Consider the following 57,671-nt stretch of genomic DNA (forward strand, 5'->3'; position numbering starts at 1 on the left):
TTGCTCGGGCACGTGGGTTCGCAGTAGCCACACTCGACGCAACGGTCGACCTCGCTCTCGACCGTCGGCACCCGCTTGAGGTCGTGCAGGTACGAGTCGGGGTCGTCCGAGAGGACCACACCGGGGTTGAGGATGCCGTCGGGGTCGAGCAGGCCCTTGATCTCCCACATCATGTCGGTGAGCTCGTCGCCGTACTGCCGACGCACGAAGGGCGCCATGATGCGACCGGTGCCGTGCTCGGCCTTGAGGGATCCCTGCTGGGAGAGGACCAGGTCGACCAGGTCGTCCGTGAACCTCCGGTAGCGTGCCACGCTGTCGGCGTCGTCGAAGCGCTCGTTGAGGAGGAAGTGGACGTTGCCGTCCTTCGCGTGGCCGAAGATGACCGAGCCCTCGTAGCCATGCTCGGCGAACAGCTCGATCAGCCGTTCGCAGGTCGCGAGCAGACGCGGGACGGGGACGACGATGTCCTCCAGCAGCGCGGTCGTCCCCGACGGGCGTGCTCCGGCCACGGCGGTGTAGAGGCCCTTGCGCACATGCCACAGGGCGGCGCGCTCGGCGGCGTCGGTCGTGAGCCGCGGAGCGACAGCGAGGGGCAGTGCCTCGAAGTGCGCCTGCGCACCGGCGCTCGCGTCCGCGAGCGCATCGGCGTCGGCGGCATGCACCTCGACGAGAAGCGCGGCGTGCCCCTGCACCTCGATCTCGGCGATGGCGGCCGGCACGTCGCTGAGCCCCTGCGCGACGCGGAGCGATGCGGCATCCATCAGCTCGATGGTCGCGAGACCCAGACGGGTGAGGTCGGGCAGTGCGGTCATCGCGGCGGAGAGGGTCTCGAACACCAGCAGGCCGGTCGCGATCGCCGGTCGCACCTCGATCGTCCGGAACCGGGCTTCCGCGACGAACGCGAGCGTTCCCTCGGACCCGATGACGAGGTGCTCGAGGATGCGCACCGGCTCGTCGAAGTCGAGGAGGGCGTTGAGCCCGTAGCCCATCGTGTTCTTCATCGAGAACTGCTGGCGGAGGAACGCGACGTGCTCGGGCGAGGCGAGCAGGCGTGCGCGGAGGGCCAGGAGCCCTTCGGCGATCGCGGGCTCGGCGGCGCGCAGCACGGCATCCGCATCGGGCCGACCGGTGTCGAGGATCGTGCCGCTCGGGAGCACGAGCGTCATCGACTCGATCGTCTGATAGGAGTTCTCGGTGATGCCGCAGGCCATGCCGCTGGAGTTGTTGGCCACGACGCCGCCAATCGTGCAGGCGATCTCGCTCGCGGGGTCGGGTCCGAGCTTGCGACGATGGCGGGTCAGGCGGGTGTTGACCTGACGCACGGTCGCGCCCGGGCCGACCCGGACGAAGGCACCGTCCTCTTCGACGCGGATGTCGCGGAAGTTGCTCCGCGTGTCGACCAGGATGTCTCCGCTGACGCTCTGGCCGGAGAGGCTGGTGCCACCGGAGCGGAAGGTGAGGGTGCGTCCGGCCGCGCGGACCGCTCCGAAGGCACGGGCGACGCCCTCGGCGTCCGCGGGGGAGAGCACCGCGTCCGGGATCAGGAGGTAATGGGACGCATCGTGGGCGCGTGCGAAGCGGTCGATGGATCGGGAGTGCACCTGCGTCGTCGAGCCCAGCAGTGCGGGGTCGAGTGGTTCGGCGAGTGTGGTCGGCACGGTGCTCCTCTGCTCCGTCGAAAGATTGTCTGACAAGTGTACCGAGATCGCACGGCTTCGATAGGCTGACCGCATGACCACGACCACGGACGCACCGCTGGGGATCGTCGGCGTGGTGGATGCCGTCACGGCACAGCTGCGCGGACGCATCCTCCGCGGCGACATCCGCTCGGGCACTCCGCTCACGGAGGCTGCGGTGTCGCAGACCTTCGGCGTGGCGCGACCCAGCGCGAAAGCGGCCATCGAGCAGCTCGTCGCCGCGGGGCTCCTGGTCCGCACCGCTCATCGGAGCGCGCGCGTCGTGGCGATCGACCCGGCCACCGTGCGGGACGTCTATCGCACGCGGGCGCGACTGGAGAGTGCGGCCCTGCGCGACCTCGCCGTCGACGGAACCGTGCCGCAGGCGGCGCTCGACGCGAACGCCGAGATCCTCGCGATGCCGCCGGGGCCGGACCCGGCGACCGTCGACCCCGACCTCCGGTTCCACACCGCCCTGATCGACGCGCTCGAGAGCGAGCGGACGGGACGGATGTACCGGAGCGTTCTCGACGAGGTGCGGCTGTGCATGGCGCAGGTGCAGGGACGGCAGCTGCTGGACGCCGCCGAGATCGCCGCCCAGCACGCCGAAATCCTCGACGCCGTCGCCTCCGGAGACGCCGATCGCGCGGCCGCTCTCCTCGACGCGCACCTCTCCTCCGCGGAGGAGAGGCTGGTGGCCGCGCTCGACGCCGACTAGCGCCGCAGCCGGGTCACTCGGCCGGGGCGTCCTCGACCACGAGCGGCGGCTCGACGGAGTCGGCCCAGACCGGCGCGGGAAGGACGGTGTCGACCTGTCCGGCCTGGATCTGGCGGAGCGCCTCGGTGATCTCCTCGTCGTTCTCCGGCACCGGCAGGTCGCAGGCGCGCAGCTCCGAGGCGAACTGGAGCGTCAGTCGGGTCTTGCCGGCCTCGACGGCCTGAGCGGTCGTGCCGGTGATGATCTCGCTGCCGGTCTGGATCGCCGAGACCTCATCGCAGACGTGATAGACCTTGCCGCCCTCGACCCAGACCACCTGGTCCTTGCCGAGGAGCTGGATGACCGCGGACTGGTCGGCGGTGTACTGCTCGACGGACGACGGCGCGAAGTCGATGCCGACGATGGCGGCGAGTGCGGCGAGGACGACGCCCACGATGCCGGCGGTCGTCTTCTGCCCCTTCGACATGTCCTTGTTCAGGAAGATCAGGATGACCAGCGGAAGGAACGCCACGATGGCGATGATCGCACCGAGCTGGTTCTGCACGAAGAACCGCACCTTGTCGGACTTGCGCGCCGGATCCAGGCGGTTCGCCTTCTTCCACAGCACCGACCCGGTGATCGACAGGGCCGCGATCACGACGAGCAGCACGAGGAGGGCGATGAAGGCCCACTGCGGGAACTGTGCCGAGACGCCGTGCTCCTCCAGGAGACCGGTGTCGGGGTTGCGCAGCAGTTCGCCGTCCTCGCCGACGAAGACGCGCTGACGCAGGAGCCAGAAGATGCCGACGCCCTCGCCGATGATCGCGACGGCCCAGAGCACGGCGGCGATCCAGCGGAAGCGCGTCGCCGTGGCCTTGGCTTCCGGGGTCGGGACCCAGCCGGCAGGCGGTTCGACGTTCGCGTCGTCCTTCACGGACGGCTCGACGCCGGCGTTCGTCTTGTCGCTCTCGGCCACGGTGCTCCCTTTCCGTCCGATGCCCGCCGATCCGGCTGAAGGCAACCCCGAGCCTAGTGGACCGGGTGTCCTACGCTGGGGACATGACTTCCGATTCCGACGACGCCCTCAGCTGGGACGGCGACGACGCGACTCCGCCCCAGGATCCCGCTCTTCCGCGCGGCTGGAACGCCGTCGGCAAGGGCAGCGGCGAGGTCGGCACGATCGAGGACGACGGCACCGTGACCGCCGCCCACCCGGAGGAGCCGGCGGGCCTGAGCACCCCGATGCTGCTGATCGTCGGCGTGATCGGGGGCGTCTACCTCCTCTACACGATCGGCTGGATCGTCGGAGGGCTGCGGCTGCAGCCGCTCGCCTCGTTCCTCGTGTCCGACGTCATGTTCCTGCCCTGGTTCGTGCTGGCGATCGCCGCACCGGCCCTGTGGTTCCTCGCCAGCTGGGTGCTCACGCGGGGGAGAGCCTCCTGGATCCGGGTCTCCGTCCTGCTCGCCGGGGTGGTCCTCCTCGTCCCGTGGCCCTTCGTCACCGTGGGGGTGATCGGATCATGAGCGAGTCGTCGACCGCTCCTCAGGTCTCCGCGGGTTCGCCGCGCTGGCTCGTCGGTCTCGTCATCGGGCTGGCGGGACTCTTCTACGCCTACGCGGTGTGGAACGCCGTCGCTCACCTCATCACGATGGCGCAGACCGGACTGACCGGCGGCGGGTGGGCGACGCTGCTGTTCGGTGTCGCGTTCCCCGCCATCGTGTTCGCGTTCGCCTACGTGATCGGCCGCCGTCGCAGGGTGGGCGAGCTCGCACTGGTGTTCCTCGCCGGCCTCGGCATCGTCGCAGTGTTCTGGATGAGCCTGATCGCGCTCAGCCTGACGATGCCCAGCGCCTGAGTCGTACACGGTCACACGGCACGGAGGGCCTCGGGCGCTCGGGTAGAGTTGACGCGATCGCGCCCCCATGGTGTGCGGCGCATCGGCCCCTCCCGCCTGCCGCGCTGCCCCGAAGGATCCACTGTGCCGAAGCCTGTCGTGCTCATCGCCGAAGTACTCTCTCCCGCCACGATCGAGGCCCTCGGCCCCGACTTCGACGTCCGTGACGTCGATGGCACCGACCGCGAGGCGCTCTTCGCCGCGCTGGCCGACGCCGACGCGGTGCTCGTCCGCTCGGCGACGCGCATCGACGAGGAGGCGCTGACCCACGCGCCGAAGCTGAAGGTCGTCGCGCGTGCGGGTGTCGGCCTCGACAACGTCGACATCAAGGCCGCCACGGCCGCCGGCGTCATGGTCGTGAACGCGCCGACCTCGAACATCGTCTCGGCCGCCGAGCTCACGGTCGGTCACATCCTGAGCCTCGCCCGTCGCATCCCGGCCGCGCACGCGTCGCTGTCGGCCGGTGCCTGGAAGCGCAGCTCCTTCACCGGTGCCGAGCTGTTCGAGAAGACGGTCGGCATCGTCGGCCTCGGCCGTATCGGCGCGCTGGTCGCCGCCCGCCTCGCCGCGTTCGACATGCGCGTCGTCGCGTACGACCCCTACGTGACCTCCGCCCGTGCGCAGCAGCTCGGCGTGCAGCTGCTCTCGCTCGACGAGCTCGTCGCCGAGTCGGACTTCCTCACGATCCACATGCCGAAGACGCCGGAGACCACCGGCATGATCGGCGCCGAGCAGTTCAAGGCCATGAAGCCGACCGCGTTCGTCGTGAACGTGGCCCGCGGCGGCCTGATCGACGAGGAGGCGCTGCACGCGGCGCTCGTCGCCGGCGAGATCGCCGGGGCTGGACTCGACGTCTTCACGTCGGAGCCTCCCGCCGAGGGCGGCACCGCTCGTCCGCTCCTCGAGCTGCCCAACGTCGTCGTCACCCCGCACCTCGGTGCGAGCACCGAGGAAGCCCAGGAGAAGGCCGGCGTCTCGGTCGCCCGCTCCGTGCGTCTGGCCCTCGGCGGCGACCTGGTTCCCGACGCGGTCAACGTGGCCGGCGGTGTGATCGACCCCTACGTGCGCCCGGGCATCTCCCTGGTCGAGAAGCTCGGTCAGATCTTCGCCGCCCTCGCCACGTCGCCGCTCACGAGCCTCGACGTCGAGGTGCACGGCGAGCTCAACGAGTACGACGTGAGCGTGCTCAAGCTGGCGGCGCTCAAGGGCGTCTTCACGAACATCGTCAGCGAGACGGTGTCGTACGTGAACGCGCCGCTGCTGGCCGAACAGCGCGGCATCGCGGTGCGCCTGATCAAGGACGACGTCAGCGACGAGTACCGCAACGTCATCACCCTCACCGGTGCCCTCTCCGACGGCACCCAGCTCTCCGTGTCCGGCACGCTCACCGGTCCGAAGCAGTCCGAGAAGCTGGTGGGCATCAACGACCACGCGCTCGAGCTGCCGATCGAGAAGCACCACGTCGTGATGCTCTACACCGACCGCCCCGGCATCGTGGCGGTCTACGGACAGAAGTTCGGCGAGGCCGGGATCAACATCGCCGGCATGCAGATCGCCCGTCAGGCCGCCGGTGCCCAGGCCCTCAGCGTGCTGACGCTGGACTCGCCGGTCTCCGACGAGCTGCTCGACGACGTGCGCGACGCGATCGACGCCGACCTGTTCCGTCAGATCGAGATCACCGAGGTCTGATCCGCAGCCATACCGAGAGAGGGCGGGAGCGCGAAGCTCCCGCCCTCTCTGCGTGTCCGGCGGTCAGGCCGTCGCGCGGAGCACGAGGGCGATCAGCTCGGCGAGCTCCTCGCTGCGGGGGACCAGCCGCTCCGGTCCGTGCACGTCGAGCGAGTTGTTGAAGTAGAGCCCGTCGCTGACCAGCATGACGAGGTCGAGGCTCGCGGTGTCGCGCACGTGCGGGCGGATCGTCTCGGCCCAGCGCCGTCGGGTGTCGCGGAGCATGTCGGCGGCGGGGATCGAGCCGCCCTGGGCGAGCCGGGTCGCGGCGATCAGGGCGCGGTCCAGCGCGTCGTCCTCCATCACGGACGTGCGCACGTAGTAGGCGACCGGGCCCTCGTCCGCGGCTGCCATCCGCTCCAGGTCCAGCGTCGTCAGGTCGTCCAGGCGGGCGAGGAGTCCGGCTTCGAGGTCGTCCTTCGAGCCGAAGTGATAGAGCAGTCCGCCCTTGGAGACGCCCGCCGCCTTGGCCGTCGCGTCGAGCGTCGCCGCCCGTTCCCCGTCGGCGATGAGGATCTCTTCGAAGGCGTCGAGCACCTTCTCGCGAGCGAGGGGAGGTCGGGGCATCGTGGATCCTCTGCACAGGGGACAGGTGGGAATTCTGTTACTATACCATCCGGACGGTTCACTAACCGCGCCATCACGATCCTGAGAGGTGTTCCATGACCCGTACTGCGTCGATCCCGACGACAGAGACGGATGCTCCCCGCGTCGGAGCCCGCGGCTGGGCGGCACTCATCGTCCTCATGCTGCCGGTGCTGCTGGTGTCGGTGGACAACACGGTGCTGAGCTTCGCGCTCCCCGAGATCTCCATCGCCCTCGCGCCCACCGGCGCCGAGCAGCTGTGGATCATCGATGTGTACCCCCTCGTGCTCGCCGGCCTCCTCGTCACGATGGGCACCCTGGGCGACCGGTTCGGACGCCGGAAGCTGCTGCTCATCGGAGCGATCGGCTTCGCGGCCGTCTCCGGTCTCGCCGCGTTCGCCCCGACCGCCGGGCTGCTCATCGCGGCGCGAGCGCTCCTCGGTTTCTTCGGCGCCATGCTGATGCCGTCGACGCTCTCCCTGCTGCGTTCGATCTTCCAGAACCGCGATCAGCGCCGCATGGCGATCGCGGTCTGGGCGTCGGCGTTCTCGGCAGGTTCCGCACTCGGCCCGATCGTGGGTGGGTTCCTGCTCGAGCACTTCGCGTGGGGATCGGTGTTCCTCATCGCGGTGCCGGTGCTCATCCCGCTGCTCATCGCCGCCCCGCTGCTCGTTCCCGAGAGCCGCGATCCGAACCCCGGGAAGATCGACCTGGTCAGCATCGTGCTCTCGATGGCGACCATGATCCCCGTGGTCTACGCGATCAAGTCGCTGGCCGTCGACGGGCCCAGCCTCACGGCCGCCGCCTGGGCGCTGCTCGGCTTCGGCATGGGCTACCTGTTCGTCCGGCGCCAGCTGCGGGTGACGTCGCCGATGCTCGACATGGCGCTCTTCCGCCGCGGTTCGTTCTCGGGCGCGATCCTGGTGAACCTGCTCAGCGTCGTGGCGCTCGTGGGCTTCCTCTACTTCGTGTCGCAGCATCTGCAGCTCGTCCTCGGGCTGTCCCCGATGACGGCGGGTCTGGCCCTCGTGCCCGGAATGCTCGCGATGATCGTCGCCGGGCTCTCGGTCGTGCCGGTCTCGCGTCGCGTGCCGCCGCACATCGTGATCCCCGTCGCCCTGGCGTTCTCGGTGGCCGGATACCTGATCGTCGCGTTCACGACGCACGAGCACGGCGTCCTGCCGCTCATCGTCGCGTTCGTGGTGCTGGGCATCGGGATCGGGGCGGCGGAGACGATCTCCAACGAGCTGATCCTGTCGAGCGCCCCCGCCGCGAAGGCCGGTGCGGCCAGCGCCGTGTCCGAGACCGCGTACGAGCTCGGCGCCGTGCTCGGCACCGCGGTGCTCGGAGGCATCATCACCGCCTTCTACCGCGGCGCACTCGTGCTTCCGGAAGGCCTGCCCGCCGATGTCGCACACGCCGCCGGTGAGACCCTCGCCGGCGCGTACACCGCCGCACACGCCCTGCCCGGCCAGCTCGGCGACGCCCTGTGGGCGGCGGCGACGGAGGCCTTCGGATCCGGCGTCATGGTGACCTCGCTGATCGGCGCGGGACTCGTCGTCCTCGCGGCCGTCATCGCCGCCGTCACACTGCGCAAGGCACCCACGCACTGACCAGTACGCTGGGAGGACCGGCCCGCTCGACCCTCGTCGGGCAGGGGCCGGTCCATCCCGCGCTGTGTGCAAGGAGTGTCAATGTCGCGTGTCGTGAAGCTGGCCGTCATCCCGGGTGACGGCATCGGACCCGAGGTCATCGCCGAGGCGGAGAAGGTGCTCGACGCCGTGACCGCCTCCAGCGACGTGGTCTTCGACAAGACGCGCTTCTCGCTCGGAGCCGGACGCTTCCTCGAGACCGGTGACACGCTCACGGACGAGGACCTCGCCGCGATCGCCGCGCACGACGCGATCCTGCTCGGCGCGGTCGGCGGCACCCCCGGCGACCCGCGCCTCAAGGACGCGAACATCGAGCGCGGCCTCCTCCTCAAGCTGCGCTTCACGCTCGACCACTACGTCAACCTGCGCCCGTCGAAGCTGTTCGTCGGTGCACCGGGACCCCTGGCCGCGCCGGGCGAGATCGACTTCGTCGTGGTCCGCGAGGGCACCGAGGGACCGTACGTCGGCAACGGCGGCACGATCCGCCGGGGCACCCCGCAGGAGGTCGCGAACGAGACCTCCGTCAACACGGCCTTCGGTGTGGAGCGCGTCGTGCGCTACGCCTTCGAGCTGGCCGAGCGCCGCCGCCGCACGCTCACGCTCGTGCACAAGACGAACGTGCTCGTGCACGCCGGTGCGATCTGGCAGCGGATCGTGAACGAGGTCGCGGCCGAGCACCCCGACGTGACGGTCGACTACCTGCACGTCGACGCGGCCACCATCTTCCTCGTCACCGACCCCTCGCGCTTCGACGTGATCGTCACCGACAACCTGTTCGGCGACATCCTCACCGACCTCGCGGGAGCCGTGACCGGCGGCATCGGGCTCGCCGCATCGGGGAACATCAACCCCGACGGCGCCTTCCCCTCGATGTTCGAGCCCGTGCACGGCTCGGCGCCCGACATCGCGGGCCAGCAGAAGGCCGACCCGACCGCCGCGATCCTCTCGATCGCGCTGCTGCTCGACCACCTCGGCCTCACCGCCGAATCCGCGCGGATCAGCGCGGCGGTCGAGGCCGACATCGCCGCCCGCACCGGCGCGCGCACCACCGCGGAGATCGGCTCCGCGATCACTGCACGCCTCTGACCGCAGGCGTAGGCTGAACGGGCGCGAGGATGCGCCCACCCACGAGGAATGGATGATGAGATGACGACCATCGATGCCGAGGCGACCGTGGCTCCCCTGGAGTTCGCCGTCACGAAGAACCTGACTGCCGCGTCTCCCGCGCGGCTCGCCGAGGTCCTGGAGAATCCGGGTTTCGGCGTCGTCTTCACCGACCACATGGTCGACATCTGCTGGTCCGTCAAGGGCGGCTGGCACCGTCCGCGCGTGCAGCCCTACGGACCGATCCCGCTCGACCCCGCGGCGTCCGTCCTGCACTACGCGCAGGAGATCTTCGAGGGCATCAAGGCCTACCGCCACGCGGACGGCTCGATCCACACGTTCCGCCCCGACCGCAACGCCGCGCGTCTGCAGGCCAGCGCCCGTCGTCTCGCGCTGCCCGAGCTGCCGACCGAGTACTTCATCCAGTCGCTGCGCGAGCTCATCGCGGTCGACGGTCGCTGGGTTCCCACCGGCGCCGACCAGAGCCTGTACCTGCGGCCGTTCATGTTCGCGAAGGAGGCCTTCCTCGGCGTCCGCGCGGCGCAGAAGGTCGCCTACTACGTGATCGCGAGCCCGGCGGGCGCCTACTTCTCCGGCGGGGTGAAGCCGGTGCGCATCTGGCTGTCCGAGGAGTATGCCCGCGCGGGCAAGGGCGGCACCGGCAAGGCGAAGACCGGCGGCAACTACGCCTCGAGCCTGCTCGCGCAGAGCGAGGCCAGCGCCAAGGGCTGCGACCAGGTCGTCTTCCTCAACGAGAAGCGCGACGTCGAGGAGCTCGGCGGCATGAACGTCGTGTTCGTCTTCAAGGACGGCCGCGTGGTCACGCCCGAGTCGGACAGCATCCTCGAGGGCATCACCCGCGACTCGCTCCTGCAGCTGGCGGAGGACCGCGGCTACACCGTCGAGAAGCGACCGATCTCGATCGACGAGTGGCGTGCGGGCGTGGCGTCCGGCGACATCGTCGAGGTGTTCGCCTGCGGCACCGCCGCGGTGGTCACCCCGATCGGTGCGCTGGTCGGCGACGGGTTCGACGAGCCGCAGCCGCTCGGTGAGCTCGCCCTCTCCCTGCGCGAGGAGCTCACCGACATCCAGTACGGTCGCCGCGAGGACAAGCACGGCTGGCTCCTGCGCCTCGACGCCTGAATCTGCTCGGGAACCGCGTACACGACGAGACCCACCGCCCCGCTCCGGGACGGTGGGTCTCGTCCTTCCCGGAGGGCCGCGGCGGCCGGGGTGCTCGGTAGGCTGGATCCCATGAAGATCGCCCGGTTCAGCCACGACGAAGCCATCATGTACGGGATCATCGACGAGCGCGAGCTCGTGGTGCTGGCCGGAGACCCGATGTTCACGGGCTATGAAACGACGGGTGCACGGGTTCCACTGGCCGACGCCGCACTGCTCGCTCCGGTGATCCCGCGGTCGAAGGTCGTCTGCGTCGGCAAGAACTATCACGACCACGCCGCTGAGATGGGGGGAGAGGCTCCCGAAGAGCCCCTGCTGTTCCTCAAGCCGAACACCGCGGTGATCGGTCCCGGCGACGCGATCGTGCGTCCGGCGCTCTCCGACCGCACCGAGTACGAGGGCGAGCTCGTCGTGGTCATCGGCAAGATCGCGAAGAACGTGAAGGCCGAGAACGCGCTCGACTACGTGCTCGGCTACACGATCGGCAACGACGTGACTGCCCGTGACCTGCAGCGCAAGGACGGACAGTGGGCGCGCGCGAAGGGCTTCGACACCTTCTGCCCGCTCGGACCCGTGATCGAGACCGACTTCGAGCCGGCGAACGCCACGATCGAGACGCGCGTCAACGGCGAGGTGCGCCAGCACGCGCCGCTGACCGACATGATCCACTCCGTGCCCGCGATCATCGAGTACGCCTCCGCCGTGTTCACGCTGCTTCCCGGTGACGTCATCATGACCGGTACTCCGGCGGGCGTGGGCACGTTCGAGGCGGGCGACGTGGTCGAGGTCGAGATCTCGGGGCTGGGCATCCTGCGCAACACCGTGCGCGACGCCGTACCCGCGTCATGACCGATGTCGCCCTGACGGCGGCGCAGCAGACGGCGGTCCAGCGACGCACCGTGCTGGTGCTGTCGTTCGGGCAGGTGCTCGGCGGCATCGCCTTCGGTGCGACGGTCTCCCTCGGCGCGCTCCTCGCAGCGGACATCTCCGGGAGCGACGCTCTCTCCGGCCTCGCCACGGCCTCCGTGACGCTGGGGGCGGCGGTGTGCGCCATCCCGCTCGCGCGCCTCGCGGCTCGGGTCGGCCGCCGTCGCGCCCTGACGCTGGGGAACCTGTTCGCGCTCATCGGCATCGCCGTCGTCATCCTCGCCGCGTCGCTCCGCATCTTCCCCCTGCTCCTCGCCGGCATCCTGATGATCGGCGCGGGCAACGCGGGCAACCTGCAGTCGCGCTTCGCCGCCACCGATCTGGCCGCCCCGCAGCATCGCGGCCGGGACCTCTCGATCGTCGTCTGGTCGACCACGATCGGCGGGGTGGCGGGCCCCCTGCTCCTCGGGCCGGGGGAGATCGTCGGGCAGGCGATCGGGATGCCGCCGCAGACCGGGTCCTACCTGTTCTCGTTCGTCGCCCAGTGCGCGGCGCTGGTGCTCTACATCGTCGCCCTCCGGCCGGATCCGCTGCTCGCCGCGCAGCGGCTGGCGCGCGCGGCGGCGGCCACCACGGGGGCGACCGTCGTCGACCGTCCGCGGGTCGCGCGCTACGCGATCTTCGCCATCGCCGGCTCGCATGTCGTCATGGCCTCGGTGATGGCGATGACCCCCGTGCACCTCTCGCACATGGCGCACGGCGCGGGCGGGATGGCCGCGACCTCGGCGGACGTCTCGGCCCTCGTGGGGATCACGATCGCCCTCCACGTGGGCGGCATGTACGCTCTGTCGCCGGTGTTCGGCGTCCTGGCCGACCGGTGGGGCCGACTCCGCGTGGTCCTGCTCGGGCAGGTGCTCCTCGCGGGCGCGCTCGGCTTCGCGATCTTCACCGGCACCGAGGCGTGGGGAGTGATGGTCGCGCTCATCCTCCTCGGACTCGGCTGGAGCGCCGCGACCGTGGCCGGCGCCGCGCTGCTCACCGAGGCGTCGGCGCCCGAGCTCCGCACGCGCCGGCAGGGCCGCAGCGACTCGCTCATGAGCCTCTCCGCCGCGGCCGGTTCCGTGCTGGCCGGAGTCGTCCTGTCGAACTTCCAGTACGCGGGGCTCGGCGTCGCCGCTTTCGTGCTGGTCCTCGCGATCGTCGCACTGTCGCCCCTGGCGCGCACGGGCGCTCGATGAAGGAGTGGGCGGGCGTCGGCGAGGCCTACTCCGCCTCCTATGCCGCCCTCTGCGCGGGAACGTTCCCGCCGATGCGCGAGGCGCTCGGAGCGGCGCGGGGTCGACGCCTGCTCGACGTCGGCTCGGGGGACGGCAGGCTCGCGGCGGCGTGGGCGGGCGAGGGATGGGACGTCACCGCGTGCGAGCCGGAGGGCAGTATGCGGGAGGTGTCCCTGCGGACCCATCCGCTCGTCCCGGTCCTCGACGCCGGGCTGCCCGACCTTCCGTTCCGCGATGGATCGTTCGACGTCGTGGTGGCGAACTTCGTCCTCAACCACGTCGGGTCCCCGCGCACGTCGGCGGCGGAACTGCGTCGCGTCGCCCGGGAGAGGGTCATCGCGACGACCTGGACCCGTTCGCCGTCCTGGCTGTGGGCGGAGGTCGCCCAGCGTGCCGGCATCGAGCCGGTGGCGGGTCGGCGGCTTCCGGAGAGCGAGGAGTTCGAGCGGACGGCCGAGGGCTTCGGACGGATGCTGGACGAGGCGGGGATGGGGCGCACCGGGGCCGTCGAGCACACCTGGACCTGGACGGCGACGCCGGCCGCGCTGTGGACCTCCGTCGAAGGAGGTGTCGCCGGCGCCGGGGCCCTGTTCGCGGGACTCGGCCCCGATGCGAGGCGGAACTTCCGGACAGCCTTCGACGAGGTCATGGAGGAGCGCCTCGTCGACGGTGCGCTGCCGCTGGAGCATCGTGCCGCGATCGCGGTCTGCACGCTGATCTGAGCATCGTCGAGGCTCAGCGGCGGAAGGCCCCGCCCCGTAGAATCGAAGGGCTATGGCTACCCCTCACCCCCTCACCACGACTGTCAGTGGTGCCGACGTCCGCGTCCGCTTCTGCCCCTCGCCGACCGGACTGCCGCACGTCGGCATGGTCCGCACCGCGCTCTACAACTGGGCCTACGCCCGCCACAACGGCGGGAAGATGGTGTTCCGCATCGAGGACACCGATGCCGCCCGTGACAGCGAGGAGAGCTTCCGTCAGCTCGTCGACGCGCTCACCTGGCTCGAGATCGACTGGGACGAGGGCGTCGAGGTCGGCGGGCCGCACGCGCCGTACCGCCAGTCGGAGCGTCATGACATCTACCGCGGCGTGATCGACAAGCTCATCGCCACCGGCGCCCTGTACGAGAGCTACTCGACGGCCGAGGAGATCGACGCCCGCAACGAGGCCGCGGGCCGCGCCAAGCAGCTCGGCTACGACAACTTCGACCGCGACCTCACGGACGAGCAGAAGGCGGCGTTCCGCGCCGAGGGCCGTCAGCCCGCGCTTCGCCTGCGCGTGCCGGACGAGGACGTCACCTACGTCGACCTCATCCGCGGCGAGGTCACCTTCCCCGCCGGCTCGTTCCCCGACTTCGTCGTGGTGCGGCCGAACGGCGTCCCGCTCTACACGTTCGTGAACCCGGTCGACGATGCGCTCATGGGCATCACGCACGTGCTGCGCGGCGAGGACCTGATGCCGTCGACGGCTCGGCAGCTGTCGCTGTACGCGGCGCTCATCGATGCGGGCGTCACGACGTTCGTCCCGCGCTTCGCGCACATGCCGCTGGTGCTGGGGGAGACGGGCAACAAGAAGCTCTCCAAGCGCGACCCGCAGGCCGACCTGTTCCTGCACCGTGATCGGGGCTTCATCCACGAGGGTCTGCTGAACTACCTCGCCCTCCTCGGCTGGTCGATCGGGCCGGACCGCGACGTGTTCTCGCTCGACGAGTTCACCGCCGCCTTCGACATCGTGAACGTGAACCCGAACCCGGCGCGCTTCGATCAGAAGAAGGCCGAGTCGATCAACGGCGACCACATCCGGATGCTGGGGGAGAAGGACTTCGCCGAGCGCACGATCCCGTATCTCGCCGCCGCTGGTCTGTTCGACGAGCCCACGCATGAGCAGCTGGTGATGGCGTTCCGCGTCGCACCCCTCGTGCAGGAGCGCGTGCAGCTGCTGGGCGAGGTCCCCGGCATGGTCGGCTTCCTGTTCACGGACGACGTCTCCTACGCCGAGGACGCGCTCAAGGGGCTCCCGGCCAACGCCGCCGAGGTCCTGGACGCGTGCGTCGTGGCTCTCGAGCCGCTGGAAGAGTTCACGCCGGAGAAGATCCAGGAGGCTCTCGCCGGGGAACTGGTCGAGAAGCTCGAGCTCAAGCCGCGCGTCGCCTACGGTCCGCCCCGCGTGGCCATCACCGGCCGCCGGATCTCGCCGCCGCTGTTCGAGTCGATGGAGCTCCTGGGCAAGGAAGAGTCCCTGCGTCGTCTGCGCTCCCTCTCCGCGTTCCTCGCGAGCTGAGACGCGACGCGCCCGGGCGGCGGCGTACGGCACCGGTTTTGGTGTTCCGCCGCCGCTCGGGTAGGCTTGATTCTCGGTGCGAGGCTCCGGTTTCGCCCTTGGGGTATGGTGTAATTGGCAACACGACGGTTTCTGGTTCCGTTATTCTTGGTTCGAGTCCAGGTACCCCAGCAGAACGAAAACCCCCGCTCAGGCGGGGGTTTCGTCGTTTCCGGATCACACGGGGCGGGTGGCTCGTGTCCGCTCGTGGCCGCGTGGGGAGATGCGGCGACGGCACACGCCGATGAGGGTTCTCCCGCGATGAGCGGGTGCGGGAACCCGGGGGTCCCCGCACCCCGGCTCACAGCAGGAGCTGCAGCGGCTCTTCGAGCAGATGGGTGAGAGTCGCCAGGAACCGTGCTCCGACGGCGCCGTCGATGATGCGGTGATCGGCGGTGAGCGTGTAGCCGATCCGCCGGTGGGCGATCACCCGGTCGTCGACGAGCGTCAGCTCCTCACGGATTCCGCCGACCGCGAGGATGGCGCCCTGCGGCGGGTTGATGATCGCCGTGAACCGGTCGACGCCGAACATGCCGAGGTTGCTGACGGTGAAGGTGCCGCCGGCGAGCTCTGCCGCGGTGAGTCGGCGCTCGGCGGCCCGCTCGGCGAGATCGCGCGTGCGGCCGGCGATGCTCGTGATCGTCGCGGCATCCGCCGAGCGGACCACGGGGACGACGAGTCCTGCGGGGGCGGCCATCGCGACGCCGACATGCACGTCACGGTGAAGGAGGGTGGCGCCGCCGCCGGCGGGGGAGTATGACGCATTGATCTCCGGGTGAGCCCGCAGGGCCAGGGCCACCGCCTTGACCACGAGGTCGTTCACACTGACGCGAGCCGGAGTCCCCGTGCTCTCGTTGATCCGCGCCCGCAGTGCGAGGAACTCGTCGACCCGTGCGGAGGACGTCACGGTGAACGTCGGGATCGACGTGGTCTCCGACATCCGCGCAGCGATGGTCCTGCGGGTCGCGTCGAACGGGATCGTGTCCGCGGCGAGGTCTTCGGCCGCCGGAGCGGGCGCGGCGCGGAGCTCGTCGAGGTCGGCTCGGACGATGCGTCCTCCGGGCCCCGTGCCCGACACCGCAGCGAGGTCGATCCCCTGCTCCCGGGCGATGCGGCGGACGAGAGGGGTCGCTGCCACGCGTCCGGTGGTCATCCCGAGGCTGCTCGACGCTGTCGGCGCCACCTGTGCGGCGGTCGTCGGTTCAGGGTCGGGGGCTGCTGACGGACGCTCCTGCACACCCGCGGCGGGTCCCGTCGAGGGCGCGGGGGAGCCGCTGCCGTCGTCGAGCCTGGCGATCGGGGTGCCGATGGCGACGTTCTCGCCCTCGGGGACGAGGATCTCCACCAGCACACCGGAGTCGTACGCCTCCTGTTCCATGAGGGCCTTGTCGGTCTCGACCTCGAGCAGGAGGTCGCCCGCGGCGACGTCGTCGCCCGGTTTCTTGTGCCAGGCGGCGATGGCCCCCTCGGTCATCGTGTCGGAGAGGCGGGGCATGAGGATGTCGATCATGGTGTCTTCTTCGTTCTCATCGGCGCCGGGCGACGGCGTCGAGCGTTTCACGGATGGCGGTGACGGCGTCCTCCACAGAGGGCAGCGCTGCGGTTTCCAGCGACTTGGCGTACGGCATCGGCACCTCGGCCATGGCGACCCGGCGGACGGGGGCGTCCAGCCAGTCGAAGGCGCCGTCGCTGATGGTCGCGGCGATCTCCGCGCCGATGCCGTAGGTGAGCCAGTCGTCTTCGAGGGTCACGGCGCAGGTCGTCTTGCGGACGGAGGCGACGATGGTCTCCCGGTCGAGCGGTCGCAGGCTCCGCAGGTCGATGACCTCGACGTCGATGCCGTCGGCGGCCAGGCGCTCGGCGGCTTCGAGGGCGACGAGAGCCATCCGCGAGTAGGCGACCACGGTGATGTCGCTGCCTTCGCGCATGACCGACGCGCGCCCGATCTCCGCCGGCTCCAGGTCCTCGGGCACTTCGCCGGTCGTGTTGTACAGCGAGAGGTTCTCGAGGACGAGGACGGGGTCCTCGTCGCGGATCGCCGCGATCATCAACGCCTTCGCGTCGGCGGGAGTAGCCGGGGCGACGACCTTCATGCCGGGCACGAACGCGTAGTACAGCTCGATGTTCTGCGAATGGGTGGCGCCGAGCTGCTGCCCGCCGCCCCCGGGCGTGCGGATGACGAGGGGCACATGGGCCTGGCCGCCGAACATCCCATAGATCTTCGCTGCATGGTTCACGATCTGGTCGAGCGCGAGCAGCGAGAAGTTGATCGTCATGATCTCGACCACGGGGCGCAGTCCCACCATCGCCGCCCCGATCGCGGCGCCGGTGAAGCCCTCTTCCGCGATGGGGGTGTCCCGGACGCGCTTCGGCCCGAACTCGTCCAGCAGACCGGCGGTGATCTTGTACGACCCTTCGAAGAGTCCGATCTCCTCGCCGATGAGGAACACGTCGTCGTCTCGCAGCATCTCGAGACGGAGGGCGTCGTGCAGAGCCTGGCGGTAGCTGATGATGCTCAACGGACACCCCCTGCGGAGAGGAGCGCGTGCGGTCGCGGGGGAGCGGGGAAGAGCGCCTCGCCGGGGAGCCGTCGGGAGTCGTTCGGCACCGGCGTGGCGTAGGTGTAGTCGAAGAGCGTCGAGACGTCGGGCTCGGGGCTCGCATCGGCGAACGCGGCCGCCGCGCTGACTTCTGCGGTGACCTCGGCATCGACCCGCTCGATCTCGTCCTGTCCGAGGACGCCCCGTTCACGCAGGTCCGCGGCGAAACGTGCCACCGGATCGGCGGCTCTCGCAGCGGCCGCCTCCTCGGGGGAGCGGTAACGGGCCGGATCGACGACGGAGTGTCCCTTCATCCGACCGGTCATCGTCTCGAGCAGGTACGGGCGGCCCGCCCTGGCGCTGGCGAGGGCGACGCGCGCGGCCTCGAGCACGGCGACCGGATCACCGCCGTCGACCCGCGCGGAGGGCATGCGATAGGAGGAGGCCCGCTTGTGCAGCTCCGGTTCTGCCGACGACTGCTCGACCGTCGTCCCCATCCCGAGTCCGTTGTTGTTCACGACGTAGACGATCGGCAGCCCCCAGAGCGCAGCGATGTTGAGCGACTCGTGGAAGGCTCCGATGTTCGTGGTCCCATCGCCCATCAGGCACATGACGGCCTCGGTCCCGCCGCGGTAGTCGATCGCGAGCGCGGTGCCCGTGGCCAGCGGGACCTGTCCGCCGACGATTCCGTAGCCTCCCATGAATCGGGATTCGAGATCGAACATGTGCATGGAGCCGCCCCAGCCGTGCGAGACGCCGTCGGTCCGTCCGTAGAGCTCGGCCATGGCCCGCTCCGGCGATATCCCTCGGGCGAGCGCGTAGCCGTGCTCCCGGTAGTTGGCATAGACGTAGTCGCTCCCCGCGAGCGCGGCCATCAGCCCCGCGACGGTGGCTTCTTCGCCGAGGTTGAGGTGGCAGTACCCGCCGACCTTGGCCTCGGCGTATGCGCGCGCGGCGCGTTCCTCGAAGCGGCGGATCAGGACCATCTGACGATGGAGGGCCCGCAGCTGATCGTCGGACGGAGCGGTGTGCACCGGACGTGAGACCTGAGCCTTCGGGGTCCGGGTGGTGCGGGATGGGGGCATGAGGGTTCTCCTTCTCGCCTTCGAGGCATCGGTGCGAGTGCCTCGGTGAATGAAACCAGTTCCGTTTCATTCTAGAATCGATCATAGTTGTCCTGTGCACGAAGGGGATCTGATGCCGGAGAACGAGAGCGACCCGCCACGACGGAAGCGGGGTCGGCCCACCGCGGACGAGCGCGCGCAGCGCCGTGACGACATCCTCGACGCCGCGGTCCGCCTCTTCATCCGGGGCGGGTTCGAGCAGGTCACGCTCGATGACATCGTCGCCGAGGCGCACGTCACGAAACGGACCATCTACGCCTACATCGGCGACCGCACCGAGATCTTCCTCGCCGCCGTCGAGCGCCTTCGCGAGCGGACGCTCCGGCAGGCGGAGCCGGACGACGGTCTCACCCGGCTCGCCGAGGACATCGCCTTCATGCTGCAGTCCGACGAGGCGGTCGGCCTGCACAGCCTGATGATCGGCGAGGCGCGACGATTCCCCGAACTCGCTCGGCGGTTCTACGAGGAAGGACCGCGCGGGTACATCGCGCGGCTGCAGGCGCTGCTGCCGGGCGAGGAGGCGGATCGCGCGGAAGAGCTCTTCGCGCTGCTCCTCGGAGAGCCGCACCGGCAGCGCCTGCTGGGGCTCCGTCCGGCACCGGATCGTGCGACCGCCGGTGCGCAGGCTCGGGACGCCCTGGCCGCGCTCGGCCTGTCCGACGCCCGCTGACCCGGCGCGCGGACCCGGCATCCGGCGAGGACACGACCCGCGGCGGGGAGGCGCTCCGCTGCGCCGGCGACGACGCGGCCCCCTGCAGCCGATCGTCCGAGGACGAGAGCGGATGCAGGGGGCCGGTTCGAACGCGGCTAGGCCTTGCGGCGCAGGCGGAGCAGCCAGATGCCGGCGGCCAGCAGCGTGGCGGCCAGTCCTGTCCACACCCAGCCCATCGCGCCATCCGCGCCGGTCGTGGCGAGCGGATCGGACGAGCCGTCGGTCCCGGGCTTCACGCCGGTGCCGCCGTTCCCGGAGTCGCCGTCTCCGTCGCCGTCCTCGCCAGGGCCCTCGCCCGGACCTTCACCCGGGCCCTCACCAGGGCCACCGTCGTCGACCACGGCGAAGTCGACCGTGGCGAGCACGCGGCTCGCGACACCGGTGAGCACCAGCTCCGAGCCCTCGATGGCGTAGCTCTCGACACCGCTGACGGCGGCCGTGGAGCCTTCGATCCGGAACCCCGCTGCCGGGCGCAACGCCAGGCGCACCTCGCCGCCGCGGTCCGCCACACCCTCGGCCGGTGAGACGGTTCCGCCGCGGACGTCGGTGCGATACACGAAGCGGACCGTCTGCGCCTCCACGGCGTCGACGGCGGACTTCAGCGCGTCGAAGCTCGCGCGCAGCTGCTCCTTCGACGGCACACCGCCGACGGCCCGGGCGGCTGCGGCATCGGCCGTGGCGACCGACCCGGCGAGCAACGCGGAGCTGTCGGCCGTCGCCGTGGCGAGCGCCTCGCCGAGTGCCTGATCGAAGACCCGGCCGTTTCCGGCCTCGACCTCGTTCGCCTCCATCAGCTCCGTCGCGTACTCGACGGCCTGGGTGAGCGCGGCGGTCTCCTTGGTCGAATCATCGGCGGCGAAGAGGCCGGCGACCTCGGTCGCGGACAGAGCCGTGTCCCACATCCGCAGGTCGTCCATGTCGAGGCCGACCCCGTAGCTCTTGCTCCCGTCGACGCCCACGAGCATGTTCAGGCCGCTGGTCATGCTCCCGATGCCCGCGATGCTCGTCTCCTTCGCGAGCACGCCGTCCATGTAGGTGCTCGCGACGTTGCGCGTGCGGTCCACCGTGACCGTCATGTGGTGCCAGGATCCGCGATAGTCGCTCACCTCGCCGGTCGCGTAGACGCCGTTCGTGCCGTCGCCGAGGGTGAACTCGAGCTTGCCCGTGTTCGAGCCCTCCGGCGCGAGGTTTATCCCGGAGCGGTAGAAGTTCGCCCAGTTCTTGTTGCTGATGATCGCGCCGTAGCCGTTGACGCCGGTGACCTTCGTCCAGAAGCCGATGGTGAGGTCCTTGTCCGTGCCGAGGTCGAACTCGGGGCGGGATCCGAGGTCGACGTAGCTGCCGGTGCCGGCGCCGATGCGCACGGCTGTGCCGGAGGCGCCGGCGCGGTCGGTCTCGACGTAGCTGACCGCACCGACCGGCTTCGCGGCGGGGCCGCCGTCCGCGTGGGTGCCGGTGTCGCTGAGGTCGCCCTCGAAGGCGAGGTGCAGGAACTCGCCGTCGGGGGCCGGGGCGGGCGCTGCGGGGAAGTCGGGGAAGACGAGTCGGCCGGCGGTGCGCACCGTGCCCACGAATGGCTCGGACGCGTTCTGGAAGTCGTCGTAGGCGGTGACCGTGACGGTGTAGTTCTTGGCGGCCTTCAGGCCGCGGATGTCGAAGCCCATCGTGTTCGGGGTCATGTAGAACCGGGAATAGGCCTTGAACGCGCCGGAGAAGGACTTCGCCGTGTTGTTCCCGAAGTCGGGCACCTGGTTCGCGGTGAACGAGACGGGCTTGCCGGCCTGGTCGCGGATCTCGATCTCGTAGTAGTTCACGAGCTCGTCGTCCTCGGCCTGGTCGAAGTGCAGCGTCAGCGACTCCTCAGCGATATCGGTCGCCGTGACCGCGGCGGCATCCCACCACGGTGCGACCGTGCTGCGCTGACCGGCGGTGTACGTGAAGCCGCTCTTGCCCGCGGTCGTGTCGACGACCCAGGGCATGCCGATCCAGCGCTGGTGCGTGACGTCGAAGCGACGGATCACGGTGGTGCCGTCGTCGAGCACCGAGACGAAGTTGGCGCTCTTCTGGGACACCCCGGCCGCGGCGTCACCCTGGTTGCCGCCGAAGTAGCCGCCGCCGAGGAAGTCGCCGGGAACGTCCTGGTAGATGTAGTTCATCGAGGCGTTCTCGTAGACCGTGAAGTCCTTCTGGAAGATGCTCGTCTCCGGGTTCGACGAGAAGTGCGTGTGCGCGGAGCCGAGCAGCACCTGCGGGTAGTCGGCGAGGATGCGCTGCAGGTCGGGACCGGCCATGTCGTAGTCCGCGTGGAACGGGCCGCCCAGCGAGGTGCCGGCGTAGCCGCTGTGGATCGAGACGAAGATCGGCTTGCCGGGGTCGTAGTCGGGCTGGGCGGCGATCTCCTGGAGCGTCCGGGTGAGGTAGGCCTGATAGCCGGAGCGCTGTCCGGTGTAGCCGAACGTGTTCGTGCCGTTGTAGTCGAGCCCGATGAAGTCGATGCCGTCGACCGTCGTGTGGAAGTTGCTGACGTAGTCGGTGCCCGCGTTCGGGTAGAACCACTCCGGTGCGTCGGCGGGGGCGTCCTCCCGCGCGGCCTCGAAGGTCGTGCCCATCAGGTCCGCGATGTCGTGGTTGCCCTGCGTGAGCAGCACCTGGGACTCGGGGAAGGTCTCGCGCATGACCCGCTCGACGGCGCGGTACCAGCCGGCGACCTTCTCGCTGTCGCCCGCCTGATGGGCGGCGTACTCGGGGTCGTTCGCGCCCACCACATCGCCGTTGTCGACGACGACGCGCGGGTCGAACCCCTTCGCGTCGGCCCATGCGCGGATCGCCTCGAAGTGCGGTTTCGCGCCCTCGTACGCGACCTGCTCGGCGGTCTTGTCCGCGGTGGCGGAGCCGCTCAGCTCGGTGTCGGACATCGTGAGGAACTCGAGCGTCGCGTCCACGTCGTTGTACGCGTCGTTCGCGGCATCGATGCGCTGCTGGGTCATGGGCTGCGCGGCCGGAGTGGCAGCCGGAGTGCTCGCTGCGGCGGGGACGGCGGGCAGGAGCAGCGCGAGCACGGTGGCGGCCGCGAGTGCCCCTCCGCGCCGTGTGCGGTGCAGGGTCGCCTCGGAGCGCGTGCGCGTGCTCAGTGGGAGGTCAGGGGTCGGCATGGTTTCCTCACGTGGGGTGGTGACTGTCTTCGGACGGGATGGAGCGGAGGGGGACGTCAGGGGAGCGCGGGTGCGTCGGCGCGCAGGGAGGCGACCCACGGCCCGGTCACGGCGCGGAGGTCGGGGATGCGGGCCGTCGGGCGACTCGCATCGTGGTCGTCGGACCGGACCTGCACGACCCGGCACCCGGCTGCGGTCGCCGCCCGGACGCCGACCGCGGAATCCTCGAAGACCAGGCACGCTGCCGGGTCGACGCCGAGCAGGGCCGCGGCGCGCAGATACGGCTCCGGATGCGGCTTCGTCTGCTGCACGTCGTCGGCGGTGACGACGGCGTCGAACGCACCCAGGTGCACGCTCTCACCGACCGCGTCGACCCACCGGCGGGTCGAGCTCGTGACGAGGGCGAGCGGCATCCCCTCGCGGCGCAGACGGCCGAGCGCCTCCTCGGCGCCGGGGATCCACGGCAGACGCCCGGCGAAGGCGCCGATCGTCAGGTCCTCGAGCTCTGCGGCGACGAGGCTCTCGTGCGCGGAGAGTCCGACGACCCGGCTCAGGGCGCGGGCGGCGTCGATGGTCGCGAGTCCCTCGAACCCGGCGAGGACCTCCGACGACGCCGGTGCGCCGATGCTCTCGAGGCGGGAGCGGATCGCGTCGAGCCACAGCCTCTCGCTGTCGACGAGGGTGCCGTCGAGGTCGAAGAGCACGGCGGACGGCCAGCCGGAGCGGCGGTCGTGGGCGGAGGGGGTCGACGGGGTCACCGGACGATTACCCCGCTCGACGGTGTGCAGGGGGCGGCGCGCAGATGAACGACGGTTGAACGATCGGCGCCCCTCCGCACGATCCGGGGGACAACTGTGAACGGCTGTCCGCTTCGCGCGATCGCGCGCTTCTCGGCGGACATAGGCTGAGCCGGTGCCCCCGGATACCGCGCGCTCGCACCGCGAGATCATGAGCCATCTGATGACCAGGATCATCGACGGGGAGTTCGCCGCCGGCACGACCCTGCCCTCCGAGACGAAGCTGGCTCTGCACTACGGCACGACCCGCGGCACCGTGCGGCGCGCCCTCGCCGGACTCGAGGATCGAGGTCTCGTGTCCCCGGTGCAGGGATCGGGCTGGATCGTCCGCTCGGGGCGTCAGAGCCAGTCGTTCGAGGAGCTGCGATCCTTCGCGCAGTGGGCGCGTTCCAAGGGCATGACGCCGGGCGGGCGGGTCCGCCGCAAGGAGTTCGGGGAGGCGACCGGGGCCGAGGCGCGGCGCCTGTGGGTGAGCCCCCGGACGCGGGTCCTCCGCGTGACCCGGACCCGCAGCATCGACGGGCGCGATGTGATGCTGGAGCGCACCTGCTACCCGGACTGGATCGCCGATCGGGTGGCCGCGATCGCGGACGACGAGGCCTCCGTGGTCGAGACGCTGAGCCGTGAGCACGGAGTCGTCACCGCGTTCGCTGAGCACGCGATCGACGCCGTCCCGGTCTCCAGGTCCGACGCCGAGCTCCTGGGCGTCCGCCGAGCGAGCCCGCTGCTGCGGGTGCGTCGGGTCAGCCACACTCCCGCGGGCGAGCCGATCGAGTACGGCGAGGACCGCTACCTGCCCGACACCGTGACGTTCCTGATCCCGGCATCGCGCGAGAGCACCTCCCTCACGCGGACCGAGTTCGAGCGGTAGCACCCGGCGGCGGGGCGCGACACCCGGATCGTCGTCGGCGCGCGTCCCGTCGAAGGACCTCGGGGGTCCCGAGTAATGTGAATACGTGACAGGAACACGAGCAGAAGCGGCATTCTCCCGCGCTGTCACCGCATTCAGCACACCGACCCTGGATCTGCTCCACGGGCGGTTCGCCCCCTTCGTGGTCGCGGCGCTCTCGCTCCTGTTCACCGCCGACCGGGCCTCCATCCCGATCGCGGACGCGCAGGCCGAGCTCACCGAGATCCTCGATGAGCTGCGCGGTGCGGGCGACGAGGAGGACGAGCGTCGGGTGCCGGCCGGAACGGGCCGCGACGTCGCCAGGAACTGGGTGCGGCTGGGCTGGCTGGTGCAGCAGATCGACGAGGACGTCGAGGTGTACCGTCTGTCCGCGCACGCGGTCGAGGCATTGGAGATCGCCGGACGCACGGGCGGGGGGAGGACGCGGGTGTCCAACTCCCGGGTGCGCACCCTGCTCGAAGCCGTCGAGCACCTGGCGGACAGCGCCGAGGCCGACCCCGTCCGCCGACTCGCCCGTCTGCGCGAAGAGCGCGCCGCGCTCGACGCCGAGATCCACCGGATCGAGGAATCCGGGCGGGCGGATCCGCTCGACGACGAAGAGCTCTTCGAGGAGGCGGAGAACGTCCTGCACCTCGCGCGGGAGCTCCCCGCGGACTTCACGCGCGTCGCCGAGTCGCTCAAGCTGATGCAGCGGGATGTCGTCGCCCATCTGCGGCGTGACGAGCGCCCGACCGGCGAGGTGCTCCGCGAGTATCTGCAGCGCGCGCAGGACGTCATGAACGCCACCCCGGAGGGGCGCGCGTTCGCGGGCGCCCTCCGACTCATCGGCGACCCGGAGCGGATCGACGCGCTGGCCGAACAGCTGCACGGGCTTCTCCGGCAGCCGTTCGCCCGCATGCTCGACGACACCCAGCGCGCCGAGCTCGACGCCATCGGGCGTCGCGTGGAACTCGGCGTCGAGGAGGTGCTGGCCGCCCAGCGGCGGGCCTCGCACGTGATCACCGGACAGGTGAAGACGCACGATCCGCTGCGGGACCGCCAGATCGATGATCTGCTGCGCGACGTCATCGCGGCGCTCCATGTCTGGGACGGCACGCGAGCGAGTGACGCACCCGTGCGCAGCCTCCCGCTCGTCGACCTGGGCCACCTCCGACAGACGGTGAGCAGCATCCGCCCGCCCGCCGTCCCCGCCCCTCTCACCGACGCCGCCGACGTCGAGTTCCTCGACATCGACACGCGCGCGTGGGGCGGTCCGCGCTACGCCGAGCTCGAGGAGTACGTCGCCGGGCTCGGTCGGGAGTTCGACCTCGCCGAGGCGTTCACGGGAGCCGCGGACGACACCCGTCGCCCCGTCGACCTCCTCGGTCTGCTCGAGATCGCCCACCGCAACGGGATGACCGAGAGCGAGGACGTGTCGGTGGTCGAGGCGCGTCGTCCCGACGGCTCCACGCGACGGTTCGCGTTCGGGGCCGTGACGGCACGCAACACGAAGGAAGAAGCACATGTCTGACGCGAGCATCGCGACCGATGCGCCCGTCGATGACCCGTTCATCGCGCCGGTCCCCATGGAAGACGACGGCGAGGAGCACTTCGCCGGTGATCGGGGGACGCTCGACCCCGAGATCCGACGGGTGCTCGTGCACATCCTCCAGCGACGGTTCCTCTCGGCGGAGCGCAACCGTCGGGAGTGGAAGCTCCTGCTCGACCACCAGCAGGTGATCGAGTCGCGGCTGAACGACATCTACCTGCGCCTGGTCGTCGATCACGGCCGGGGGTTCGCCTACAAGCAGCAGCTGCGCTCCGACGAGATCGACATGCCGGTGCTGCTCAAGGACGCGCCCTACACGCGCGCCGAGACGCTGGTGCTCGTGCACCTGCGCACGGTCTACCAGCGCGAGTCGGCCGCCGGCGAGGCATCCGTCCGCATCGACATCGAAGACCTCGAGCAGACGGTGCTGAGCTACTTCACCGATGTCGACGGGGGCACCGCCCGCCAGCAGAAGGCGATCCGCAACGCGATGGACCGTCTCGATCGGGAGGGCATCATCCAGGAGGAGACCAGCGGCCGCTACCGGATCAGCGCGCTCGTCGAGGTCGTCCTCAGCGCGGAGACGCTCAAGGAGCTGCGCGATTGGCTGCGTTCGCAGGAAGTGGTGGAACGATGACCATGGTCGACACGCTCTTCGGGCTCATCCCCTCGGGCTCGCGGGGACAGCAGTGGGTCGCGGAGGAGCTGCAGCTGATCAACTGGGGCGGCTACGACGGCGGCCCCCATCGCGTGCGCTTCTCGCCGAACGCGACCCTGCTCTGCGGCGGCTCGGGTTCCGGGAAGTCGACGCTGATGGACGCGTACATCGCCCTGATGATGCCCCACACCACGCCGTTCAACGGCGCCTCGAACGGCGGGGTGACCGGTCGTCCGCGCGGCGACGAGCAGCGGAACATCCTCTCCTACGGGCGCGGGAAGATCGATGAGTCGCGCACCGAGGACGGCACGAAGCTCCGTGTCCTCCGCGGCGACGGCGAGGACACGTGGAGTGCGATCGCGACGACCTGGCTCGACCATGACGGGTCGCGGTTCACCGCCGTGCGCGCGTGGTACATCCCGGCGGACGCCCGCACCCTGGAGGACACCACCCGCGTGCGGGCGACCGTCAACGGGGCGTTCGAGCTGACCCGCCTGGAGCAGGCGGCGGCGCAGCGGCTCTCCGACGCATCGGTGCGCGCGGCAGGGCTGGAGACGCTGGCGACGGACCGCGAGTTCTCCGCACGACTGCAGGCCGTGCTCGGCATCGGCGCCGCAGGGTCCGGGGCGAAGGCGATGAGCCTGCTGGCGAGGATCCAGGCCGGTCAGCAGATCACCACGGTGGACGACCTCTACAAGAAGCTCGTGCTCGAGGAACCCGAGACCATGGCCACCGCGGATGCCGTCGTGGCGCACTTCGACGAGCTGGAGAGCACCCGGACCCGGATGCTCACCGCGAAGCAGCAGGTGGGTGCGCTCGAGCCGATCCGCGGGATCAAGGATCGCATCGCCGCGGCCGCCGAGCGCGTGCGCGTGATCGACGAGGTGGGGGTGTTCGCCGATCCGTCCTCTCTCGCCGCCTTGTGGAATGCGCAGCGGCGTCTGGATCTGCTCCGCGAGGTCGAGCTCGAACTGGGCGAGAAGACCCGTGCGCTGAGCCTCGCCGTGCGCGAGAAGCGTGCGCTCGTCGACGCGGCCGACGTCGAGCGCGAGGGGCTCCTCGACGTGCTCCGGCAGTCCGGTGGTGACCGCCTGGAGACGGCGCAGCGCGAGCTGCGCGTCGCCGAGCGCCGCGTGGAGGAGGTGCGACGGGAGCGGGCGAAGTTCGACGCGATCGTCGGCGAGCTCGGGGTGCAGGTGGAGTCGGCCGCGCAGTTCGACGCGCTCGTCTCCGGCGGCCGCGGCACCGCGCCGAAGGGCGACATCCGCGACGCGCGTGCCGCCTTCGCGGACGCGGAGACGGCGCGCCGGACGCTCGAGAAGGAGATCGCGCGTCTCCGCGACGAGCGCGCGCGCACGAGCCGCACGCGCGGCAGCATCCCCGCCCACCTCGACGAATCCCGCGCCCTGCTCGCGGAGGCGGCCGGCCTCGCGCCATCCGATCTGCCGTTCGTGGGCGAGCTCATCGAGCTGCGGACGGAGTTCGAGCCGTGGCGCGAGGCGTTCAACCTCGCTCTCGGGGGCTTCGCGCGGACGCTGCTGATCGACGCCGAGCAGCTGCCGGCCTTCCGCGCGGCGATCAACACGGTCCGCACCCCGGAGCGGTTGAACTACGAGGGCGTCCACGTCGGGCTCCCCGAGGTCCGCAACGCCGACCCGAAGACACTTCCCGGCCGGCTCGACCACTTGCCGACCCCCTTCGCGGGCTGGCTTCAGCAGCGTCTGCAGGACCGCTTCGGCTACGTCTGCGTGGACTCCTCGTCGCAGCTCGGCGATCACCAGAAGGCCCTCACGATCAGCGGCCAGATCTCGCAGGGGAGCCGGGGCGCCCACGGCGGCCAGGGCCGCGCCAACGTCCTGGGCTTCACCAATGACCGTCGACTCCGCGAGATCGACGAGGAGCTGCAGCGGCTGGCCGACCGGTACGAGGAATCCGCCTCGGTCGCTCGCGATGCCGAGGCGACGCTCGATCGTATCGAGGCGAAATCGACGGCCTACGCGAAGATCGAGGACCTCACCTGGGAGCGGGTGGACGTCGCCGCGGTGGAGGCGGAGCGCGAGCGCTGGCTCGCCGTGGAAGCCGAGGTCACGACCGCCAGTCCGGAGATCGCGCAGCTCAAGCGGCAGGCCGAAGACCTCCGGTCCCGGGCCGGCCGCCTGCGCGACGAGGCCGCACGGCTGGACAACGAGCTCACGCAGGTGCAGGAGCGCTGGGGGCAGGTGACCGACGACGTCGACGCCTGTCAGCGCGTGATCGACTCGGCCACAGAGGCCGGGGTCGTGCTGGCGGAGGGACACACCTCCTTCCTCGACGGCCGTTTCCTGGACACCGATGCCGGGGACGACCGGACGGCGGCCCAGCGGCTCGCGCACCTCGACACCGCCCTGCGGACGGCCGCGCAGCGCCTGCTGGAGGACCGCCGGGAGGCCGCCGAGGCGCACGAGGTGCAGCGCGAGAGCATGCGCCGACTCATGACGGGATTCCTCGAGCGCTGGGACAACCTCACGATCCTTCCGGATCCGGATGCCTCGGTGGGGGAGTTCGAGAGCATCCTCGAGGCGCTGCAGACCAACGGCCTCCACGAGCTGGAGATCGAGTGGCGCGACAGTCTCCTCAAGCTCTCGGGGAACGACCTCACGAGCCTCGACTCGACGCTCAGCCGCTCGCTGCGCGAGATCAAGGACCGGATCGACCCCATCAACCGGATCATGGAGGAGCTGCCCTTCTACGACGACGACCACCGTCTGCAGATCACCCCGCGCGAGAACCAGACGGAGGCCCGCAAGCGGTTCCGCCGAGAGCTCCGAGAGGTCCGCGGACTCATTGAGGCGGCGTCGACGGATGCCGAACGGGAGACCGTCTACCGCAAGATGGGCCGCCTCATCGCGCGGATGCGCCGCACGGCCCCCGACTTCGCCGAGCTCATCGACGTGCGCAACCACGTGCGCGTGAGCGCGGAGCGCATCCATGCCTCCACGCGGGCGCACGTCGCGCTCTACGACCACATCGGCGAGAAGTCCGGAGGCGAGTCGCAGGAGCTCGTCGCGTTCATCGTGGGCGCTGCACTGCGCTATCAGCTCGGTGACGCGGGGGCGCCGCGGCCGCGGTACGCGCCGGTGTTCATGGACGAGGCGCTGATCAAGGCGGACGCGCACTTCACCAAGCGGGCGATCGGCGCCTGGCGAGGGCTCGGCTTCCAGCTCGTGATCGGCGCGCCCAACGACAAGTACAGCGCGATCGAGCCGCATGTCGACGTGGAGTACGACATCCTCAAGGACACCCGGGGCCGTTCCTGGGCGAAGGCGAAGGTGGGCCTGCCGGAGACCGCCGAGTGATCGACGGCGGGCCCGGCATCCATCGAATGGACGAGGTCGGCGGCGTGCGGACGCAATAGGCTCCGAGCATGGCTCTGGAGTCTCTGTTCCTCCGGCTCGACCGGATCGCGGGCGGGCGGCAGGCGGGTGTCGCGATCAGCGAGGCCGACCGCACGCACCCCAAGACCGTGCGCGCGTTCACCTGGATCCTCTGGCTCCTCGTCGCCGAGCTCGTGATCGGCGTCGGCGCCGTCGTGGTCGCGCTGGCCCTGGCGGTGGACGGGGAGTCCGTGTCGTTCGCGGTGTGGATGCGGACCCTGGTGGTGCTCGCGATGACGGCCACGCTGTTCTACTTCGCCTGGAGGGCGCGGCGCGGATGGCGCTGGGCCTATCAGCGTCTGCGTCTGTTCGCGCAGATCTTCCCCGTCATCACGCTCGTGATGGCTGCCATCCCCGGCCTCTACCCGCTGTGGATGGTGTCGGAGCAGATCGTGTTCAGCCTCATCATGATCGGCATCGCGGACTTCCTCACGAGCGACCACATGCGGAAGACGTTCGCGGCCCCTCGCGCGGCGGACGGATAGCACGGCAGGGCGCCGTGCGCCACTCCCTTCCCCTGTCCGCCACGGCTCGGCATCCTCGACGGAGACGAATCGAGAGGGGCACCGATGGCGAGACTGATCCGCGTCGTACCGGGGGAGGATCCCGGCTTCCGGCGTGTGCGCTCCGGGTCGGGATTCCGCTACGTGGATGCGGCGGGGGACACCGCGCCGGAGGCCGACCGCGAGCGGATCCACGACCTCGTGATCCCGCCCGCCTGGCAGCACGTCTGGATCGCCGCCGATCCGCTCGCGCACATCCAGGCCGTGGGCGTCGACGGTGCCGGGCGCAAGCAGTATCTGTACCACCCGCTGTGGCGCGTCACCCGCGACCGCCGCAAGTTCGTGCGCGCCCTCGACCTCGCGGCCGCACTCCCCAGCGCCCGAGCGCAGGTCACCCGGGCGCTCAAGGAGGAGGGGCAGACGAAGGAGCGCGCCCTGGCCATCGCGTTCCGACTCCTCGACGACGCCGCGCTGCGGATCGGCTCGGAGCGGTACCTCGTGCGCCACGGCAGCCGCGGGCTCACGACGCTGCGGCGACGTGATGTGCGCGTCTCGGGCAGCGAGGTGGCGCTCTCGTTCCCCGCCAAGAGCGGGCGCACCGCGTCGATCGAGATCACGGACGAGTCGCTCGCCGATGCGCTGACGGACTTCGCCGCCGGGAAGTCGGGTGCCTTCCTCCTGGCGCATCGTCGCGGACGCCGGCGCGTACGCATCACTCCGGCGGAGGTCAACGCGTATCTGCGGGAGGTGACCGGGGCGTCCTTCACCGCGAAGGACTTCCGCACCCTGCACGGCACCATCCTCGCCGCCGACGCGCTCGCCCGGATCGGGGAGCTCGACCGCCGGAGCGAGCGCAGTCGGGCCGAGCGCCTCGCGGTGCAGGCCGCCGCGACCGCTCTGGGCAACACCACCGCCGTCGCGCGCGGGAGCTACATCGATCCACGGGTCTTCAGCCAGTACGCCCGCGGCCGCACGCTCGACCTGTCGGTGTCACCGGAGACGGCCATTCGCCGCCTGCTGGGCGGCCCGGAGATCTCGAGGAAGGTCAGCCGGCGAGCTGCAGCCAGACGAGGGCGATGAGCATCGGGACGAGCGGCGTCGCGACGGCGGCGACCACGGGCCACCAGCGCACGCGCGTGTCCACGGTCCTCGCGCGCTCGCTGAGCGCGTCGCCGTCGCGGCGGAGGACATCGGCACCGACAGGTTCCGCGGCCTCGTCGCGATACAGGAGCGTGCGGCGCCCGAACCGGTCATGGAGTGCGGCGATCACGGTGAGGAACCGGCGCAGCTCGCTCTCGTCCGTGAGGTCGACGGCGGGGAAGTAGACGTGCAGTGTGCTGTCCACGATCTCCAGATCGAGGTCCGCGCTCTCGTCCAGGATGATCGCCATCAGGTCGGGGGTGAGCACGTAGAGCGCATCCGTCTCATAGCCCGCGGGCACGGATACCTCGAACACGTCGCTGAAGTCGCCTTCCAGGCGCAACTGCGAGCGCCCGGTCGGCCGCCGGGGGAGAACGCTGAGAGCACCCGCGCCGCGCCGTGAGCGGAGCGTGATCCGGGGCGCCTCGGAGGGGAGCGGGATGCGGACGGCGCGGACGGTGTGCGCGGTCGCGCCTTCGCGGTCCCCGACCACGAAGGCGCGCTCGACGCTGTCGAAGGGGAGATCGGTGTCCCGCGCGTCGAGGTGGTCCTGTGCCGTCCGGCTCCCGCGGTCGATCTGCTCGTCGATGGAGCCGCCCCACACCCGGTCGCCGACGTCCGCGCGATATCGCCATCCGAGTGTGGCGGCGATGCCGGCGAGGATCTCGCGTCGCCGCCGATGACGGCGTATCGTCAGCGCGGCGTAGGCGACGAGCGCGGCTCCCGCGAGCATCGTGCCCAGCTGCGCGAGCACGAGCGTGGTGCCGCGCAGTCCGAACCCGACCGGCAGCAGGTAGAACGCCACGGCGGCCGCCACCACCAGATAGGCGGCGGACGCGCCGACGAGGAGCATGCCGTCCCGCGCGGGCGCGCGGCGCGCGACGGCATCGCCCGGCGTGGAGATCGTCACGTCAGGGCTTGTACACGATCGCGATGTTCAGCTGACCGCTGTCCCGCGCCCAGGCCAGCCAGCGGGGCTCGCCCGTGCTGGTGAGTCGCTGGATAGGGATGACGTGGATGCCCTGCTCGGGACGGCTCAGCGCGCGGAACTCCGGCTTCTTCGAGATCCAGATGGTGCCGCCGCCGTCCCAGGGCTCCAGGCACGTGTAGACGTAGCCGTGCGCGCGCAGGTTGATCCGGTCGGCGAGACTCTCGGCTTCCCGTCGGAGCTCCTCGACGGCGTCGGCGGGCACGGTGCCGTCGACGGTGAACGCCGCGACGTCGTAGACGTTGCCCTCGCCGAAGTCCCGGGTCGTGAGGATCGTCAGCTCGGTGACGCCCTTGTCCGAGGAGCGGGTCCACAGGGCGTGCGAGTTCTTGGCTCGCTTGTTCATGAGGAATCCGCCGAAGTTCACCTTCTGGAAGGCGAAGTCGTCGAGCTTGGCGGCGATCTCTGCACGGGAGGTCATGGGGTGTGTGTCTCCTTCTCTGAGAGACGGGCGGCCTCTCCGTCGAGCGAGCCTAGGAGGGGCGGACACGTCGTCGTCGGAGTCCGAACGAGTCCGAACAAGTCCGAACGGTGGGGGCGCATCCGGTGACGACGGCCTGCCATAGGCTCGACTCATGCCCGCTCCGCGCACCCTCGATGAGCTCTGCATCGGGCTCGGACGGCTGCGGGCGGCCGCGGGCTCGCCGTCGTATGCGGAGATCGCCCGACGCATCGGTCGGGTGCGCGATGGCGCGGAGCCGCCCAAGGTGACGGTCTACGACTGCTTCCGTCCCGGGCGCCGGCGCGTGGACGATCGGCTCGTCGGGGACATCGTGCTGGTCCTCGGCGGCACACCCGATGCAGGGGAGCGGTGGCGCGAGACCGCGCGCATGCTCAACGGGGAGAGGTCCGGCGTCCACATCGAGGTGACGCTCGCCGTCCGCGATGCCCCGGGCGCCGCGATCGGCAGGGAGGATCTGCTCGCCGTCCTGCCGGATACCGACGTGCTGGTCCTGACCGGGCTCCCGGGGGCGGGCAAGAGCACCGTGGCAGCGGCGGCGGCCGGATCGGAGCCCGTGCTCACCGTGCAGCTGCGCGAGTCGGAGCCCGAGCGTCCGCACGCCGACCCGATCGACATCCTGCGCCGCATGCTGGGGGCGCTCGGTGTGCGCTCGCTGCCGTACGAGCTGCCGCGGCTCCGCGAGAGGCTGCAGACGACCGCGGGGGGCATGACCGTGATCCTGGAGGACGCCGCCGATGCGCGACGGCTCTCCGCGCTCCTCGTCCCCGGGGTGCGATTCCTCGTGACGTCGCGGGGCGACCTGGGAGGACTGGAGGAACGCATCCGCTCGAGCGACCTCCGCCTCGCACGGGTCCTCGTGCCGCCGATGGCCGAGGACGACGCGCGCCGGCTGCTCGCGAGCCTGCTGTCGGCGGGCGATTCGGAGAGCCCCCGCGGCGTCGAGGGCGAGATCCGCGCCGACGCGCTCCGGCGGATCGTCGCGGTGGGCGGGGGCCTCCCGCTCGATCTCGTGATGCTGGCCGGCATCGTCAGGGAGCACGACGGGTGGTCGTTCCAGGATCTCGCGTCGCGCTTCGAGCATGAGCCCCGCGATGCCCGCATCCGTCCGGTCCTCGAGGCGGCCACACGCTCGCTGTCCCACGCGGAGGCCGACCTGCTCGCCGACGCCGCCCTGCTCGACAGCGGCATCGACGAGGACGTGCTCATCGCCGCCGGTGGCCCCGACGCCGCCGCGGACCTTGCGCGACTCCATGCCCGGCACCTCGTCGAGCGGCAGGCCGGACACGTGCACATGCACGCCACGGTGTTCGCCTTCGCGGCCGAGCGATCGCGCTCGCTCCGGCCCTCATCTTCGCGGCGCGGCTTCGTGGCGAGGGCGTCGGAGGCCGTCCTGGTGCGGATCGGCGAGGATCCCGACTACGCGGCCCGCGAGGTCGCCACGGTGCTGGCCGTCGCGGCCGCGGCGCGGGAACACGGACAGGACGCCGCCGTCGAGCGGCTCGCCATCGCGGCCCATCCCGCTCTCTCGCGCTGGTCGCTGTGGGGCGAGTCGCTGCGGCTGCACGATCTCGCGGCCCGCGGCGAAGGACTCGACCTCGTGCCGGAGATCGCCCTCGGCGTGGCGCACTGCGCCGAGAAGCTCGGCCGCCTGGACGAGGCGCTGATCACGCTGCACCGGGTGCGCCGGATCGCGACCGGATCGGCGCTGGCGCGGACCTGGAACCAGATCGGCAACGTGCAGCGGTGGATGAGTCACCTCGACGACGCGCTCGAGTCCTATCGACGCGCGATCGGTCACGCCCGAGCCGCGGGGGACCGCGTCGTGGAAGGGCGCGCCACCGGGAACCATGCGGACACCCTCCGGATCCTCGCCCGGTACCCCGAGGCGCGGGACCGGTACGGCGTCGCGCTGACGATCGCGCGGGAAGAGGGCGACGACCTGAACGTGGCGGTCGTGCGCGGCAACCGGCCGCTGCTGCTGCTCGCCGTCGGGCAGCTCGACGAGGCCGAGGCGGAGCTCGAAGATCTGCTGGCCGAGTCGACCGTCGACTCGCTCCCGTTCGTGCGGAGAACCCTGGCGCTCGTGGCGGAGGCGCGCGGCGACGATGTGCGAGCCCGCGCGCTGTGCGCGACCGCGATGCGGACCGTGCAGATCGCGGGGGAGTTCGCCACCTCCGCCGACCTCGAGCTGCTGGGCGCCCGCATCGACGGCCGCGCCGGCGACGTCGCGAGGGCGACGGAGGTCGCCGGGAGCGTGCTGCGCGAGGCGGAGCGGGCGGGGTCGCCGTTGATCGCGACCGAGGCGGCGAACTCGCTGGCCGAGATCCTCGTGCGCGCGGCCGTCGGTGAGGCCGCGCCGACCGGTCTGCTCGCCGATGCGGAGCGCCATGCCGGGGAGGCCCGCAGCACGGCCGAGGCGACGGGCGACCGGGCGGAGGTGGCACGCAGCGACGGGATCCTCGCCGCGATCGCCGCAGCGAGAGGGGACGCGGAGGCCGCCGCGGCATTCGCCCGGGCATCCGCGGAGGAGTACGCCCGCATCGGGCATCGGCTGCGACCGGCGTGACGCCACGGACGGGGCGGTCCTCGAGGCCTCCGGATGACAGGATGGAGGCATGGACACAGCCAACCTCACCCGCGAGGAGACCGCCGCGCGATCCGCAGCGGTCACCGTGCACAGCATCCGCGTCGAACTCGATCTGACGGGCGCGCCGGAGCGTGCACGCACAGGCTTCCCGACCGTCACGACGCTCGAGTTCGACGCCACGGTCGACGCCACGTGGCTCGACTTCATCGGCGAAGAGGTGCGGCGGGTCGTGGTGAACGGCGCGGAGCAGGCGGTCGACTACGACGGCGCCCGGATCGCGCTGACGGGCCTCGGCGCCTCCAACGTGGTCCGCGTCGAGGCGGTCGGCGCGTACAGCCGCTCGGGCGAGGGACTGCACCGGTTCCACGACCCGGTCGACGACGAGACGTACCTGTACACGCAGTACGAGCCGGCGGACTCGCGACGGGTCATGGCCTGCTTCGAGCAGCCCGACATGAAGGCCGCCTACACGTTCCTGGTGGATGCGCCGACGGGGTGGGAGGTGCTCTCCAACCAGAGTCCCGCGCACACCGACCTCGGCGTCGGTGTGCAGCGCGTGGAGTTCGCTCCGACCCTGCCGATCTCGAGCTACATCACCGCCGTCGCGGCCGGTCCCTACACGCGCGTCGACGGCACCTGGGAGCGCGACGAGCAGCACGTCGCGCTCGGCGTGTTCGTGCGACGGTCACTGGCGCCGCACCTGGAGGCGGAGGAGATCCTCGAGGTCACCCGACAGGGGCTCGACTTCTTCGCCGACGCGTTCGCCTATCCGTACCCCTGGGGCAAGTACGACCAGATCTTCGTTCCCGAGTACAACCTCGGCGCGATGGAGAACCCCGGACTGGTGACCTTCACCGAGGCGTACCTGTCGCGGGGTGCCGCCACCGAGGCGCAGCGCGCGGCCCGGGCGAACACGATCCTGCACGAGATGGCGCACATGTGGTTCGGCGATCTCGTGACCATGACGTGGTGGGACGACCTGTGGCTCAAGGAGTCCTTCGCGGACTACATGGGTGCGCATGCCTCCGCCGTCGCGACGCGCTTCCACGACGCCTGGGTCAAGTTCGCCGCGAGCCGCAAGGCCTGGGCGTACCAGCAGGACCAGCTGCCGACGACGCATCCGATCGTGGCGGACATCACCGATCTCGAGGCCGCGAAGCTGAACTTCGACGGGATCACCTACGCCAAGGGCGCGGCCGTGCTCAAGCAGCTCGTCGCCTTCGTCGGCGATGACGCGTTCTTCGAGGGCGCCCGCCGCTACTTCGCCGCCAACGCCTTCGGGAACACCACGCTCGAGGACTTCCTGGTGCAGCTGAGCGCGGTCTCCGGACGCGACATGAGCGACTGGTCGGCGGCGTGGCTGCAGACCTCGGGCGTGTCGACGCTGTGGACCGAGACCGACGGCGAGGGGCGGAGCGTCCTGGTGCAGACCGACCCGCGCCCGCACCGGCTCCGCATCGGCCTGTACGCGCGCGTCGACGGGCGGATCGTGCGACGCGAGCAGCAGGAGCTCGATGTGATCGGCGAGCGGACCGCGGTGGATCTGCCGGAGGCCGACCTTGTCCTCCTCAACGACGATGACCTCACGTACGCGAAGGCACGGCTGGACGAGCGCTCGCTCGCCACGGTCGAGGAGTCCCTGTCCGCGATCGACGAGCCGCTCGCCCGCGCGCTCGTCTGGTCGTCGCTGTGGAACGCCACGCGCGACGGCGAGCTCGACGCGGCGCGCTACGTGCGGATCGTGCGGACTCATGCCCCCGCCGAGTCGAACATCGGGCTGCTGGCGGGTGTCCTCGCGAACGCCGCGTACGCGGTGCGTCACTTCGTCGCCGATGCCGACCGCGCCACCGAGCAGCGGACGTGGACCGAAGCCGCATGGAGCGCGCTGCAGGCCGCCGACGCCGGCAGCGATGCGCAGCTCTCCTGGGCGAGGGCGCTCGCGACGGCATCCGCCTTCGACGACGTGCACCACGAGCAGGTGCGCGCCCTCCTGGACGGGGATGTGCCCGACGGCCTCGTCGTGGACCCTGATCTGCGCTGGCAGCTCCTCACGGCGCTCGTCACGACCGGGCATGCGGACGCCGCTGACATCGCGGCCGAGCAGCAGCGGGACGACACCGGCAGCGGGCGCACCGCGGCACGACGGGCGCGGGCATCGCGTCCCGATGCCGCCGTACGGCGCGAGGCCTGGGACTCCGCGTGGGGTGATCTGTCGCTGAGTAACGACCACCTCGACGCCGAGATCGAGGGATTCCGGGCCGGTGGCCGTCGCGACCTCATCGCGGGCTTCGACGCGGCGTACTTCGACCGCATCGCGTCGGTCTGGAACGAGCGCAGCATCGAGATCGCGAGGCGGCTCGTCCTCGGACTGTTCCCCGCGACGGAGTCGCTGCAGCAGGTCGACTGGTGGCTCGCGGAGAACCCGGAGGCACCGGCAGCACTCCGACGCCTCGTGGTCGAGCAGCGCGATCACCTCGCGCGCGAGCTCAGGGTGCGGGGAGTGCTGCCTCGCTGATCAGCTCTGCGGCCGCGTCGAAGCCGAGTGCGCGCAGATCGTCGCGGTCGTCGCTGGCATGGCAGAAGATGGCCGCGACGGCGGCGGCCCAGGCGCGCGCACGCGTCCAGGTCGCGTCGTCGTAGCGGTCGCCGGTGGCACGGCGGAAGATCTGCCGCCCGGCCCGGTCGAAGGCGAGCCAGCCCGCGGCGAGGTCGTAGGCGGGGTCTCCTGCCGTGACGTCGCCGAAGTCGATGAGCGCGGAGAGCCTGCCACCGTCGACCAGGATGTTCCCCGGGTGCAGGTCGCCGTGGATCCACACGGACTCGGCCGACGGCTCGGCCTCGAGACCCGTCCGCCAGAGGCGTCCGAGAGGATGAGCGATCTCCGCGGGGAGTTCGTCGAGGCGGTTGCGGATGCTCTCGTCCCGGGTCGCCAGCGGAACGCCACGGACGGGATTGCGGGGCGCGTCCGCCGGGGCGGGTCGATGGAGCGCGAGCAGGGCGGCGGCGAGCTGCGCGGCCCACGTGGTGTTCTCGGCGCGCGCCAGGCCGAGTGCCTGCTGTCCGGGCAGCCACGGCACGATCGCCCACGGCCACGGGAAGACCGGGGTCGGCGAACCGGCCCGCACGGGCAGCGGGGTGCGCACGTCCACGGCCGCCAGAAGGGGCGCGATCAACGGCAGCGCTTCCTGCTCGTGCGAGATCAGAGGAGCCGACAGGCCCCGACGGGGGATGCGGACGGCGAGCTCGGCGCCCAGTCGCCAGGTCACGTTGTCCCAGCCCTCCGCGACGCGGGTGAGGGGGAGCAGCGCGAGATCGGGCGCGACGGTGCGGATGAGCGCGCGGACGCCGCGTTCGTCGAGTGCGTGCTCAGCGGCGGGGGAGTCCGCCACGATCAGAGATCGAGCGTGTCGCCGGGTTCCAGCACGGAGAACTCGCCGCCACCCTGCTCGGTCGCCCACTGCAGACGCTGACGGTGCATGTTCTTGCCGATCGTCGACAGGGTCATGTCGTGGGTGCCGAAGGCGCGACGCGGTGCAACGGCCAGGACGAAGTCGATGGCGTCGCCGACCTTGAGCCACGGCGCCCCCAGCGGCGCGGCGAGGGTTCCCACCGTGACGCCCTCCGGGACCGCGTACGAGTCGCCCGGGTAGTAGAGCTCGTCGTTCACGAGCACCCCGACGTTCTCGACGACGGGAAGGGAGGAGTGGATGATCTCGTGCGTCCCGCCGAAGAAGCGCAGCGTGAATCCGTCGACCTCGACGGTGCCGCCGGGGGACACGACGGTGATGTCGTACCCCTCCGCGGCGCGTGCGACGCCGGACGGAGCGAAGATCGGCGTTCCCGGCGCCGCGGTCAGCAGGCGATCGAGGTGCTCCGGCGTCCAGTGGTCCGGGTGCTCGTGGGTGAGCACGATCCCCGAGAGACCGGACAGGTCGGACAGTGGAGTGGTGAAGGATCCGGGGTCGATCACGAGGGTCTTCCCGTTCGCATCCAGACGGAGGGCGGCATGTTCGAACTTGGTGACGCGCATGACAGCAGTCAACTCCTTCGCCCGCGTCACGGCAAACGAAAATGGCGCGCCACGCCCGGGCGTCGAGCACGGGCGGCCTCGATTTGGCGCAGCGAGAATCGCCGTGGCATACTTGAACGGTTGTCGCGCGACGGAAACGTTCGCCAGACGGCCCCATCGTATAGCGGCCTAGTACGCCGCCCTCTCACGGCGGTAACGCGGGTTCGAATCCCGCTGGGGTCACACAACAAAGAGAAGGCCTCCGGTTCGCCGGGGGCCTTCTTCGTTGTCCGCCCTTCGTCGTCGTTCTTCAGAGGCCGGGTACTCCTCAGGGTGCCGTGGAGCGCGTCAGCCACAGTGCCGCCGCCGCGCCGGCCGCGGCGATCGCGGCGAGGGGGAAGTCCAGCCCGTACGCGGTGATCGCGATGATCGGAGCGACGAAGACGAGGACGGCGAGCACCGTCGTCAGGGTCGCGGGCCGGAGCGGACGGCCGAGAGGAGGAACCTTCTCGAAGCGGCCCAGCCACCGGGAGAGCAGCAGGACGACGGCCAGCACCACGACGAAGAACACCGGGCGCGTCCACCACCACGCCGGGCTTCCCGGAGCGGGCAACGGGAGCGGCAGGAGGAGCTCCACGCCGATGAGCACCATGATCGTCGGGAGGTGCCAGAGGTAGATCGTCATCAGCCGGGAGCCGACCAGGAACACGGCGCCCTGCGCGGCACGCGTGCGCATGAGGGCGGTAAGGGGCGCGTGCAGGAGTGTCAGCGCCGATGCCTGGATGACCGCCAGCACGGCCATCGTGGCGGTCGGCGGCCACTGGTTCCCGAGCATGCTCTGCGTGTAGCCGCCGAGCGACACGAGCCCCCAGAGAACGCCGTAGCCGCCCACGATCGCCCCGAGGAGCTGCCACCAGGGGCGGCGGGCGAACCAGCCGTCGTAGAGGAAGAAGCCGACCTGCTGCGCGAAGAGCCAGACGAACAGGACGTTGGGGATGCCGAACAGCTCCTGTCCGAGGCCGTAGCCGCCGGGAGTGACGGGGTCGATCCCGAGGACCCCGCCGATGAAGAGGAACCGGAAGGCGTCGACGGCCAGTGCCGCGGCGAACAGGAACAGGAGGATCCAGGCGCCGTACCGCTCGTGCAGGCGCATCATGGTCGGAGCCAGGGCCTGCGCCGTCATGTAGGCCGCGAGGAACCAGAGCGGCGATCCGACCCCGATCGCGATCGTGTCGACGAGTCCCTGATCGATCCCGAGCATCCTCGTCGCCCCGAGCGTGACCGTGAAGAACAGCAGAACGGGCAGCGCGGGGCGGGCGAGGCGCGCCAGTCGCACGCGGACGAACGCGTCGGCCGTCTCACCGCGGGCGACGGCAGAGCGCCAGCCTGCCCGCGCCGCGTAGCCGCCGACGACGAAGAACAGCGGCATGATGTTCGCGATCCAGGACGCCGCCGTGAACCAGGACTGGGCCTCGACCGTCTTCTCGATCAGCAGCGACCCGTCGGCTGCGCGTCCCACCCCGGTGAAGAGGACGTGCACGAAGACCACGAGCAGGACGCAGGCGACGCGCACCAGATCGAGAGTGAGATCGCGCCCGGCCGGCACTGTCCTGGTCGTCGGTTCGGTCGCAGCGCTGCTCATGGCACTCGACCTTAGCGGCCCGGGGGAGGGCACTGAGGTTCCGGCGGCGGATTCTCAGATCTCGTCGGTGTCCGTCTGCTCCGTAGCCGTCTGCGCGGACCGCGCACTCGCGCGGCGACGGTTCCGGCGTGCCCGGCGGATCAGCCAGATGACCAGCACCACGACGCCGGCGACCGCGATCCACGGGAGGAGGAACCCGACCGCGATCACGAGGGCGTTCAGCGACACGACGAGACCGTTCCAGCCGGCCAGGAGGCCGTCGCCGAAGCCCGCGGGGTCGGCGGTGGTGGCCGCGGCCTCGCGCGTCAGCTGCACCTGCAGCGACGACATCGCGACCTGATCCTGCAGCGCCTCGAGCTGCTGCTCGTAGGACTCGAGCTGGGCCTGCCGGTCGGTGAGCGCGACCTCCGCCTCGATCAGCTCGGAGACGCTGCCGGACTGCGCCATCAGCTCGGTGAGGCGCTCGACCGAGGCCTTCGTGGAGTCGACACGGGCCTGGAGGTCGATCGAGACCGATGTCACGTCCTGCTTCGACGTCGACGACGAGAGCACCTCGCCGGTGTCGCCGAGCGCCGCGATGACGTCGGGAAGATCGGCGGAGGGCACGCGGATGCCGATCCACCCGTACGCCGAATCGGCGGGTGCGGGCTCGGAGGTGCCGTCGACCGCGAGGGACTTGCCGATCTCGGTGCTCTCGACGTAGCCCCCGTGCTCCTCGGCGAGTGCCGCGATCGCGGTGGCAGCCTCGGGGATGCTCTTCACCTGCACGGTCGCCTGCGCCGTGGCGATGATCTCGCGGTCGCCGTCGGACACCGCGGTGCCGGGGAGCATGGCGCCGTCGAGACCCGGGCTCAGTGCGCCGTCCGGCAGCGACTCCGGCGCCACGCCCGTGATCTGGTCCGACGACGAGGACTCGGCCGACGACTCCGCAGAGGTGTCGCCCGACGAGCCACCGGAGGTGCTCTGCCCCTCGACGGAGATCGACGAACCTGCGACGCTGCCCAGGATCGGGGGAGTGACGAGCACGCCGACCACGAACGCCGCGGCGATGCCGCCGCCCGTGAGCCAGCGCCGACGGCGGGTGCGGGCCTTCGCGACGGCCGGATTCGCGGGCGCGCGCTCCGTGGCGATCTCGGCGAACACCGACTCCTCGATACGTGCGATGGTCTCGTCGGACAGCGCGGGGAGGTCGTCGTGGACGTTCTGGTCGTTCATGCGTCTCTCACTTCCTTGACGGCGCCCCGCAACTGCGTGCGCACTCGGGAGAGACGGTTCCGGACGACGGCATGGGTCACGCCGAGCTCCTCGGCCGCCGCCTGGTAGGCGTAGCCCTCCGAGGCGCACAGGCGGAAGATCTCGCGGTCGAGCTCGCTCAGGGTGCCCACCTCGGCAGCGATCCGCGCCGCCAGCTCAGCGGTGATGACCTGCTCCTCCACGCCCACGGTCTCCGGGAGCTGCGTCTCGTCGATGGCATCGGCGGTGTGCGCCTGGTCGCGGCGACGCTGTCGAAGCCGGTTCGCTGCCTGGAAGCGGCAGATCGTGGCCAGCCACGGCAGGATCGACTCGCCCTGCAGCTCGAGGCCCGGGAGCTTGCGCCAGGCGACGACGAACGTCTCCTGCGTCACGTCCTCCGCATCGGCGGGCGATGCGAGTATCCCCTGGGCGATCCAGTAGACCGGTCGGACATGTGCGCGGTACAGCTCGCGGAAGGCGCTCTCGTCGCCACCCGCGGCCTGGGCCGCCCATTTCTGATCACTCGTCTGCACGGGCATCCTGATTCCGTTCGGTGTCTCTCACCCGGTAAGTGTCGACGGATGCCCCATCGTCTCAGATCCGCGGGCGTGCCGATCAGGGCCGGTCATCTGTTCCCCACGATGCCACCGCTCCGGTAGCATTGCCCGGGCGAGAGGGAGTATCCCGGATCCGCGCGTAACGTCATCACGAGCACCGTCATCGCTGCTCCGGGCGCGCGACGCACTTCTGTGCGGGGGAGAGACTTTCGACTCATTCCCGACCCCTCCGCGAAAGGTGCAGTGCGCCCTTGGAAATCCCCGTCTGGTTCGAGATCACCTCGATGGTCGTCCTCACGATCATCCTGATCGGCGACCTGCTCCTCATCCGGCTGCGGCCGCACATCCCTTCGACGAAGGAATCCACCCTCTGGGTGGTCTTCTACGTCGGCCTCGCGCTGCTGTTCGCGGTGCTCCTCGGGAACGTCGGGGGCTGGCAGAACGCGGGCGACTTCATCACCGGCTGGGCGCTGGAGTACAGCCTCTCCATCGACAACCTGTTCGTCTTCGTGCTGATCATGGCCCAGTTCGCCGTGCCGCGCCGCCTGCAGCAGCAGGTCCTCATGGTGGGCATCATCATCGCGCTCATCCTGCGCGGGCTGTTCATCCTCGCGGGCGTCGCGATCGTCGAGAACTTCTCGCCGATCTTCTACATCTTCGGCGCCTTCCTCATCTGGACGGCGATCCGTCAGGCGATGCCGGACGGCGACCACGAGGGCGAGGTGCAGCGCGAGAACTTCATCGTCCGGCTGCTGCGTCGCCGCGTCGACATCAGCGAGACGTACGACGGGTCGAAGATCCGCACCACCGTGGACGGCAAGCGCATGTGGACGCCCATGGTGATCGTCTTCATCACGATCGGCGTCACCGACCTGATCTTCGCGATCGACTCCATCCCCGCGATCTTCGAGATCACCACGAACGGATTCCTCGTCTTCTCGGCGAACATCTTCGCGCTCATGGGGCTGCGCCAGCTGTACTTCCTGCTGGGCGACCTGCTCGACCGTCTGCGCTACCTGCACTACGGCATCGCCGTCATCCTCGGCTTCATCGGCATCAAGCTCATCCTGCACGCGCTGCACGTGAACGAGCTGCCGTTCATCAACGGCGGTCAGCACGTCGAGTGGGTGCCGGACATCAGCAACATGGTCTCCCTCGGCGTGATCCTCGCCTCGATGACCATCGCGACGGTCGCGAGCCTGATCGCCTCCTCGCGCGAGAAGCGTGCGGAGAAGAAGGCCGCGCTCAGCGAGTGACCCCGCGGCGGACCTGCGCCCGGCTCAGAACTGGCGCAGGTTCGCCTGCAGGCCGCCCTCCGCGTACTCGCGGCGGAGGATGCCGCGACGGCGCAGGATCGGCACGAGCTCGTCGAGCGTGCGGTGCAGCGTGACCGGGTGGAAATCGCCCCAGAGCAGGATGCCGTCGTTGCCCCAGTCGCCGAGCTCCTCGATCAGGTCGGCGAACTCCTCGGCGGTGCCCACGAATCCGGTGCGATCCGTGATCCGGCCCGCTCGGGCGAGTGCGGTCAGATGCGCACGCAGCGGGGCGTCCTCCCCGCGGTCTCCGACGAGACGCTGGATGCTCCCGCGGGAGACGTGGGCGCCGAAGAGGGAGAGGTCGAGCGGGCGGTCGAGGTCGAGCGAGGTGAGATCCGTCTCCAGGTCGCTCGACTGCTTACGGGCGATCTGCACCAGAGCGGCGTCATCGGGGTGCGCGGACGCGGCGACGATGCGGTCGGCCTCCTCGCTGGACGACGTGATCACCGGCTGGATGGCGAAGAGGATCTTGATGTCCTCCGGGCGCCGTCCCTTCGCGATGGCGGCCTCGTGCACCTTGGCGCGGTAGGCGCGCACCGACTTCTCGTTCAGCGGAGCGAGGGCCAGCTGGACATCGGAGTTCGCCCCCGCGAAGCCGAGGCCGCGGCCGGAGCCGCCGGGGGAGACGATGGCCGGCTCGCCGTCGGTGAAGGGGATCGCGTTGAGCGGACCGTCGAAGGAGAAGTACTCGCCGCGGTGACGGATCGGGCGCAGCTTCGACCCGTCCGCGTAGACGTCGGTCGCGCGGTCGGCGACCAGGGCGCCGTCGTCCCAGCTGTGCCAGAGCGCGCGGATGCCGTCGAGCCACTCCTCCGCGCGGTCGTAGGCCTCGTCGTGGCCGAGCTGCGGGGCGTCGGAGAAGTGGCGCGCGCTTCCGGTGTCCGTCACGACGTTCAGGCCGAGGCGGTGACCGCTCAGGTGCTGCAGGGTCGCGAACTGCCGCGCCGAGGTGAAGGGCAGCGAGGCCGCGGGGTTCACGGTGGGCACCACGCCGAGGTGCTTCGTGGCCTGGAACAGGTACGGTGCGAGCAGCAGCGGGTCGTGCTTGGGGCCGCCGAAGGCATGGCGCACACGGATGTCGATGGTCTCGGGGGAGCCGAGCGAGGGGCCGTCCTCGACGATCACGAGGTCGAACCCGGCCTGCTCCAGGGTCCGGGCGGCGTCCTGGTAGATCTCCGGACGCGTCCAGTCGTAGTCCCAGTCCAGGGAGGGATAGCCCCACCCCTGCGGGCCGAAGCCGCGCGCGAGGAACCAGCCGAAGTGCTGCGGGCGGCTCATGCGACGGTCTCCCGCGCACCGGCGAGCACCCGGGCGAGATCCGAGATGAGGTCGTCGACGTCCTCGATCCCGACGGACAGGCGCAGGGTGCCGGGGCGGACGCCGAGTGCCTCCCGCTCCTCCTCGGTGCGCTGCGCGTGACTGGTGGTTCCCGGATGCAGGACCAGGGAGCGCACGTCGCCGATGTGGGTCATGTGCGTGAACACCTGCACCTCCTCCACGAAGCGCCGTGCAGCGGGGAGTCCGCCGCGGAGCGTGAAGGTGAAGATCGAGCCGAATCCGCCCTCGAGGTAGCGGAGTGCCGTGTCGTGGTCCGGGTGCGAGGGGAGCCCGACGTAGTCGACGCTCTCGACCTCGTCGTGCGCTTCCAGCCACTGCGCGATCTTGAGGGCGCTGGCGGACTGGCGCTCGACCCGCAGACCGAGGGTCTCGGCGCCCTGACCGATGAGGAAGGCGTTGAGTGGCGAGGGGGAGGATCCGAAGCGCGGCGCCACCGACTCGCGGGCATAGCCGATCCGTGCCCGGCCGCCATGGCGCGCCACGACGCTCGGCGTTCCGCCCCGGCCGGGGAGCACGAGGTGCGGGGCGTTGTGGCCCGCGCGTTCGGCATCGAAACGGCCGTCGTCGACGATCACCCCGCCGAGCACGGAACCGTGTCCGGCGATGAACTTGGAGGCGGAGTGGACGACGATCGCCGCGCCGTGCTCGATCGGACGCAGCAGCGCGGGGGTGGCCAGCGTGTTGTCGATGATGAGCGGGACGGCGGACTCGTCCGCGATCGCCGCGATCGCGGCGATGTCGAGCACGTCGTTGCGGGCGTTGGCCAGGGACTCGGCGAACAGCGCGCGGGTGTTCGGGCGGATCGCGGAACGCCAGGCGTCCGGGTCGGCGATGTCGTCGACGAAGGTGGTCTCGATGTCGAGCCGGGCCAGGTTGTCGAGGAAGAGTCCGCGGCTGCCCTCGTAGATGTGGGTGGACGACACGATGTGGTCACCCGCACCGGCGACGGTGAGCAGCGCGGTGGCGACGGCCGCCTGTCCGCTGGCGACCAGGACCGCGTCGGCGCCGCCTTCGAGGTCGGCGAGCTGACGCTCCACCGCGCGCACGGTCGGGTTCCCGGTCCGGGTGTACCCGAAGCCGGTGCCGGTGCTGAAATGGTCGGCCGCATGGTCGAAGTCGTCGAACTCGAAGCCCGCCGTGAGGTAGATCGGCGTCGCGCGGGACGCGGCGGTCTCGCGGCTCCTCGCCGCGTGGACCGCACGGGTGGCGAAGCGGGCGGTGTCGACGGTCATGCGGTGCCTCTCGGTCGTTCGGGTGCTCAACAGAGTGTCACGACGGATCGGAGCATGTCCCGGCGGTGGTAATCTGACGTCATGCGGACCGTCCTCCTTCTTCTTAGGCGCCGCGACGAGACCTCGATCTGAGCCCCTCCTCGTCGCGGAGTCCATCGTGGGCCGAACCGCCATCCACAGGAGACACGCAATGACCACCACCGCAGACGGTGCCGCTTCCGCACGCCGCAGGACCCTGGCCGAGAAGGTCTGGGACGATCACCTCGTCGTCAAGGGCGAGGACGGCGAGCCGGACCTCATCTACATCGACCTGCACCTCGTGCACGAGGTCACCAGCCCGCAGGCCTTCGACGGTCTGCGCAGCGAGGGGCGGCCGCTGCGCCGACTCGACCTGACGATCGCGACCGAGGACCACAACACCCCGACGTGGGAGATCGACAAGCCGATCGCCGACCTGACCAGCCGCACGCAGATCGAGACGCTGCGACGCAACGCCGCCGAGTTCGGTGTGCGACTGCATTCCCTGGGCGACGCGGAGCAGGGCATCGTGCACGTCGTCGGCCCCCAGCTGGGCCTGACCATGCCCGGCATCACCGTGGTCTGCGGCGACTCGCACACGTCCACCCACGGCGCGTTCGGCGCGATGGCGTTCGGCATCGGCACCAGCGAGGTCGAGCACGTCATGGCCACGCAGACGTTGCCGCTCAAGCCGTTCAAGACCATGGCGATCAACGTCGAGGGCACCCTGCGCCCCGGCGTCACCGCGAAGGACATCATCCTCGCCGTGATCGCCAAGATCGGCACCGGCGGCGGTCAGGGCTACGTGCTCGAGTACCGCGGCAGTGCGATCCGCGCCCTCTCCATGGAGGGGCGCATGACCATCTGCAACATGTCGATCGAGGCCGGTGCCCGCGCCGGCATGGTCGCCCCCGACGAGACGACGTTCGCGTACCTCGAGGGCCGTCCGCATGCCCCGAAGGGTCAGGACTGGGACGACGCGGTCGCCTACTGGCGCACCCTGCCGACCGACGAGGGCGCGACCTTCGACGCCGAGGTGTCCATCGACGCCGACCAGCTCGAGCCGTTCGTCACGTGGGGCACCAACCCCGGTCAGGGCAGCTCGCTCTCGGCCTCGGTGCCGAATCCGGCCGAGATCGCCGACCCGAACGAGCGGGCTGCGGCCGAGCGTGCGCTGGAGTACATGGCCCTGACGCCGGGCACCCCGCTCAAGGAGGTGCCGGTCGACGCGGTCTTCATGGGATCGTGCACCAACAGCCGCATCGAGGACCTGCGCGCCTTCGCGTCGATCATCGAGGGCAAGAAGAAGGCCGACGGCGTGCGCGTCATGGTCGTCCCCGGCTCCGCTCGGGTGCGTCTGGAGGCCGAGGCCGAAGGACTGGACAAGGTCATCAAGGACTTCGGGGCGGAGTGGCGCTTCGCCGGCTGCTCGATGTGCCTGGGCATGAACCCCGACCAGCTCGCGCCGGGGGAGCGCTGCGCCTCCACCTCGAACCGCAACTTCGAGGGCCGCCAGGGCAAGGGAGGCCGCACGCATCTCGTGTCGCCCCTCGTCGCCGCGGCGACCGCGATCCGCGGCACGCTGTCCAGCCCCAGCGACCTGACGGAAGGGTTCTGAATCATGGAGAAGTTCACCACTCACACCGGCATCGCCGCGCCGCTGAAGCGCTCGAACGTCGACACCGACCAGATCATCCCGGCCGTCTTCCTCAAGCGCGTCACCAAGACCGGCTTCGAGGACGCGCTGTTCCACGGCTGGCGCCAGGACCCGGAGTTCGTGCTCAACCAGGCGCCTTTCCAGGGTGCCTCCATCCTGCTCGCGGGCCCCGACTTCGGGACCGGATCGAGCCGCGAGCACGCCGTCTGGGCGCTGCGCGACTTCGGCTTCGCCGTCGTCCTCAGCCCGCGCTTCGCGGACATCTTCCGGGGCAACTCGGGCAAGCAGGGGCTCCTCGCCGCGACGATCTCGGAAGAGGATCTCGAGCGGTTCTGGGCCGAGATCGACCGGAATCCCGGGGTTCAGATGACCGTCGACCTCGAGGCGCGCACCGCGTCGATCGGTGACGTCCAGGCCGAGATCGGGATCGACGATTACACTAGATGGCGGCTCCTCGAAGGGCTCGATGACATCGGGCTCACGCTGCGCAATGAAGACAAGATCGCGCAGTTCGAGGCCCGTCGCGAGTCGTGGCGGCCCCGAACCCTTCCCGTCCAGTAGACGGTGGGGGCGGGGGAGCCAGGGGCAACCCGCCCCCGATTTCCGTTGATGAAGTGAGGCTCCGAATGACGACACCTGTGCGCGACGCTCTCCCGGACGGAGTCCCTGCACTCACCGGAGACGTCCTCGCCATTCGAGGCGGACGTCCGCTCCGCGGTCGTGTCGACGTCAAGGGCGCGAAGAACCTGGCCACCAAGGCCATGGTCGCCTCCCTGCTCGGCGAGACCGTGAGCACCCTGCGCGACGTCCCCGCCATCAGCGATGTCGCCGTCGTCCGTTCGTTGCTCGAGGTGCACGGCGTGCGCGTCTCCGAGGGCGACGAGCCCGGTTCGCTGATCTTCGACCCGAGCGACGTCGAGTCCGCGCACTTCGAGGAGATCGACGCGCACGCGGGTGCCTCCCGCATCCCGATCCTCTTCTGCGGCCCGCTGCTGCACCGTCTCGGTCAGGCGTTCATCCCCGACCTCGGCGGATGCCGCATCGGCGACCGCCCCATCGACTTCCACCTGGATGCGCTCCGCAAGTTCGGGGCGATCGTGGAGAAGCTGCCCAGCGGCATCCGTCTCTCGACCGGCGGAAGCCGGCTGCACGGGGCGAACATCCACCTCCCGTACCCGAGTGTCGGGGCCACGGAGCAGGTGCTGCTCACCGCCGTCCGCGCCGAGGGCGTGACGGAGCTGCGTAACGCGGCCATCGAGCCCGAGATCATGGACCTGATCGCCGTCCTGCAGAAGATGGGCGCGATCATCTCCTACGAGCCGAACCGCGTCATCGTCATCGAGGGCGTCGAGAAGCTCCGCGGCTACGACCACCGCTCGATCTTCGACCGCAACGAGGCCGCGTCCTGGGCCTCCGCCGCGCTGGCCACGGACGGCGAGATCTTCGTCGGCGGTGCCAAGCAGCAGGAGATGCTGACCTTCCTCAACGTCTTCCGCAAGGCGGGCGGCTGGTTCGACATCCAGGAGGACGGCATCCTCTTCCGCCGCGACGGCGAGATCAAGCCCGTCGTGATCGAGACCGACGTGCACCCGGGCTTCATGACCGACTGGCAGCAGCCGCTCGTCGTCGCCCTGACGCAGGCGCACGGCCGCTCCGTCGTGCACGAGACCGTGTACGAGAACCGGATGGGCTTCACGGACGCCCTGGTCAAGATGGGCGCCGACATCGTCGTGCACCCGCGCGGTCTGCAGGACGGTCCCCGTCGCGTTCCCCGTCGGGACCTCGAGCAGGCCGCCGTCATCACCGGTCCCACGCCGCTGCACGGCGCGGACATCGTGGTGCCCGACCTCCGCGGCGGATACAGCCACGTCATCGCTGCGCTGACCGCGTCGGGGGAGTCGAAGGTGTCGGGAGTGGACATCCTCAGCCGCGGCTACGAGAAGTTCCTCGCCAAGCTCGACGCGCTCGGCGCCGACTTCGACGTCATCCGGTGACCGCCGTGACGTCCCGGTCATCCGAGACGACGCGGCCGAGCATCTTCTGGCCGCTCGCCGCGCTGGTGATCCCGCCCGTCTCGCTGATCGCGAAGATCCGGGTCACCGGTGCGGAGAAGCTTCCGCAGCAGGGCTCGTTCATCCTCGCGCCGAACCACTACTCGGAGTTCGATCCGCTCATCGTGGCGGTCACCGTGTGGCGCGCGGGTCGGGCCCCTCGGTTCATGGCCAAGGAGAGCCTGTTCAAGGTGCCGGTGCTCGGCTGGTTTCTGCACCGCACCGGGATGATCCCGGTCGCCCGCACCTCGTCCGCCACCTCGGCGCGGCAGACGATGAAGCAGTCGGAAGAGCTCGTCGAGCACGGCCGCGGGGTCATCGTCTACCCGGAGGGCACGCTCACGCGCGATCCCGACCTGTGGCCGATGCGCGGCAAGTCCGGCGCGGTGCGCCTGGCCCTCGCCGACGGCATCCCGCTGATCCCGATGGCCCAGTGGGGCACGCAGGAGATCATGGGCCGCTATCAGAAGGGCCTGAGCCTCTGGCCGTTGCGCAAGCCCGTCCGGGTGCTCATCGGCGATCCGGTCGACGTCTCCGACCTGCGCGGTCGTGCGGGGGAGCCGGCGGCCCTTACCGAGGCGTCGAACCGGCTGATGAACGCGATCACGGCACTCCTCGAGGAGCTGCGCGACGAGAAGGCACCCGCGGAGCGCTGGAACCCCGCGAGCCACGGCCAGAAGGAGACCGGACGCCTTGACTCCTAAGAGAACCGCTCCGGTCGGCCCCCGGGCCACGGTCATCGGCTCGGGCAGCTGGGGAACCACCTTCGGAAAAATCCTCGCCGACGGCGGTGCCCAGGTCACGATGTGGGCCCGACGCGCCGAGCTCGCGCAGGAGATCAACGAGGCCAAGCGCAACTCCCGCTATCTGCCCGGCATCAACCTGCCGCGGACGATGGCCGCCACGCATGAGCTCGCGACCTCGCTGGAGGGTGTCGACCAGGTCTACCTGTCGGTGCCGAGCCAGTCGCTGCGGGAGAACCTGAAGGCGCTGCGTCCGCTGCTGGCCGACAGCGACGCGAAGGTCATCAGCCTCATGAAGGGCGTCGAGCGCGGCACCGGTCTGCGGATGAGCCAGGTGATCCAGCAGGAGCTGCGCTGCGACCCCGATCGCATCGCCGTCGCCTCCGGTCCGAACCTCGCGCTCGAGATCGCCCGCGAGCAGCCGACCGCGGCCGTGATCTCCTCGCGCAGCCAGGAGACCGCCGAGATCGTGGCGCGCGCGGCGCGGAACAGCTACTTCCGCACGTTCGTGAACACCGACGTGATCGGCACCGAGTTCGGTGGAGTGCTCAAGAACCTCATCGCGGTCGCCATCGGCATCGTGGACGGCGTGGGCTACGGCGAGAACACCAAGGCCTCGATCATCACGCGCGGTCTCGTCGAGATGACGGACTTCGCGGTCGCGAACGGCGCGCACCCCGAAACGCTCCAGGGGCTCGCGGGCCTCGGCGACCTGATCGCCACGTGCCAGTCGCCGCTGAGCCGCAACAACACGGCGGGGCGCCTGCTCGGCCAGGGGTACAGCTTCCAGGACGTGGTGAAGCAGATGCAGCAGACGGCGGAGGGACTCGCCTCCGTCGCGCCCATCCTGCAGCTCGCGCGCGAGGCCGAAGTGGACATGCCCATCGTCGAGCAGGTGAAGATGGTGCTGGACGGCAAGATGGATCCGCGTGACATCGCACCCCACCTGACGACGGACGACGACACCCCGCAGGGTGAGAGGACCAACCATGGACAAGCAGACGGTGGTGGTGCTCTTCGGCGGGCGCTCCAGCGAGCATTCGATCAGTTCCGCAACGGCGGGGGGCGTGCTGGGAGCGATTGATCGCGACCGCTACGCCGTGATCCCGGTGGGGATCACCCGCGAGGGTGCCTTCGTCCTCGAAGAGGACGACCCCGCGAAGTTCCCGCTCGATGCGGCGCACCTCCCCGAGGTCGTCGACAACGGCACCCGTGTGCTGTGGCCCGAGCCCGGGGGCGACCGGACCCTGCGCGTCGTGCAGGTGGACGGTACCGTGGAGGGCTTCGGAGAGATCGACGTGGTGCTGCCCATCCTGCACGGGACGCACGGCGAGGACGGCACCATCCAGGGCTACTTCGACACGCTCGAGGTCCCTTACGCCGGCGGTGGGGTTCTCGATTCGGCCCTCTGCATGGACAAGCACTTCATGAAGATCGCGCTCCAGGCGGCCGGGATCTCCGTCGCCCCCGGGGTGACGGTCCGCCGCCGGGACTGGGAGCAGGATGCCGACGCCGTGCGTGCTCGCGCCGCGGAGCTCGGACTGCCCCTGTTCGTGAAGCCGGCGCGAGCGGGTTCGAGCGTCGGTGTGTCCAAGGTCGCCGCCGCGGACGAGCTCGACGCCGCGCTGGCCGTGGCCTTCGCCGAGGACGAGAAGGTGCTGATCGAGACCGGCGTGACCGGTCGCGAGATCGAGGTCGCCGTGCTGGAGACGGCGGACGGCGTCCGGGCGTCGCTTCCGGGCGAGATCGTGCTCACGTCCCGCGGCTTCTACGACTTCGAGGGCAAGTACCTCGGCGGCGACGGCGTCGACGTGGTGTGCCCCGCCGACGTCACCGACGCCGAGCAGTCGGCGATCCGCGAGGCGGGCATCCGGGCGTTCGAGGCCGTCGACGGCCGGGGTCTCGCCCGTGTCGACATGTTCCTGACCCCGTCCGGCGATCTCGTGGTGAACGAGCTGAACACGATGCCCGGGTTCACGCCGATCTCGATGTTCCCGAAGTGCTGGGTGGCGTCTGGGCTGAGCTACGGCGACCTGATCACCGAGCTCATCGAGGCCGGTCTGCGCCGCTGACGACGACGTTCCCCGCGGGACTCAGCTCGCGGGGAACTCGACCCGGTCGGTGCACTGGGCCGTGGCCGGCGCGAGTCCGGACTGGATGCTCTTCGACAGCGAGTCGACGATCGACTGGAAGTCGATCTGCTCCCCGCGCCGGATGTTGATCTCGATCGCGGGTTCGCGTCCGTAGGTCACGAGACGCTGACGCGTCTCCTCCTGGTCGAGGACCAGCCAGTCGACGCCCCCGAGAGTGGTGCACACGAGAGCGGACGGTGCGGGGGGCTCGACGCCGCACCGCAGCACGACGGTGGTGGGCTCGCCCCATGCCCCCGACGCCTGGGCGTCGGTCCACACGCGGTCGAATCCCGCGACGTTGTCGGGGAGCAGCACCGAGACGGAGGCGCAGGCGGGATTGTTCGCATCGTCGGCCGGTTCGAGGTGCACGGTGGTCGAGCAGCCGGTGAGCGCGGCGGTGATGGCCACCGCACCGGCGAAGGCAGCGAGGCGACGGGAACGAGGCATGCTTCCAGGCTACCTTTGACAGCATGCCCTCCCGACCCGAAGCCGATGATCCGCGCCTGGGAGATGTGTCCGAGGGGCGCATCCTGCAGGCCATCCTGACGCGGACGCCCGCGGCCTCGCACACGCTGATCGGACCGGGCGACGACGCCGCCGTCATCGCGACGCCGTCGGGCACGGTGGTGGCGACGACCGACACCCTCGTGCATGGGCCGGACTTCCGTCTGGCCTGGTCCTCGGGGTACGACCTCGGCTGGAAGTCCGCCGCCGTGAACCTCGCGGACATCGCGGCGATGGGCGCCCGCCCGACGGCGCTGCTCGTCGCCCTGGCCGTGCCGCGCGACCTGCGCCTCTCGTTCGTGGAACGGCTCGCCGACGGCTTCCGTGACGCCTGTGCCGCCCTCGCGCCCGGCTGCGCTGTCGTCGGCGGCGACCTGACGGTCTCGGACGTCCTGACCGTCGCGGTGACGGCACTCGGCGACCTCGAAGGCCGAGTGGCGGTCACCCGCAGCGGCGCTCGCGTCGGAGACGTCGTCGCGGTCGCCGGCGAGCTCGGCCATGCCGCGCACGGACTCGCGGTGCTGTTCGGGCGCTTCCGCGACGGCGACGTGCCGGTGCCGGTCGACGTGTCGAAGCTGGCTGCGGGGGAGAGCGCCGCGCTGGCCGCGCAGTTGCGTCCCTCGCCGCCGATCGGCCTGGGCGCCGTGGCCGCGACGGCGGGCGCCACCGCGATGATGGACGTCTCCGACGGGCTGGCGCTCGATGCGCGGCGGATGGCGGCGGCCTCCGACGTCACGATCGCGCTCGATCGGTCGGCACTCGGGGACGACCCGGAGCGAGCGATCGCCGGGGGTGAGGACCATGCGCTCCTGGCGACATTCCCCGAGGGCATCCTGCCGCCGGGGTTCCGCGTCATCGGGAGGGTGCGTCCACGCGGTGCGGAGGATCTGCTCTGCGACGACCTTCCGGTCGACCTCAGCGGCTGGGATCCCTACCGGGACTGGGACTCGGTCGCCGGCTGACGATCCGTGTCCGAGCTCTCGACCGGCTCGGCCCACCACAGGGTGGTGTCGCCGTAGGACTTCTCCCGGAACTGCTCCAGCCCGGCGGCGGCGAAATCCGGGGGAGTGGACCGACGGGCGCGCTCGACGACGACGACGGCATCCGACGACAGGAGCGGCGCGAGCGCGACGAGATCCGCCGTCATCGCGGCGTCGTCGAGGTCGTAGGGCGGGTCCGTGAAGACGAGGTCGAAGGGTCCGGTCGCGCGCAGCAGGAAGGTGTGGACCGCGCTCTCGTGCACGCGTCCCGGCGTCAGCCCGCCCGCCTTGGCCACGACGGCGGCGTTGCGGCGGACGATGGCCGCGGCCTGGCGTCCGCGCTCCACGAACTCGGCACTCGCCGCACCTCGACTCAGGGATTCGAGGCCGAGCGCACCGGATCCGGCGTACAGATCGAGGACCCGCGCCCCGGAGATGGCGCTCAGGGACTCGAGGCTGCCGAACAGCGACTCGCGCACGCGGTCGCTGGTCGGACGGGTGCCGGCTCCCGGAACCTCGAGCCGTGCGCCCCGAGCGGCTCCTGCGATGATCCTGGTCACCTGTTCACGATACGACAGGAGGAGTGCGGGCCGTGTCGGTCGCGTTCCCTAGACTCGGAGCATGTCGCTCACGCTCGATTCCTCGTTGGAGGATGCGCTCGGTGCGGCGTCTGCCAAGACGCTCGGTCGTGCCTTCGGCATGCAGAGCGTCGGCGACCTGCTCGCCCACTACCCTCGCCGCTATGCGGATCCGGGAGAGCTCACCCCGATCCGTGATCTCCCGCTCGGCGAGACGGTGACCATCGTGGCCGAGGTGCTGTCGTCGAGCTTCCGGCGCATGCGCAACCGCCCGGGCGCGATGGTCGACGTCGTGATCGGCGACGGCATCGGGCGCATGTCGCTCACGTTCTTCGCGAAGAACGTCGGCGCGGCGGAATGGCGCTCCAAGGATCTCGCGGTCGGCCGACGCGGGGTGTTCTCCGGCAAGGTGGGCGAGTTCAATGGGGTCACGCAGTTCGCGCACCCGGAGTACGAGCTCTTCGACGACGAAGATGCGGCCCGGCGGAGCGCGGATGCACGCGCGGCGGTGCCGATCCCGATCTACCCGGCCACGTCCGCCATCCAGACCTGGCAGATCGCCCGGCTCATCGGTCGTGTGCTGGACGGCCTCGACGAGGCGCCCGACCCGTTGACCGACGAGATCCGCGAGCGCGAGGAGCTGCTCACGGCGGGCGAGGCGCTCGAGCGGATCCACCGGCCCCGCAATCGCAACGACATCGATCCGGCCGTCCGCACCCTGCGCATGCACGAGGCGCTCACCCTGCAGACTGCGCTCCTGCAGCAGCGCGACGCCGTGCGGGCGCTGTCGGCGACCTCGCGCCCGGCGCGGGCGGGCGGGCTGCTCGAACGGTTCGACGCCGCCATGCCGTACACGCTCACGCCCGATCAGGAGACCGTGGGCGCCCAGATCGCCACCGACCTCGTCGGCTCCTGGCCGATGAACCGTCTCGTCCAGGGCGAGGTCGGCTCCGGCAAGACCCTGGTCGCGCTGCGGGCCATGCTGCAGGTGGCCGAGAGCGGCGGCCAGGCGGCGCTGATCGCCCCCACCGAGGTCCTGGCCGGTCAGCACCTGCGCTCCATCGCGAAGATGCTCGGACCCGAGCTCGCCCCGCAGCTGATGCCCACCCTGCTCACGGGTCAGCTTCCGGCTGCGGAGCGCCGCAAGGCCGCACTCCGCGTCGCGTCGGGCCAGGCGCTCATCGTCGTCGGAACGCACGCGCTGCTGGGGGAGAAGACCACCTTCGCCGATCTCGGCCTCGTCGTCGTGGACGAGCAGCACCGCTTCGGGGTCGAGCAGCGCGAGGCGCTGCGCGCCAAGGGGTCGAGTCCGCACGCGCTGGTCCTCACGGCCACGCCCATCCCGAGGACCGTGGCCATGACGGTGTTCGGCGACCTCGACACCTCGGTCATCCGCACGATGCCCGCCGGCCGCGCCGGCATCGAGTCGTTCGTCGCACCGCTCGCCGAGCATCCGGGGTGGTTCAACCGGGTCTGGGAGCGCGCCGCCGAGGAGATCGCGCAGGGCCGCCAGGTCTTCGCGGTCTGCGCGGCGATCGACACGGCGAAGAAGACCGCGGAGGCGGGGGAGCAGCCCGCGCTCGCCCCCGAAGGCGCATCGGGCCCGCGCTGGGGCGTCGTGCAGCTCGATGAGGCCCTCGCGACCCACCCCACGCTCGGCGGTCTGCGTCGAGCCGTGCTGCACGGGAAGATGCCGTCGGAGGAGAAGGACGCGGTGATGCAGGCCTTCGCCCGCGGCGACATCGACCTCCTCCTGGCGACCACGGTGATCGAGGTCGGCGTCGACGTGCCGAACGCCTCGACCATGATCGTGCTCGACGCCGATCGTTTCGGGGTGTCGCAGCTGCACCAGCTGCGCGGTCGCGTCGGTCGAGGCGGGGTCCCCGGGCTCTGCCTGCTGGTCACCGAGGCGGAGGCCGGCTCCCTCGCGCGGGATCGCGTCGATGCCGTGGCGGCGACCCTCGATGGATTTGCGCTGGCCGAGGTCGATCTGGAGCTTCGCGGCGAGGGCGACGTCCTCGGTGCGGCCCAGGCCGGCGTCCGCTCGTCGTTGAAGCTGCTGCGTGTCGTGAAGGACGCCGGGCTCATCACCCGCGCGCGGGAGGTGGCCGAGGCGATCCTCGCCGCCGACCCGCTCCTGGAGGAGCATCCGGGCCTGCGCGAGGCCATCGCCCGCCGGGTGAG

General features: G+C 70.6%; 48 protein-coding genes and 2 tRNA genes (2 of these 50 running past the window's edge). 31 read left to right on the plus strand and 19 right to left on the minus strand.

What is annotated here, in order from left to right:
- On the minus strand, positions 1 to 1,658 hold the 5' portion of the coding sequence (locus MME74_RS08055) for an FAD-binding and (Fe-S)-binding domain-containing protein (RefSeq protein ID WP_267418278.1). The gene continues 1,177 nt to the left of window position 1, outside the view; only the first 1,658 of its 2,835 coding nucleotides appear in the window; the start codon lies at positions 1,656 to 1,658; its stop codon lies off the left edge, out of view.
- A gap of 73 nt (positions 1,659 to 1,731) precedes the next feature.
- On the opposite strand from MME74_RS08055, the gene MME74_RS08060 reads away from it, so the two are divergent.
- Positions 1,732 to 2,394 carry a GntR family transcriptional regulator gene (locus MME74_RS08060; protein WP_267418279.1) on the plus strand — a complete coding sequence of 221 codons (663 nt, stop codon included), beginning with the start codon at positions 1,732 to 1,734 and terminating at the stop codon, positions 2,392 to 2,394.
- A 13-nt stretch (positions 2,395 to 2,407) separates the two neighbouring features.
- Here MME74_RS08060 and MME74_RS08065 read toward each other — a convergent pair whose 3' ends face one another.
- Positions 2,408 to 3,349, minus strand: a complete 942-nt coding sequence (locus tag MME74_RS08065) for a hypothetical protein (protein WP_267418280.1) — start codon at positions 3,347 to 3,349, stop codon at positions 2,408 to 2,410.
- 83 nt (positions 3,350 to 3,432) lie between these two features.
- Between MME74_RS08065 and MME74_RS08070 the strand changes: the two genes are divergently transcribed.
- From MME74_RS08070 to serA, 3 genes are all read left to right on the plus strand, one after another.
- Positions 3,433 to 3,897, plus strand: coding sequence for a hypothetical protein (locus MME74_RS08070; protein ID WP_267418281.1), 465 nt, complete (start codon positions 3,433 to 3,435; stop codon positions 3,895 to 3,897).
- Complete coding sequence (locus MME74_RS08075; RefSeq protein WP_267418282.1) at positions 3,894 to 4,229, plus strand: hypothetical protein; 336 nt, start codon at positions 3,894 to 3,896, stop codon at positions 4,227 to 4,229. The genes MME74_RS08070 and MME74_RS08075 overlap by 4 nt, the downstream gene beginning before the upstream one ends.
- A gap of 123 nt (positions 4,230 to 4,352) precedes the next feature.
- Positions 4,353 to 5,957 carry a phosphoglycerate dehydrogenase gene (gene serA, locus MME74_RS08080; protein ID WP_267418283.1) on the plus strand — a complete coding sequence of 535 codons (1,605 nt, stop codon included), beginning with the start codon at positions 4,353 to 4,355 and terminating at the stop codon, positions 5,955 to 5,957.
- Between the two features lie 63 nt (positions 5,958 to 6,020).
- Here the strand turns inward: serA and MME74_RS08085 are convergent, their stop codons facing one another.
- On the minus strand, positions 6,021 to 6,563 hold the full coding sequence (locus MME74_RS08085) for a TetR/AcrR family transcriptional regulator (RefSeq protein WP_267418284.1): 543 nt from the start codon (positions 6,561 to 6,563) through the stop codon (positions 6,021 to 6,023).
- Positions 6,564 to 6,658: 95 nt separating this feature from the next.
- On the opposite strand from MME74_RS08085, the gene MME74_RS08090 reads away from it, so the two are divergent.
- The 8 genes from MME74_RS08090 to MME74_RS08125 all read left to right on the plus strand — a co-directional run bounded on the left by MME74_RS08090 (position 6,659) and on the right by MME74_RS08125 (position 15,114).
- Positions 6,659 to 8,194 carry an MFS transporter gene (locus MME74_RS08090; RefSeq protein ID WP_267418285.1) on the plus strand — a complete coding sequence of 512 codons (1,536 nt, stop codon included), beginning with the start codon at positions 6,659 to 6,661 and terminating at the stop codon, positions 8,192 to 8,194.
- An 81-nt stretch (positions 8,195 to 8,275) separates the two neighbouring features.
- Entirely contained in the window at positions 8,276 to 9,319 is a 1,044-nt protein-coding gene (locus MME74_RS08095; RefSeq protein ID WP_267418286.1) for a 3-isopropylmalate dehydrogenase, read from the plus strand.
- 60 nt (positions 9,320 to 9,379) lie between these two features.
- A complete protein-coding gene (locus tag MME74_RS08100; RefSeq protein WP_267418287.1) occupies positions 9,380 to 10,480 on the plus strand; it encodes a branched-chain amino acid aminotransferase in 1,101 nt (366 codons plus the stop codon).
- Positions 10,481 to 10,591: 111 nt separating this feature from the next.
- Complete coding sequence (locus MME74_RS08105; RefSeq protein WP_267418289.1) at positions 10,592 to 11,368, plus strand: fumarylacetoacetate hydrolase family protein; 777 nt, start codon at positions 10,592 to 10,594, stop codon at positions 11,366 to 11,368.
- Positions 11,365 to 12,624, plus strand: a complete 1,260-nt coding sequence (locus MME74_RS08110; RefSeq protein ID WP_267418290.1) for an MFS transporter — start codon at positions 11,365 to 11,367, stop codon at positions 12,622 to 12,624. The genes MME74_RS08105 and MME74_RS08110 overlap by 4 nt, the downstream gene beginning before the upstream one ends.
- Entirely contained in the window at positions 12,621 to 13,385 is a 765-nt protein-coding gene (locus tag MME74_RS08115; protein ID WP_267418291.1) for a class I SAM-dependent methyltransferase, read from the plus strand. The genes MME74_RS08110 and MME74_RS08115 overlap by 4 nt, the downstream gene beginning before the upstream one ends.
- Positions 13,386 to 13,437: 52 nt before the next feature.
- Complete coding sequence (gene gltX, locus MME74_RS08120; protein WP_267418292.1) at positions 13,438 to 14,943, plus strand: glutamate--tRNA ligase; 1,506 nt, start codon at positions 13,438 to 13,440, stop codon at positions 14,941 to 14,943.
- Between the two features lie 99 nt (positions 14,944 to 15,042).
- Positions 15,043 to 15,114 (plus strand) — tRNA-Gln (locus MME74_RS08125).
- Between the two features lie 169 nt (positions 15,115 to 15,283).
- On the opposite strand, the gene MME74_RS08130 is transcribed toward MME74_RS08125, so the two are convergent.
- From MME74_RS08130 to pdhA, 3 genes are read right to left on the minus strand one after another with little or no spacing between them, the layout of a single operon-like run.
- Positions 15,284 to 16,492, minus strand: coding sequence for a dihydrolipoamide acetyltransferase family protein (locus MME74_RS08130; RefSeq protein ID WP_267418293.1), 1,209 nt, complete (start codon positions 16,490 to 16,492; stop codon positions 15,284 to 15,286).
- Positions 16,493 to 16,508: 16 nt separating this feature from the next.
- Positions 16,509 to 17,501, minus strand: a complete 993-nt coding sequence (locus MME74_RS08135) for an alpha-ketoacid dehydrogenase subunit beta (protein ID WP_267418294.1) — start codon at positions 17,499 to 17,501, stop codon at positions 16,509 to 16,511.
- Positions 17,498 to 18,607, minus strand: a complete 1,110-nt coding sequence (pdhA, locus tag MME74_RS08140) for a pyruvate dehydrogenase (acetyl-transferring) E1 component subunit alpha (RefSeq protein ID WP_267418295.1) — start codon at positions 18,605 to 18,607, stop codon at positions 17,498 to 17,500. The genes MME74_RS08135 and pdhA overlap by 4 nt, the downstream gene beginning before the upstream one ends.
- Positions 18,608 to 18,719: 112 nt before the next feature.
- Between pdhA and MME74_RS08145 the strand changes: the two genes are divergently transcribed.
- Complete coding sequence (locus MME74_RS08145; RefSeq protein ID WP_267418296.1) at positions 18,720 to 19,316, plus strand: TetR/AcrR family transcriptional regulator; 597 nt, start codon at positions 18,720 to 18,722, stop codon at positions 19,314 to 19,316.
- Between the two features lie 137 nt (positions 19,317 to 19,453).
- On the opposite strand, the gene MME74_RS08150 is transcribed toward MME74_RS08145, so the two are convergent.
- Positions 19,454 to 22,510 (minus strand): LamG domain-containing protein, encoded by a 3,057-nt coding sequence (locus MME74_RS08150; RefSeq protein WP_267418297.1) that lies wholly within the window; start codon positions 22,508 to 22,510, stop codon positions 19,454 to 19,456.
- Positions 22,511 to 22,566: 56 nt separating this feature from the next.
- On the minus strand, positions 22,567 to 23,268 hold the full coding sequence (locus tag MME74_RS08155) for an HAD family hydrolase (RefSeq protein WP_267418298.1): 702 nt from the start codon (positions 23,266 to 23,268) through the stop codon (positions 22,567 to 22,569).
- A gap of 154 nt (positions 23,269 to 23,422) precedes the next feature.
- Between MME74_RS08155 and MME74_RS08160 the strand changes: the two genes are divergently transcribed.
- From MME74_RS08160 to MME74_RS08185, 6 genes are all read left to right on the plus strand, one after another.
- Positions 23,423 to 24,178, plus strand: coding sequence for a GntR family transcriptional regulator (locus MME74_RS08160; protein ID WP_267418299.1), 756 nt, complete (start codon positions 23,423 to 23,425; stop codon positions 24,176 to 24,178).
- Positions 24,179 to 24,263: 85 nt separating this feature from the next.
- Positions 24,264 to 25,727, plus strand: coding sequence for a DUF3375 domain-containing protein (locus MME74_RS08165; RefSeq protein ID WP_267418300.1), 1,464 nt, complete (start codon positions 24,264 to 24,266; stop codon positions 25,725 to 25,727).
- Entirely contained in the window at positions 25,720 to 26,382 is a 663-nt protein-coding gene (locus tag MME74_RS08170; RefSeq protein WP_267418301.1) for a DUF4194 domain-containing protein, read from the plus strand. Before MME74_RS08165 ends, MME74_RS08170 begins: the two co-directional genes overlap by 8 nt.
- Complete coding sequence (locus tag MME74_RS08175; protein ID WP_267418302.1) at positions 26,379 to 29,738, plus strand: ATP-binding protein; 3,360 nt, start codon at positions 26,379 to 26,381, stop codon at positions 29,736 to 29,738. Before MME74_RS08170 ends, MME74_RS08175 begins: the two co-directional genes overlap by 4 nt.
- A 68-nt stretch (positions 29,739 to 29,806) precedes the next feature.
- Positions 29,807 to 30,301: a hypothetical protein gene (locus tag MME74_RS08180; RefSeq protein ID WP_267418303.1), complete on the plus strand. Its 495-nt coding sequence runs from the start codon at positions 29,807 to 29,809 to the stop codon at positions 30,299 to 30,301.
- 84 nt (positions 30,302 to 30,385) lie between these two features.
- Positions 30,386 to 31,399: a DNA topoisomerase IB gene (locus tag MME74_RS08185; protein ID WP_267418305.1), complete on the plus strand. Its 1,014-nt coding sequence runs from the start codon at positions 30,386 to 30,388 to the stop codon at positions 31,397 to 31,399.
- On the opposite strand, the gene MME74_RS08190 is transcribed toward MME74_RS08185, so the two are convergent.
- Positions 31,365 to 32,369 carry a hypothetical protein gene (locus MME74_RS08190; protein ID WP_267418306.1) on the minus strand — a complete coding sequence of 335 codons (1,005 nt, stop codon included), beginning with the start codon at positions 32,367 to 32,369 and terminating at the stop codon, positions 31,365 to 31,367. The two genes, MME74_RS08185 and MME74_RS08190, sit on opposite strands and share 35 nt — an antisense overlap.
- 1 nt (position 32,370) lies before the next feature.
- Positions 32,371 to 32,868: a hypothetical protein gene (locus MME74_RS08195; RefSeq protein ID WP_267418307.1), complete on the minus strand. Its 498-nt coding sequence runs from the start codon at positions 32,866 to 32,868 to the stop codon at positions 32,371 to 32,373.
- Between the two features lie 154 nt (positions 32,869 to 33,022).
- Between MME74_RS08195 and MME74_RS08200 the strand changes: the two genes are divergently transcribed.
- Together MME74_RS08200 and pepN are read left to right on the plus strand one after the other, a co-directional pair.
- Positions 33,023 to 35,476, plus strand: coding sequence for a tetratricopeptide repeat protein (locus MME74_RS08200; RefSeq protein ID WP_267418308.1), 2,454 nt, complete (start codon positions 33,023 to 33,025; stop codon positions 35,474 to 35,476).
- 49 nt (positions 35,477 to 35,525) lie between these two features.
- Positions 35,526 to 38,012 (plus strand): aminopeptidase N, encoded by a 2,487-nt coding sequence (pepN, locus tag MME74_RS08205; protein WP_267418309.1) that lies wholly within the window; start codon positions 35,526 to 35,528, stop codon positions 38,010 to 38,012.
- Here pepN and MME74_RS08210 read toward each other — a convergent pair.
- Complete coding sequence (locus tag MME74_RS08210; protein ID WP_267418310.1) at positions 37,984 to 38,886, minus strand: phosphotransferase; 903 nt, start codon at positions 38,884 to 38,886, stop codon at positions 37,984 to 37,986. The genes pepN and MME74_RS08210 overlap by 29 nt on opposite strands.
- 2 nt (positions 38,887 to 38,888) lie before the next feature.
- A complete protein-coding gene (locus MME74_RS08215; protein ID WP_267418311.1) occupies positions 38,889 to 39,527 on the minus strand; it encodes an MBL fold metallo-hydrolase in 639 nt (212 codons plus the stop codon).
- A gap of 149 nt (positions 39,528 to 39,676) precedes the next feature.
- On the opposite strand from MME74_RS08215, the gene MME74_RS08220 reads away from it, so the two are divergent.
- Positions 39,677 to 39,749, plus strand: a tRNA-Glu gene (locus MME74_RS08220).
- 85 nt (positions 39,750 to 39,834) lie between these two features.
- Here the strand turns inward: MME74_RS08220 and MME74_RS08225 are convergent.
- From MME74_RS08225 to MME74_RS08235, 3 genes are read right to left on the minus strand one after another with little or no spacing between them, the layout of a single operon-like run.
- On the minus strand, positions 39,835 to 41,148 hold the full coding sequence (locus MME74_RS08225) for an acyltransferase family protein (protein WP_267418312.1): 1,314 nt from the start codon (positions 41,146 to 41,148) through the stop codon (positions 39,835 to 39,837).
- Positions 41,149 to 41,202: 54 nt separating this feature from the next.
- The gene (locus MME74_RS08230; protein WP_267418313.1) at positions 41,203 to 42,363 is read right to left on the minus strand and encodes a DUF4349 domain-containing protein; all 1,161 of its coding nucleotides are present in this window, start codon (positions 42,361 to 42,363) and stop codon (positions 41,203 to 41,205) included.
- Positions 42,360 to 42,920, minus strand: a complete 561-nt coding sequence (locus MME74_RS08235) for an RNA polymerase sigma factor (RefSeq protein ID WP_267418314.1) — start codon at positions 42,918 to 42,920, stop codon at positions 42,360 to 42,362. Before MME74_RS08235 ends, MME74_RS08230 begins: the two co-directional genes overlap by 4 nt.
- Positions 42,921 to 43,189: 269 nt before the next feature.
- Here MME74_RS08235 and MME74_RS08240 point away from each other — a divergent pair, with 269 nt between their 5' ends.
- Positions 43,190 to 44,194: a TerC/Alx family metal homeostasis membrane protein gene (locus MME74_RS08240; protein ID WP_267418315.1), complete on the plus strand. Its 1,005-nt coding sequence runs from the start codon at positions 43,190 to 43,192 to the stop codon at positions 44,192 to 44,194.
- A 24-nt stretch (positions 44,195 to 44,218) separates the two neighbouring features.
- Here MME74_RS08240 and MME74_RS08245 read toward each other — a convergent pair whose 3' ends face one another.
- Both MME74_RS08245 and MME74_RS08250 read right to left on the minus strand, forming a co-directional pair.
- Positions 44,219 to 45,532: an LLM class flavin-dependent oxidoreductase gene (locus tag MME74_RS08245; protein WP_267418316.1), complete on the minus strand. Its 1,314-nt coding sequence runs from the start codon at positions 45,530 to 45,532 to the stop codon at positions 44,219 to 44,221.
- On the minus strand, positions 45,529 to 46,824 hold the full coding sequence (locus tag MME74_RS08250; RefSeq protein ID WP_267418317.1) for an O-acetylhomoserine aminocarboxypropyltransferase/cysteine synthase family protein: 1,296 nt from the start codon (positions 46,822 to 46,824) through the stop codon (positions 45,529 to 45,531). Before MME74_RS08250 ends, MME74_RS08245 begins: the two co-directional genes overlap by 4 nt.
- Before the next feature lie 190 nt (positions 46,825 to 47,014).
- On the opposite strand from MME74_RS08250, the gene leuC reads away from it, so the two are divergent.
- The 6 genes from leuC (at position 47,015) to MME74_RS08280 (ending at position 53,365) form a co-directional block, all read left to right on the plus strand.
- Positions 47,015 to 48,460 carry a 3-isopropylmalate dehydratase large subunit gene (leuC, locus tag MME74_RS08255; RefSeq protein WP_267418318.1) on the plus strand — a complete coding sequence of 482 codons (1,446 nt, stop codon included), beginning with the start codon at positions 47,015 to 47,017 and terminating at the stop codon, positions 48,458 to 48,460.
- A gap of 3 nt (positions 48,461 to 48,463) precedes the next feature.
- Complete coding sequence (gene leuD / locus MME74_RS08260; RefSeq protein ID WP_105721078.1) at positions 48,464 to 49,060, plus strand: 3-isopropylmalate dehydratase small subunit; 597 nt, start codon at positions 48,464 to 48,466, stop codon at positions 49,058 to 49,060.
- Positions 49,061 to 49,125: 65 nt separating this feature from the next.
- Entirely contained in the window at positions 49,126 to 50,493 is a 1,368-nt protein-coding gene (gene murA, locus MME74_RS08265) for a UDP-N-acetylglucosamine 1-carboxyvinyltransferase (RefSeq protein ID WP_267418319.1), read from the plus strand.
- Complete coding sequence (locus tag MME74_RS08270; protein ID WP_267418320.1) at positions 50,490 to 51,254, plus strand: lysophospholipid acyltransferase family protein; 765 nt, start codon at positions 50,490 to 50,492, stop codon at positions 51,252 to 51,254. Before murA ends, MME74_RS08270 begins: the two co-directional genes overlap by 4 nt.
- A complete protein-coding gene (locus tag MME74_RS08275) occupies positions 51,244 to 52,377 on the plus strand; it encodes an NAD(P)H-dependent glycerol-3-phosphate dehydrogenase (protein WP_267418321.1) in 1,134 nt (377 codons plus the stop codon). Before MME74_RS08270 ends, MME74_RS08275 begins: the two co-directional genes overlap by 11 nt.
- Positions 52,283 to 53,365, plus strand: coding sequence for a D-alanine--D-alanine ligase family protein (locus MME74_RS08280; protein WP_267418322.1), 1,083 nt, complete (start codon positions 52,283 to 52,285; stop codon positions 53,363 to 53,365). Before MME74_RS08275 ends, MME74_RS08280 begins: the two co-directional genes overlap by 95 nt.
- Positions 53,366 to 53,386: 21 nt before the next feature.
- Here MME74_RS08280 and MME74_RS08285 read toward each other — a convergent pair whose 3' ends face one another.
- The gene (locus MME74_RS08285; protein ID WP_267418323.1) at positions 53,387 to 53,872 is read right to left on the minus strand and encodes a DUF3515 family protein; all 486 of its coding nucleotides are present in this window, start codon (positions 53,870 to 53,872) and stop codon (positions 53,387 to 53,389) included.
- Between the two features lie 23 nt (positions 53,873 to 53,895).
- Between MME74_RS08285 and thiL the strand changes: the two genes are divergently transcribed.
- Positions 53,896 to 54,891 (plus strand): thiamine-phosphate kinase, encoded by a 996-nt coding sequence (gene thiL / locus MME74_RS08290; protein ID WP_267418324.1) that lies wholly within the window; start codon positions 53,896 to 53,898, stop codon positions 54,889 to 54,891.
- On the opposite strand, the gene rsmD is transcribed toward thiL, so the two are convergent.
- Complete coding sequence (gene rsmD, locus MME74_RS08295) at positions 54,861 to 55,469, minus strand: 16S rRNA (guanine(966)-N(2))-methyltransferase RsmD (RefSeq protein ID WP_267418325.1); 609 nt, start codon at positions 55,467 to 55,469, stop codon at positions 54,861 to 54,863. The genes thiL and rsmD overlap by 31 nt on opposite strands.
- Positions 55,470 to 55,530: 61 nt before the next feature.
- Between rsmD and MME74_RS08300 the strand changes: the two genes are divergently transcribed.
- Positions 55,531 to 57,671, plus strand: partial view of an ATP-dependent DNA helicase RecG gene (locus MME74_RS08300; protein ID WP_267418326.1) — the 5' portion only. 34 nt of this gene lie beyond the right edge of the window; only the first 2,141 of its 2,175 coding nucleotides appear in the window; the start codon lies at positions 55,531 to 55,533; the stop codon falls past the right edge of the window.

Origin of the sequence: Microbacterium oxydans, assembly GCF_026559675.1 — a bacterium.
GTDB lineage: Bacteria > Actinomycetota > Actinomycetes > Actinomycetales > Microbacteriaceae > Microbacterium > Microbacterium oxydans_D.

Bases quoted from the DNA above. Each gene is read 5' to 3' on its own strand.
- MME74_RS08060 (WP_267418279.1), top strand. From the start codon at position 1,732: ATGACCACGACCACGGACGCACCGCTGGGGATCGTCGGCGTGGTGGAT.
- MME74_RS08070 (WP_267418281.1), top strand. From the start codon at position 3,433: ATGACTTCCGATTCCGACGACGCCCTCAGCTGGGACGGCGACGACGCG.
- MME74_RS08075 (WP_267418282.1), top strand. From the start codon at position 3,894: ATGAGCGAGTCGTCGACCGCTCCTCAGGTCTCCGCGGGTTCGCCGCGC.
- MME74_RS08085 (WP_267418284.1), bottom strand. From the start codon at position 6,563: ATGCCCCGACCTCCCCTCGCTCGCGAGAAGGTGCTCGACGCCTTCGAA.
- MME74_RS08090 (WP_267418285.1), top strand. From the start codon at position 6,659: ATGACCCGTACTGCGTCGATCCCGACGACAGAGACGGATGCTCCCCGC.
- MME74_RS08095 (WP_267418286.1), top strand. From the start codon at position 8,276: ATGTCGCGTGTCGTGAAGCTGGCCGTCATCCCGGGTGACGGCATCGGA.
- MME74_RS08100 (WP_267418287.1), top strand. From the start codon at position 9,380: ATGACGACCATCGATGCCGAGGCGACCGTGGCTCCCCTGGAGTTCGCC.
- MME74_RS08105 (WP_267418289.1), top strand. From the start codon at position 10,592: ATGAAGATCGCCCGGTTCAGCCACGACGAAGCCATCATGTACGGGATC.
- MME74_RS08110 (WP_267418290.1), top strand. From the start codon at position 11,365: ATGACCGATGTCGCCCTGACGGCGGCGCAGCAGACGGCGGTCCAGCGA.
- MME74_RS08115 (WP_267418291.1), top strand. From the start codon at position 12,621: ATGAAGGAGTGGGCGGGCGTCGGCGAGGCCTACTCCGCCTCCTATGCC.
- gltX (WP_267418292.1), top strand. From the start codon at position 13,438: ATGGCTACCCCTCACCCCCTCACCACGACTGTCAGTGGTGCCGACGTC.
- MME74_RS08130 (WP_267418293.1), bottom strand. From the start codon at position 16,492: ATGATCGACATCCTCATGCCCCGCCTCTCCGACACGATGACCGAGGGG.
- pdhA (WP_267418295.1), bottom strand. From the start codon at position 18,607: ATGCCCCCATCCCGCACCACCCGGACCCCGAAGGCTCAGGTCTCACGT.
- MME74_RS08145 (WP_267418296.1), top strand. From the start codon at position 18,720: ATGCCGGAGAACGAGAGCGACCCGCCACGACGGAAGCGGGGTCGGCCC.
- MME74_RS08150 (WP_267418297.1), bottom strand. From the start codon at position 22,510: ATGCCGACCCCTGACCTCCCACTGAGCACGCGCACGCGCTCCGAGGCG.
- MME74_RS08170 (WP_267418301.1), top strand. From the start codon at position 25,720: ATGTCTGACGCGAGCATCGCGACCGATGCGCCCGTCGATGACCCGTTC.
- MME74_RS08175 (WP_267418302.1), top strand. From the start codon at position 26,379: ATGACCATGGTCGACACGCTCTTCGGGCTCATCCCCTCGGGCTCGCGG.
- MME74_RS08180 (WP_267418303.1), top strand. From the start codon at position 29,807: ATGGCTCTGGAGTCTCTGTTCCTCCGGCTCGACCGGATCGCGGGCGGG.
- MME74_RS08185 (WP_267418305.1), top strand. From the start codon at position 30,386: ATGGCGAGACTGATCCGCGTCGTACCGGGGGAGGATCCCGGCTTCCGG.
- MME74_RS08195 (WP_267418307.1), bottom strand. From the start codon at position 32,868: ATGACCTCCCGTGCAGAGATCGCCGCCAAGCTCGACGACTTCGCCTTC.
- MME74_RS08200 (WP_267418308.1), top strand. From the start codon at position 33,023: ATGCCCGCTCCGCGCACCCTCGATGAGCTCTGCATCGGGCTCGGACGG.
- pepN (WP_267418309.1), top strand. From the start codon at position 35,526: ATGGACACAGCCAACCTCACCCGCGAGGAGACCGCCGCGCGATCCGCA.
- MME74_RS08215 (WP_267418311.1), bottom strand. From the start codon at position 39,527: ATGCGCGTCACCAAGTTCGAACATGCCGCCCTCCGTCTGGATGCGAAC.
- MME74_RS08225 (WP_267418312.1), bottom strand. From the start codon at position 41,148: ATGAGCAGCGCTGCGACCGAACCGACGACCAGGACAGTGCCGGCCGGG.
- MME74_RS08230 (WP_267418313.1), bottom strand. From the start codon at position 42,363: ATGAACGACCAGAACGTCCACGACGACCTCCCCGCGCTGTCCGACGAG.
- MME74_RS08235 (WP_267418314.1), bottom strand. From the start codon at position 42,920: ATGCCCGTGCAGACGAGTGATCAGAAATGGGCGGCCCAGGCCGCGGGT.
- MME74_RS08245 (WP_267418316.1), bottom strand. From the start codon at position 45,532: ATGAGCCGCCCGCAGCACTTCGGCTGGTTCCTCGCGCGCGGCTTCGGC.
- MME74_RS08250 (WP_267418317.1), bottom strand. From the start codon at position 46,824: ATGACCGTCGACACCGCCCGCTTCGCCACCCGTGCGGTCCACGCGGCG.
- leuC (WP_267418318.1), top strand. From the start codon at position 47,015: ATGACCACCACCGCAGACGGTGCCGCTTCCGCACGCCGCAGGACCCTG.
- leuD (WP_105721078.1), top strand. From the start codon at position 48,464: ATGGAGAAGTTCACCACTCACACCGGCATCGCCGCGCCGCTGAAGCGC.
- murA (WP_267418319.1), top strand. From the start codon at position 49,126: ATGACGACACCTGTGCGCGACGCTCTCCCGGACGGAGTCCCTGCACTC.
- MME74_RS08280 (WP_267418322.1), top strand. From the start codon at position 52,283: ATGGACAAGCAGACGGTGGTGGTGCTCTTCGGCGGGCGCTCCAGCGAG.
- MME74_RS08285 (WP_267418323.1), bottom strand. From the start codon at position 53,872: ATGCCTCGTTCCCGTCGCCTCGCTGCCTTCGCCGGTGCGGTGGCCATC.
- thiL (WP_267418324.1), top strand. From the start codon at position 53,896: ATGCCCTCCCGACCCGAAGCCGATGATCCGCGCCTGGGAGATGTGTCC.